The following is a 52,376-nucleotide window of genomic DNA, read 5'->3' as shown; positions in this document are numbered from 1 at the left end:
CTGGATTTTAAACGCCTTCGTATATTTGACCATAAAAAACACCCCATAAAAGTTGGATTTTCATGTCCAACTTTTATGGGGCAGTTCATAAAGACCGGGACGCTTTTGTGTTACTTCGGAATGACAAGGACTTGCCCGACGGAAATCAAATTGACGTTAGTGATTTTATTGGCACTGGCAAGAGCGGTGACCGTCACGCCATACTTCGTTGCAATGGAATATAACGTGTCACCGGCTTTGACAGTATAGGTGACGGTAGTGGTTGGAGGCGGGGTTGTCCCCGGGATGACAAGGACTTGTCCGACAGTGATCAGATTGTAGTTCGTGATGTTGTTGGCTTTAGCGAGAGCGGCAACTGTGACATTGTAGAGGTTTGCGATTTTATAAAGCGTATCGCCCGATTTAACCGTATACGTTTTACTGCCGCTTGGAGGCAGCTTCAGTAATTCGGAGATCGTGACGAATTTATATCCTTTGGCTTTGAGTTGCGAAATCATCGATGGAAGTGCAACCGGTGTGCCGGGTGCACCAGCCCCTGTATGCATCAGTACGATGGATCCCGGGACGATGTTTGGGACGACACGTGCCAAAATGGCTGTGGAACTGATACCTTTCCAGTCAGTTGTATCGATGTTCCACTGAATCGTTTTCGTGTATCCGGCATTACCGACGGCGGCAAGGACAGCATTATTGCTTGCGCCAAACGGTGCCCGGAAAATCGGTTTAGTCGTCCGGCCGGTCAATGACTTGATTAAATTTTCCGTTTTTGATAGTTCACTCGTCATTTGTGTGGCGGTCAATTTCGTAAAGTCAGGGTGCGTATAGGAGTGATTTCCAAGCTGGTGCGTCGGTGTGGCAGTTGCAATGTTTTTGATACGTTGCGGATGATTGTTTGCTCCTGTACCGGTCAAGAAAAAGGTCGCTTTGACATTGTTGCTTTTGAGAATGCTGAGGATTTTAGCAATATTGGTTCCGTCAGCTCCATCATCAAACGTCAGTGCGACGACTTTACTCGTCGTCGATCCTTTTGTGACAAACGTCGAACTGGCTGCATCTGCCGTCAAACCGTAACTAAAGAAAGGAAAAAGCGATATCAACACTATCATGATGATCCGAATCCATTTCCCGTGCATGTGTACGTCGCCTCCTTTTTCTAGGATGACTGCGTCTCACTTGTCTCTACTTATCTATTACCCTTTTTGAGCAAAAAAACTAAAAAAGAGGGAAATAATTCCCGAATTATTATCAATTTAAACGGAATTGGTGCAAATAATTGTTTAGCCTCGAAATGAATAGGGAACTTATAGTATATGGAAATAGTAAAAGGAGTGGAAACGGATGATTGAATTTAAAAACGTCGGTAAGCAATTTAAAGACAACGTTGTCTTAAAGGGCTTGACGCTCGAAATCAAAGAGGGCGAGCTGGTTGTATTCATCGGACCGAGTGGATGTGGAAAAACGACATCCTTAAAAATGATCAATCGTTTGATTGAACCCTCGTCGGGGACGATTTTAGTGAATGGAAAAGACATCATGAAGACGGATACGATCGAATTACGCCGGCATATGGGATACGTCATCCAACAGACCGGTCTTTTTCCGCACATGACTGTCCGGGAGAACATCCAATTGATTGCCGGACTTGAAGGGAAAGACCACGATCAGATGGATATTCGAACGGAAGAGTTGCTGCAAATGGTCGGTCTTGATCCAAAACAATTCATTGACCGTTACCCGAGTGAACTCAGTGGTGGACAACAGCAACGCGTCGGGTTTGCCCGAGCCTTAATGAATGACCCGGACGTCATCCTGATGGATGAACCGTTCAGTGCGCTTGACCCCGTCACACGAAATGACCTCCAAGAAGAATTATTCAACCTCCAGGAAGAAGTCAAGAAGACGATTGTTTTCGTCACACATGATATGGATGAGGCGATCAAGCTGGCTGATCGGATTTGTATCATGCGCGATGGGGAAATCGTTCAGTTTGATACACCGGAAGAAATCTTACGTCATCCGAAAGACGAATACGTCGAATCCTTTATTGGGAAAAATAAGATTTGGAGCAGTCCGGCGTTCATTAAAGCAGAGGACATCATGATTGAAGATCCTGTCTCGATCAGTGGGAAACGGACTCTGTTGCAGGGGATTGAAATCATGCGGGGACGTAAAGTCGACAGCCTGTTGATCACAGACCGCGATCGCATACTCCAGGGAATCGTCAAACTGAAGAACATTCAAACGGCTCCTGATAAAGGTGTCCGGATTGAAGACGTCATGGAAGGGGAGCTGGTTGCTGTTGATGAGCAGGACTCCTTGCTTGATGTACTTGAAGTCATGAACCATGAAGAGACAGGGTATCTGCCGGTAACAAATAAATCAGGACAATTACGTGGATTAATTACAAGAAGTAGCTTGCTTTCCGTCTTGAGTGAGCAGTTCATTCAGGAGGAGGAAGTTCAATGAATGGATTTTTAGATTATGTTCAAAATAATACCGGTCAAATTTTTGACTTATTGCTCGAACACTTACAGTTGACTGTGTTGGCAGTCGTCATTGCCGTTGTACTAGGAATTCCAATCGGTATTCTCATCACGCGGTATCAACGTTTTGCGAAGCCGATCCTTGCATTGACAAGTGTCGTCCAAGCTGTTCCAAGTCTTGCCTTGCTCGGATTCCTGATTCCGTTCATCGGAATCGGTTCAACACCTGCTATTATCATGGTCGTTCTCTACTCACTGCTTCCGATTGTCAAAAACACGTACACCGGGTTATCAAGTATTCCGGGAGACATGCTGGAAGCAGCGAAAGGAATCGGGTTAACGGATCGTCAGATTTTGGGTAAAGTTCAAATTCCACTGGCGTTACCGATCATGATGGCCGGAATTCGGATCTCTGCCGTGACGGCTGTCGGTCTGATGACGATCTCTGCCTTCATCGGTGCAGGTGGACTGGGGTATCTGGTCTTCTCCGGTATTCAAACTGTTGATAACAATCAGATTCTTGCCGGTGCCATTCCTGCAGGCATCTTAGCATTAGCGATTGATTTCATCGTTAGCCGGATTGAGTATTCGGTCGCGCCGAACGGAATTCCGCTTGCGGACGGTCGGGTGAAAAGCAGAGCCCGTAAACGCCGGAAAGCAATGTCGGCCGGAAAGAAAATTGCAATTGCAGCGATTGTTTTCCTATTGATTGGCGGAACCGTTGCCTATTCGTTCTTAAAAACGGATAAAATCGTCATCGGTTCAAAAAACTTTACGGAACAATTGATTTTAGGAAATATGTTAGCCGATTTAATTGAAGATAAAACCGATTTGGAAGTCGAACGCCAGCTCAATCTCGGAGGCACAAAAGTTGCCTATGGAGCGCTTGAAACGGGTGAAATCGATGCCTATGTCGAATATACCGGTACATTATTGATTGATGTCCTGAAACAAAAACTGGAAACCGATCCGGAAGCCGTCTATAAGAAGGTCGGAAAAATGATTCCGGAAAAGAGCCAGGTTGATGTTCTGGAGCCAATCGGCTTTAACAACACGTACGCTCTTGCGATGACAAAAGAAGATATCAAAAAATATGATTTAAAAACGGTCTCTGATATGGCGGGTGTCAGTAATCGCCTCATTTTAGGATCGACGATTGAGTTTGCGAACCGCGAAGATGGATACCTCGGATTGAAAGAGAAATATCCTGATATGAAATTCAAAGATGTTCAGCCTGTCGATGGTGGTCTTCGTTATACTGCATTGACAAATGGAAAAACAAATGTCATCGACAGCTTCTCGACAGACGGCTTATTGAAAAAGTTTGATCTGACAGTTCTTGAAGATGATAAAGAATTTTTCCCACCGTACTATGCAGTCCCGATTGTACGTCAAGAAACGCTCGAAGAACATCCGGAACTAAAAGAAGTCCTGAACCTGTTGAAAGATAAGATTACGGATAAAAAGATGCAGGAATTGAACTTTAAAGCCGATGTTGAAAAAGAACGCCCGGAAGATGTGGCACGTGAATTCTTGATTGAAGAAGGATTAATTAAAAAGTAAAACAAAAGAGAGCCGAGGCGGGAATCCGCTTCGGCTCTTTATCATGCGCGCTGACGCGCTATATCGTTTTGGAAAATAGGTAATCCTGGTGGTAGATCATTATTTTTTGATTCGACTAGCGAGCCAAGCGCGAACTGTATTTTGCTGAATCATACATGTTCTTCCTCTCTTGATTGAATTATTCCTAAACTCAAGGACTTTTGCTCGGCATCGTTAACAATACGTGCTTGTAACTCTTTCGTCAACCCATCTGTTTCATATACGGGTAAAGTCGGCAAACCGTAACTTGGATTATTTGTGGATGAAAACAAGTCAGCCATTAACCGTTCTTCGAACAATGGTGTCATTTTAAATCCTCCTCCGTCGTGATTCCTGCCTTACATCTACAGTGTAAGGGAAAGATGTAAACAGGATAGAAGAGAATTGTTAAAAACAGGTGAACTTTGTAAGCGTTTTCACATTGTCGTCAAATCTTCTTTTACCGGCTCACAGTCAGTAGCATACTGTTGACCACGTTTGACGTATTTCCGAATGGTCCGTTCCATGATGAACCGGTCATGGTCGTTGATCTCACGAACGATTTTTGCCGGAACACCCATGACCATCGAGTTCGGAGGAACGACCATTTTAGGTGGAACGAGACTTCCTGCTGCAACGAATGCACCTTGTCCAATTTCGGCTTCATCCAAAACCGTCGCCGACATTCCGATCAAGGCACCTTGACGAATGATTCCCCCGTGGATCATCGCCATATGTCCAATCGTGACATCATCTTCAATGATCGTCGGATAGCCTTCATACTGATGAATCATCGATCCGTCCTGGATATTGACACGTTCGCCGATTTTAATCGGTCCCTCATCTCCGCGGATGACAGTGTTGAACCAAACGGTCGAATCCTTACCGATTTCAACTTCCCCGATGACCTTAGCGCCGTCCGCGATATAGACACTTGGGTCGACGTTTGGAACCAATTGACCTACACGATATTTCATATCTGTTCCTCCATTTCATTTTGAACTGTACGTTTTCATCTTGACGGCTTGAAAAATAAATTGCAACTGCTTCCAAACTAATTGTAAGATGGTAAAAATACCGTTCACAACAGGAGGAAACAGGATGAATCAGACAGTTCGGGCACGACTTATTACAATCGCCGCCAAAAAAGAAAAAGCGGCGGTCGTCTACAAGGGGATTCAAGTCATCGATGTGATGACCCGCGAGACGTATCAAGCGGATGTCGCAGTGGATTCCGGTTACATTGCCGCAGTCGGCGACGGATATGAAGGAATCGAAACGATTGACGGAACAGGTAAATTCATTGCGCCGAGCTTCATCGACGGACACGTCCATATCGAGTCATCGATGGTGACACCAAGTGAATACGAGCAAGCGATTTTACCGCTCGGTGTAACGACCGTCATCGCCGACCCACATGAGATTGCAAACGTAAAGGGAGCGGAAGGGCTCCAGTTCATGTTGGACGATGCAGAAGGACTATCGCTTGACGTGCGAATGATGTTACCAAGCTGTGTTCCGGCGACGTCATTTGAACATGCCGGAGCGTCGCTCGATGCAGCGGCACTCGAACCTTTTGTTAATCATCCGGGAGTGCATGGCTTAGGGGAAGTCATGGACTATCCTGCTGTCGAACGGGCTGATCGTGATATGCTGAAAAAAATTGAACAAATCGAGAGTGCTGGTAAACTGGTCGATGGTCATGCCGCAGGACTTGGCGCACGTGAATTGAATATCTATGGTGTAGCAGGTATTCGGACGGATCACGAAGCAGTCAGTAAACAAGAGGCAATTGAGCGGGCACGTCGCGGATTATACGTCGAAGTCCGGGAAGGATCGGCTGCCCGGAATCTCAAGGAAGTGCTCGACGCAGTCACGGAAAGCAATGCCGGTCGATTCCTTTTCTGTACGGACGATAAGCACCTGGACGACACGTTACGTGAAGGAACGATCGACTATAATATCCGCTATGCCATACAGCACGGTATTAAGCGTGAAACGGCCTATGCAATGGCTTCTCTTCATGCAGCTAATGCGTATCAACTAAATGACCGTGGAGCAATCGTACCGGGACGTCGTGCGGACTTTGTCATCTTGCAGGATGCCGATCAAGTGATCATTGATGAAGTGTTTGTCAGTGGAGAGCCGGTCGCCCGAGCCGGTAAAACAATCATCTCATCCCAAAAGATAGCGGTACCGTCGACATTGCGCGGCGAACTGAAAACGAAGCCGATCACGGATCAAGTTTTTGAATTAGTATTAGAAAAACCGAAAGCGCATGTCATCGGAATCATCCCGAAAAGCATTGTCACGGAACATTTGATTTTGGATGTGCCTTTACAGGACGGGAAATTTGTCCCCGTCCCGGAACAGGACTTATTGAAAATCGCCGTCATCGAGCGTCATAATGCGACCAACTTCTCAGCAGTCGGCATCGTTAAAGGGTTTGGCATGAAGCGAGGTGCCATTGCGGCGACGGTCGCCCATGATTCGCATAACCTTGTCATCGTCGGAACATCGGATGCCGAGATGAAACTTGCGGCAGAGCGTCTGATTAAGGCGGGTGGAGGTGTCATTGCGGTCAATGGGACAGAAGTTCTGGCGGAGTTGCCGCTTGAAATCGCTGGATTGATGACGAGTCGTCCTTTCCAGGAAGTCGGAGATACACTCGAAGCGCTCAATGATGCACTTGATGTATTAGAAGCCGACCGTTCCTTTAATCCGTACTTGACGATGTCGTTCCTCTGTTTGCCTGTCATCCCGAATCTGAAGTTAACGGACAGCGGATTGTTTGACGTTAAAACGTTCCAACATATTGCAGTACAAGCTTAAATGAAAAGGTAAAGTCCACGAAAGGTGATGACGTGGACTTTACCTTTTCTTAATAGTTTTCCGGTTGAATCATTATTTGATCCTTGTTATAGTAGGTCTTATATCTTTGTGAAAAGTGTAGCTTAATGAAACTTTTCAGGAGGATACTCCGTAGAAAAGAAGAGAACAATCAGAAAGGACAGATTCAATGGATAAGTCATATTTTGAAGGTCATGAAAAGTTGATTGCTGATGTATACCGTTCGTTTATCGACCAGTTTCATGAGTTACCAAACAACCGGCGTACAAAACGTCAGTTACGAAATCTTGCGTTTTCAGTGATTCGACAGGCTGGTCCGACCTATCAGGAACGAACCATCTTATACGCATTTTTTGCTGAATTTTTCCGTGCTGTCGAAGAAGGACAGCGGGAAGAAATCGAATTTTATAAACAAATCGCACAGTAAAGACCCCGATCGGCTCCGGCAGAAGGGGTCTTTGTTGTATACAAAAACCGGTCACCAAGGGAAGCCTGGTAACCGGTAGGAGGATACTTATTTTACTTCCATCCATTTGAAGCTCATGTCTGCTCCGAATGGGTGACGATATAGTTTGTCGATGTTCGCACGTTGCAAGTATGCTTCACCTTTTTGGTAGATTGGAGCAATCGCATAGTCTTCTGCCAAGAGCATTTTTTCAGCTTCTTGAAGCGTCGACCAACGTTTTGCTTCATCCGGCTCTGCTTTTGCTTCTTTAATCATCTTATCGAACTCTTTGTTCGAGTATTCCATACGGTTAAAGCTTCCGCCTGTTAACCACATATCGAGGAACGTCATTGGATCCTGGTAGTCAGGGCCCCAACCGGCAGCAGAGATGTCGTAATCGCCTTTAGACTCGAGGTCCAGGAAGTTTTTGAACGGTTGTTGCTTGATGTTGACCGTAAGACCCGGTAAGTTTTTCTCGAGATCACCTTTTAAGAATTCAGAAACTTTCTTGAAGGCATCTTCATCACGTGACAACATATCGAGTTCTACTGTTTTGACACCGAGTTCTTTTAGGCCGGCATCCCATGCTTTTTTCGCTTCTGTTGCATCAAAGCTTTGGAGATCTGGATATTTGGCACGGAAATCTTCCCCATCCGGTGTGAATGTAAAGTCTTTTGCGACGATGAAGTTAGCCGGTTTTGAACCGTCATTTAAGATGACGTCTGTAATTCCTTGTTTTTCAAAACCAAGTGCAAGCGCTTTACGGATGTTTTCGTTTTTAAGTGCTTTATTTTTTTGGTTGAATCGAAGGAAGTTGATCCGTGCATCTGGACGTGTCTTGTAGTTGTCGGATTTTTCGTATTGTGAGACGAACTCCGATGTGATAGGTGCGAAGTCGACGTCTTTCGACTCGAACAAGTTGACACCAGTCGAAATTTCTTTAACGACTTTTACATCGATTTTTTCCATTTTGACGTTTGCTTTATCCCAGTAATCCGGGTTTTTCTTATATGTCCAACCGGAATTAGATTGCCACTTATCCAAAATGAATGGTCCGTTGAAGAGCATCGAGTCGACGTTTGTCGCAAACTTGTCGCCTTTTTCTTCGACAAACGATTGCTTGAGTGGTAAGTAAGTAGGGAAACTTGTCAATCCGAGGAAGTATGGAGCCGGAGCTTCCAATTGAACTTCAAGAGTTTGATCGTCTACTTTCTTGACACCGAGCGAATCGAGTTCTGCTTCACCGGCTAAGATTTTGTTAGCATTTTTTAAATCCTGAAGGATGTATGCGTACTCTGCTCCTGTTTTTGGATCGAGTGCACGTTTCCAAGAGTAGATGAAGTCGTCTGCCGTAACAGCTGAACCATCTGACCACTTGGCATCTTTACGGAGTTTAAATGTATATGTTTTCTTATCATCTGATACTTCGACACTTTCTGCGATTCCGGCAGTCGGTTTGTTGTCGCCGTCAAGACGGTAGAGACCTTCAAAGACGTTGTTCGTAACGATGATGGATGTTGAGTCCGTTGTTTTTGTTGGATCAAGTTGTGGCACATCCGTAGTCGAGATGAGTGTCACCTCTTGTTTTTTTTCTTTTGAGGAAGAAGAGTTTCCATCTGATTCATTGCTTTGGCCACAAGCTGCTACTGCGAGCAACGCCATGCTGGATAGTCCAGCAAAGGCAATTTTAGTTTGTTTCTTCATGTGAAAGATGACCCCCCGATTAGATTGAAATGATTTCAGAAAAGTGTGAACATAATGTAAATTTAAGTGAAAGCGAGTAAAAATGCAACATAAATTTTCTGACAATTCTTATTGATCAAGGTCTATATGCTCAATTCCGAGTGTTTTCAAGTAGTCATAAAGTATGAATATTGTTAGTTTATGAGGGGAATACATCCGTAAAGTTAATTGTCGACCGTTACTATGCAAGCGCATATTAGTGATACGAACTCCTTGTTGTTCCAAAGCTTCTTTTACATATTGAGCGTTTGTTTCACTGGATAGTATCAAATGAGCAACCATGACGTTGGCTTCGAAACGACTATTGTTAAAACGTTTCATTATTCTCGTGATTATTTCTAAAGAAAGAAACAGAAAAATTACTAGAAAAGCGGCTTCATAAATAAATCCCGCCCCGATTGCTATGCCTATCCCGCTTGAACTCCAAATGATGGCAGCTGTTGTCAAGCCGCTGACGATATCATGAGGTCGTCTTAAAATGACACCGGCTCCAATAAAACCGATACCTGCAATGACTTGAGCGACAAGTCGCATTGGGTCCATCTGAATATTTGGCGCAATCTCGCTGTAAAGAAGGACAGACTTAATGGAAACAATGGTTAACAGACAGCTAATCAGGGTAATTACGAGGCTAGTACGTATACCAACAGGTTTGTTTTTGATTTCACGCTCAAATCCTAAAATAATTCCAAAAATAGCAGAAATCATTAATTTTAAAAAATCTTCCAGTTGGAACGAATGGATCCAATTCATGTTTATCAAATCCTTTCTTTACAACGGCTTTGATTTTGTTATAATGAATTTTGTGTCTTTCGAATGAATATACGTTTGATATGAATAGATATACAAGAAATAAAGGACGTGTTAGAGAATGAATCAACAAAAGATCGGCTTTTTTGCTTTAGCCGCAATGGTCATTGGATCGATGGTCGGTGGAGGTGCCTTTAATCTGCCGGGAGCGATGGCTCAAAAAGCAAGTGCAGGTCCGATTTTGATCGGATGGGGAATTACTGGTCTTGGTATGATTATGCTGGCACTGGTATTTCAGCACTTAGCAAACAGTAAACCGGAACTTGAGGGCGGCATTTACGCGTATGCCCGTGAAGGATTCGGACGATTTATCGGTTTTAACAGTGCCTGGGGATATTGGGTCTCGGCCTGGATCGGGACAGTTGCCAACATAACGTTGGTCTTTAATGCACTCAGTTACTTTTTCCCGATTTTCTCATCAGAAAATCGTGTATTTTTGTTGATAATGAGTATTTTCGTCGTCTGGGGACTTTTTTTCATCGTCTCGAGCGGGATTAAAGAAGCGACACTTGTCAATCTGATTACGACGATCGCCAAGCTTGTTCCGATTTTGATCTTTATTTTACTGGTAGCAATTGCGTTTAATGTGAAGACGTTTAACCTCAATTTTTGGGGAGAAGGAACAGAATTAGGCAGTATCTTTACGCAAGTCAAAGGAACGATGCTTGTAACGCTTTGGGCCTTCGTCGGGATTGAAGGGGCTGTCGTCTTGTCGACACGCGCCAACAAACAGAGTGATGTCGGGAAGGCGACAGTCGTAGGACTTGTCGGAGTACTTGTCATCTACATCCTGATTTCCGTCTTATCGCTCGGTGTTTTGAACCAGGAGCAATTAGCAGGATTACAAGAACCGACAATGGCTTATGTGCTCGAAGCTGCCATTGGTCCGTTTGGAGCCACATTGATTATGATCGGATTGATCATTTCGTTATCAGGAGCATTGCTCGGATGGACGATTCTTGCATCTGAAATTTCCTACCTTGTCGCGAAAGACGGTGCGTTTCCAAAGTTCTTTGCAAAAACGAACCGTAAAGGGGCGCCGGTCGGTGCGTTGCTGATCACTCAAATTGCGACCCAGTTCGTTGCGGGTATCGCCTTATTTTCTGCACAGACGTATTTAGTCTTATCCAGTATTGCCGGAATTTGTGCTTTGTTGCCGTATCTGTTGTCTGCCGTATACAGTGTCCGTTTTTCACGAGCAGAACGTAATACGAAGATGTTAATCTTCTCGACGATTGCTGCTGCCTATTCACTGTGGCTCGTCTACGCTTCAGGGATTTGGTATATCGTCATCGCAGCCCTCGTCTATGCACCGGGTATCATTGCCTACCTGATGGCAGAACGGGAACAGAAACGGGGCGGCATGTCGCGTTACGAAATGATTGCAAGCGGAATTTTAATTATCTTAGCTGCCGTTGCGATTTACGGAATGGTCGGAGGTCAAATTCAATTGTAAGACAAAAAAGCAAGAGGGACGTTAATATCCGTCTTGATAGACAAAACAGGAACCGGATCAGCATCCGGCTCCTGTTTTTTTGTTGTCTGGTATCTATCTCAGTCTTCAGAATTTGCTGAGCCGAAGCGGTGTTCCACTGCATCAACAGACAGTGGTTCAGAGAAAATGAATCCTTGCATTTGTTGGCAAGGCGTCTCTTGTAAATAATGTAAGGCGGTTGCCGTTTCGACACCTTCTGCGACGAGGTTCAGCTTTAAGTTTTGACCAAGTTGAATGATTGAGTCGAGCAACCCGTTTTCTCCTAAATCGATGCCGTCAATGAAGACTTTATCGATCTTGAGTTCATCAATCGGAAAAGCACGCAAATATTGTAAGGAAGAATAACCTGTTCCAAAATCATCAATCGATAATCGGAAGCCAAGCGCTTTGATCAGTTGCATCCGTTCAATTGTCCGCTGTGTTTGTAAAATTGCGATGTTCTCCGTCAATTCAAGGGTGACGAATTGCGGATTAATTATTTTCTGGGTCACGACGTGTTGCAGCGTCCGGACGAACGAGTCACTTTGGAACTGGTGCGGTGAAATATTGATGGCCATCGTCAAATCAGCCGCAATCCGTTTCTGCCAAATGGCGAGCCGCTCACAGGCCTCGATGACGACCCAGTTGTTAATGGGTGTGATCAAAGCGGCTTCTTCCGCAAGTGGAATGAATTCATCAGGAGGAATGCTCCCGAGTGCCGTATGATTCCAACGCAACAGCGCTTCAAAACCATCGACATGCTTGGTTTTCAAGTTGATGATTGGTTGATAGACCAAATGAAGGGCTTGATCCTCTAAAGCCGTAAATAATGAGCGTTCGAGCTGTAATTTCCGGGTGAACTGCTCATCCATTTCATGGGTTAAATATTGAATCGTTCCTGTACCGATTGATTTTCCGGCATACAAGGCCATTTCCGAACGGCGGTACAAATCTTCAAGTGATTTGGCTTCCGAAGGATAGACGGTAATTCCGAACGTACAGGAGATGATTAAGGAATGCCCATTAATATAATAGGGACGTTGCAATACTTGTTGCAGTTTCCGGGCATACTGGAACAGGGCATTCCGGTCGGTGACTTTTAGCAATAAACCAAACAAGTCACTCGTCGGATGGAACGTTAACAGCTGTTTTGCATGTTGAGACAAACGTTTGGCTAACGCTTGTAACAGTTGGTCGCCTACATGTGTACCGAAAGAATCGTTGATGACTTTAAAACGATCAATATCAAATAAGATGAGTGAGATCGGGAAATCATCAGATGCTTTGGAGAATAAGACCTGACCTTCACGAAGGAAGCCTCGTTTATTCAGCAGATGGGTCAATTCATTATGATGGACTAAAAAATCAAGTTCCTGTTCGAGATGTTCGGTTTCCGTAATATCGGTACCAATGAAAATATGTTGGAAACGGACACCATTTACGTCATACACTGGAATCAGGGTGGCACGAAGGACTTTTTTAGAATCATCCTGGGTCGAAATCGATAGTTTTCCGGACCAGGCCTTTTTTCTTTTGATTTGGGAGCGGATCGTCGGAAGAACCTCTTCCGACGAATCGAGGAGGATCGTCCAAGCTTGACCAAGCAACGCATTTGGACAAAATCCTGTAACGTCTGTCAAGTTGGCATTGGCATATTGAATCGTTCCCCGTGCGTCGAAGATGGCGACACAAGCGATTTGATCAAACGCATATCGTAAATCCATCAATCCCTGGAATAACGGTTTGCTTGCATTTTGTTGAGTAGAAGAAGGCAACTGACAGAAAAAAGCACCAAACGGCTCATTTTTGTCATCAAAGAGCGGTGAGACGAGTAACGTCGCTGCTGAATGTTCACCTGACTTATGCAGAAATGTTGTATTGGGTAATTGGATCGATTGTCGTTTTTTTAAAAATGAATGCCAGATTTGCCGACTGAACGCAGCATCTTCCGGATCAAGGAGCGGAATCAATTGTCCAATAACTTCTTGTGCCGACCAGCCCCAGCAGGATTCGGCAGCCTCATTCCAGGAATGAACAGTTAAATCGACGTGCAGAATAAATGCAGGTAAGGGAAATCCTTGCATGACAGTTTCATAGGAATTAATGGTCGAACGATCCATTACGGACGCACACTCCTTTTAAATGATCAGAGATGACGGTTCACTTGTCTTGTCTATTCCCAGTATATTCAATTTTCATGCGGATAAATCCTGTATTTCGATTGAAGATTATCTGTTTGAATCTGTTATAATCAGAATGAAAGCGTTTTCTAAGCGAAAAAAGGGGGATTTATCATGAATCAAACAGAGAAAATTATTTTACAGACAGAGAAATTCGGGGCACACAATTATCATCCACTCCCAATCGTCATCTCGGAGGCAGAAGGGGTTTTCGTTAAAGATCCGGAAGGCCGCGAGTATATGGATATGCTTAGTGCCTATTCAGCTGTAAACCAAGGACACCGTCATCCGAAAATCATCGAAGCCTTAAAACGGCAAGCGGATAAAATTACGCTGACATCCCGCGCCTTTCACAATGACCAGCTCGGATTCTTTTATGAAAAGGTCGCGCAATTGACAGGAAAAGATATGGTCCTGCCGATGAATACGGGAGCGGAAGCGGTCGAGACGGCAGTCAAGGCAGCACGTCGCTGGGCGTACGAAGTCAAACAAATTCCGGGAGATGCCGAAATCATCGTCTGCGAAGGAAACTTCCATGGTCGGACGATGACGGCTGTTTCGATGTCAACAGAAGCCGAATATCAACGCGGATTCGGACCACTCTTACCGGGCATCAAAACGATTCCGTACGGGGATTTGGAAGCACTGAAAGGTGCCATCACGGAAAATACAGCTGCCTTCATCGTTGAGCCGATCCAAGGTGAAGCGGGTATCCTGATTCCGTACGAAGGATTCTTGAAAGATGCTCAAGACGTCTGTAAGGAACAAAACGTACTACTCGTCTCGGATGAAATCCAATCAGGACTGGGCCGTTCGGGTAAATGGTTTGCTTCGGACTGGGACAATGTAACACCAGATATGTACATCTTAGGAAAAGCACTGGGTGGCGGCGTGTTCCCGATTTCTTGTGTGGCTGCCAACCACGATATCCTGAGTGTCTTTAATCCTGGATCGCATGGTTCGACATTCGGTGGGAATCCATTGGCCTGTGCGGTATCTGTCGCTTCACTCGAAGTTTTGGAAGAAGAGAAGTTGCCAGAACGTTCACTTGAGCTCGGAACATACTTTATGAACCGTCTAAAAGAAATCGACAATCCGATGATTAAAGAAGTTCGTGGACGTGGACTGTTCATCGGTGTCGAATTGACAGAAGCTGCTCGTCCGTATTGCGAAGCATTAAAAGAAAAAGGATTGCTCTGCAAGGAAACACATGAGACAGTCATTCGTTTTGCACCACCACTCGTCATCACAAAAGAAGAATTAGACTGGGCATTCGAACGGATTGAACAAGTCCTCGGCGTCTCGGTTGCACAGTAATAAACTACTCCCTATCGGAAAGCGATAGGGAGTTTTTTAATCGACTGATTTTTGGATTTAGGACAAATGAGAGCAGAACGATGTTTGAATCTGTTTCAGGTGGGAACATATTATTATGCGTTAAAAAAATAGGGGGTAATGAACATGTCAAACGATAGCGGATTAAGCAAAAAAACGGATGGTTTAGTTGATAAAGTTGCCGGAAAAGCGAAAGAAGCGCTTGGAAAAGCAACAGGAGATAAATCAACAGAACGTGAAGGCAAAAAAGATCAGCTTAAAGGCGATGCTAAAAAAACGGTTGGAAATGTTCAACAGAATCTCGAAGATACAAATCGTCGTTAATCTGTACCCATTAAGGTCCCTTGTGTAGAGGGATCTTTTTTTATGAAAAAATATGTATAAAGGTCTAGTCATTTATATGTGTATGTGGAATAATAATAAATGTTAAAGCGTTTTCATCGTCATGTCATTATTTGTTTTTATTTAAGAAAGGGTGAAGTATATGTTGCAGTTTCTTCAACGAATCGGTAAGGCCTTAATGCTACCGATCGCCGTTTTACCAGCCGCAGGAATTGTCCTTCGACTCGGTTCAGCCGACATGTTGGATGTTCCATTGATGGTGGCAGCAGGTGGTGCGATTTTTGATAATCTTCCACTGATTTTTGCGATTGGTGTCGCGATCGGATTATCGATTGATGCAAGTGGCGCTGCCGGCTTGGCAGGGGCAGTCGGGTATCTGGTCTTAAAAACGGGTGTCGACTCCATGAACAAGGATTATTCGAACGCTCAAATTCAGGCTAAGTACGATGCAATCGCCGCCATTGTCAATGACTCCTCGACGAAAGTGGATGGGGCGACCTTAAGTTCCATTGCCAATCAGGCAACTTTAGGTTCGATGGTCAATATGGCTGTGTTCGGCGGGATCATTGCCGGTATTGTCGCCGGTTTGTTATACAATCGATTTTACAATATTAAATTACCGGATTGGTTAGCGTTCTTCGGTGGACGCCGTTTTGTTCCAATCATCACTTCGGCTGCCATGCTGATCCTGGCATTCATCTTTGGTTACTTATGGCCGTTCATTGAAGATGGCATCAATAATGCGGGAGAATGGATGGTCAGCCTTGGGGCGGGAGGAGCCGCACTGTTTGGATTCTTCAACCGTCTGTTGATTCCTGTCGGTCTTCACCATGTCTTGAACAATATTTTCTGGTTCGTCTTCGGTTCATACGAAAAAGCGGATGGAACGATTGCGAATGGCGATATCGCACGGTTCTTCGCAGGAGATCCAACAGCCGGTATTTATCAAGCAGGATTTTTCCCAATCATGATGTTCGCTTTACCGGCAGCGGCCGCAGCGATGGTCATGGCAGCACGCAAAGAAAATCGGAAAGCAGTCGCGGGAGCGATGATCGGTTTGGGATTAACGTCGTTCCTGACGGGAATTACGGAACCGATTGAGTTTTCGTTCATGTTCTTATCTCCGGTATTATATGTTATTCATGCCGTATTGACAGGTGTTTCCATGGCAGTCGTCAACCTGCTCGGTATACTGCACGGATTCTCCTTCTCGGCCGGATTCATCGATTATGTCCTGAACTTCGGAATCGCGACAAAACCGTTACTTTTACTGGTCGTCGGTCTGGTGTTCGCGGTCATCTATTACTTCCTGTTCTACTTCATGATCACGAAATTTGATTTGAAGACGCCAGGGCGTGAAGATGAAACACTTGTGACGGATGCAGGACCGGTCACAGGGGTATCGGACGATAAGTATGAGCAACAAGCAGCCCGGATTTTTGCGGGATTACAAGGAACGGAAAACGTCACATCGATTGATAACTGTGCGACACGTCTCCGTCTCCAAGTGAAAGATTCGACTATCATTGATGAAGCAGCGATTAAAGCGGCAGGCGCAAAAGGTGTCATGAAGATGGGGGCAAAAAATGTCCAAATCATCATTGGGACGGATGTTGAATTTGTCGCTGATGCGATGAAACGTCAAAAATAATGTCAAAAAAACGACCTTTCCTGATTAATCAGGAGAGGTCGTTTTGACGTGGGGCAGAGCTGGTCGACTGTTTCAAACTGCTGACATAAATCGGATAGAAAATCCCAATCAGTATGATGATGATCCCAATCCACTGTGAACCGGAAAGATGCTCACCGAGTATGAGGACCGAACAGATGACCGCAGTCGGCAGTTCTGCTGCACCAAGCAGTGAGACGCTGGCAGGACTTAGGTGTGGAGCTCCTGCTGCGAACAACAGCGGTGGTAAAATTAAGGCAAACAGACCAAGCGGAAGGGCATACCAGATCAGTCCTTGTTCGAAATTCGCTGCAGTCAAGAATGTCGTAGGTGGATACATGATCATGACGAACAGAAGTCCACCCGTCATCATATAAAAACTTTTTTTAATGACAGGTACATGATTTGCGACCCGACCACTGGCAAGCAGGAAGATCGAGAAACTGACGGCTGCTCCAAGTCCAAACAACGTACCGCGCACGTCAAGAGCGCTGGTGTAAGCCGCGCTGGCTAAAATAGCACCACCAATTAACAGGATGGCAGATAAAAAATGGGGGCGTGAAGGCAATCTTCTTGCAAGAATCGAATCAATCACGACACCAATCCATGTGAATTGGAAGAGGAGAATGATGGCGACAGAAGCAGAAACAGTTTGCAGGCTTTGGTAATACAGGTAGCCGGTCGTTCCGCTTGAAATCCCGATTGCCATCAAAGTAAAAGCAGTTTTAGGATGAAGACGAAGATTTTTCGACAGCAGAGCTAAGATGAAAATCATCAGCCACCCGAAGAAGAATTGGCTTCCGGAAACAGCGGCCGAATTAAATCCTGCCTCGTAAGCCAGTTTGACGATTGTCGACAGGACGCCGTAACTAATGGCGCCGATTAAGACGAAAAGTGTTGCTTTTGAACGATTCATACAGATTCCTCCATGTTTTAGAACGCACAAAAAAGGTTGCAACGGGGCCTTGTCCAGGTTTTTTGGACAGGGTTTGGTTGCAACCTGTGTGAGTTATTTAATGTTGAGTCCAGCCTTTTTGTAAAAGGTTGGCTTTAATTCATTGTAGCGGACGGTCAATTGATTAAAGGTTTTGAGTGCCTCTGTTGCTTGACGGGAAGTCCGGTTTAAATCAGCTGTTGCTTCATCAATCTTAACGAAGTTCGGTTTTTCGGTCAAGTAGGAAAGCACTTTCTTTTCTGAAGCAATCGTCGCCGCATAACGTTTCAAAAACGTATCAAAAGCCTTCTCACGCTCTTTAAAGACATCGATAAGGGCTGTGCCGTCTTTTTTAGCGGCAGACAACGAAGATAAGGTACTCGTTAATTCCGCAAGGTCTAACTCATCAAAAGCACGGGTACGGATTGTTTGTTCTTGTTTTAACAATTTGACACGATTTTGATTCAGAGCGGTCAATTCATCCCGTTCATTTTGCGCCCGTTTAATATCATCGGCCCCAGCTTCGAGGACGGCTTGATAGGTATTGACGGAAATTTCATCTTGACGCGTCCGTTGCTCGGCGACGACTGCTGCTTTTTGTTCGGACTTCGCTTGTTCTTCCAACTGCTCGTATATCGAAGCGGCCGGGTCACTCGAGCAGGCACTGAGAACCAAGAGGCCGAGACAGGTCAAACAACTGGTGAGGATCATCCGTTTATTAATCATGAAAGGAACTCCTTATAAATTAGAGAATTTTGCGAAATTATACGGGACATGAAAATCTTCATCATAGATGGAAAACTGATAGCCTTTTTTCTTTAATCCAGCAACAATTGCCGGTAATGCCCGCAATGTTTGTGGTTGTTCATGCAACAGGATTATTTCGACCGGGTCTTCTGCACGGCTGATGACAGTTTTGGCAACTTCCTTGGCACTATCTTTGTAGTACCAGTCCATCGAATCGATCGACCAATCCCACACCCGAAGTTTCGCCTGTTCGATTTCTTTTGCAATCGACTTGTTAATACCAGGTGTTGATCCATAAGGAGGACGTGTCAGCAACGGACTGTGATTCGTCAGTTGTTTGATTTGTTTTTGGACTTGAAGCATCTCGGGAACATACTGTTTTTTCTTATACAGGGTGTCATAATCATGAGTTTCACTGTGTGGTCCGATATAATGTCCAGCCTTTGCTATCGAGCGGACGACATCCGGTTGTTCATCGATGTTACTTCCGATCAAAAAGAAAGTCGCTTTAACTTCTTGGTCTTGTAACGATTTCAAGATGTCCGGAGTCAATGCAGTCGGTCCGTCTTCAAATGTCAGATACGCCACTTTTTTAGTAATCCCGTTCCATTTCTCGACGCGTGCCTTATCCAGGTTCGGAGTCGGAACTTCCCGCAAAGATTGGACGGGTTTTACGCTCGCTTGTTGTTGTGTCGAAGCAAGGTACTGATAAACGATATAACCGCCAATCGGAAGAAGAATCATCGCCAGTACGATCAAAAGCTTAGCGAAATACTTTCGTTTTGGTTTTCGGTGTCTTGGTCCAAGGCCGATTGGATTGCCTGAGTTGTATGAATCCATTGATGTCTGAGCTCCTTTACGGAAAATCTTATGAGTTAAATGTAACATTTTGTCTGTTTCATTTGTAACAAAAATATTACAAAAAGATGACTACAGAACCTATAATTCAAAAAAAGTTGATTAAGATAGAAATAGTGTTATATTTTCAAACAAAAAAGAAGTCCATCCGCTACCGGAGACTTCTTTCTTCAAGCAACTTTACGATTAGTGTTCTGTAACAGCACACTCATCACATTCTGTTTTATACGATTCGCATTGTTCATCCATTTCTTTTCCGCAATGAGAGCAGGTTTTGACCGGAAGTTGACGGTAAAACTCGGGAGAGGTCTCTTGGTAAAGGGGTTGTTCCATGATTGTATTCCTCCTCTTAGTATATGGATGTACCAGCAAATAACACTGAATTTATTTTATTGTACTAGTACAGATTTGATATGTCAATCTTTGTTTTATAACAGAAGAGTCTTTAGCGAGTCTTGTCATATGACAGGTAGCGTAGAGGATGATACGATAACAAAGTAAACAGATGTACTTAGAGGGGGATCATTATGAATCAAACACTATCTGACACACTATCAATTTTGACAGAACGCCGGTCAGTTCGTCATTACGATGAGACATTCACGCTTTCACAAGAAGAAGTCCAAGAATTGGTTGAATTGACGACAGCTGCACCAAGTGCCTGGAACTTGCAACATTGGCATTTCGTTGCCTTCCATTCGGAAGAAGCGAAACAACGATTAGCTCCAATCGCTTACAATCAGCCGGCCATCAGTTCTTCTTCCGTCGTCATTGCCGTACTAGGGGATTTACAGGCAAACCGAAACTATAATCCGGTTTATGGACCAGCCGTAGAAGCAGGAGGCATGACGGAAGACTTGTTTGACTCGATCAAAGGACAAGTAGAAGGGGCATATCAAAGCGAGGCTTACGCGAGAGATGCAGCCATGTCAAACGCAAGTTTAGCTGCGATGCAACTGATGCTAGTTGCTGAAGCAAAAGGACTCTCGACACTCGCGATGGGCGGATTCAATCATCAACTCTTTACAGAAACGTTCATTACAGACGAACGTTATGTCCCGGTCATGTTGATTGCTGTCGGGAAAGCAGTCGAAGACGCGAAAAAACGTCCGGCGCTCCGTTTACCGGTCGATCAAGTGACGACCATTCTATAAGTAAAAGGGAGGGGCTGACTTAAAATAAAGTTCAGCCCCTTCATTTTTATTTTTCATATTTTTTTAGAAAAGTACTTGTCAGATGGTTAGTTTCTTGCTATATTAATACATGTCCTAGCAAGTACATAACGTACTGCATCATGATTCTGTAGCTCAGCTGGGAGAGCGCTACCTTGACAGGGTAGAGGTCGCTGGTTCGAGCCCAGTCAGAATCATACCAAAAACCCGTTCATCTTTGGATGAGCGGGTTTTTTTGTTTTGATCATTGGCTTGAAGTTCATCTTCTGTCACCCATTTATGATTTTTAATCGTTTTTCCACCGGTTGTCGGCTTAAAATCGACCATATACACGGTTGTCTGATCTGCTTGATCAATGGTCGCTTTTGCACCATCCATACCTTTCATGTGATCAGCAGCTAAAGTCACCTCATCACCTGCTTGTAACGGTGAAGCCGGAACCGGGTTAAGTTCTTCCTGAATCACCCATTTATGATTGCTGACTTTTTTACCACCGTTCGTTGGTGTATAGCTGACTTCATATACTGTTGTATCAAATGAATCGACGATTGTTGCTTTTGCACCATCCATCCCTTTCATATGATCAGAGGACAGAAGGACGTCTGATCCGTCTTTAAACTTCGGATTTTCAGCTTGTTTCAGTCCAGCGGGAATTTTCCCGTCACTTGAATGCATCATCCCTGCATGGGAATCGTTCTTATTATCATGCATATCGTGTGAAGTAGAGGAATTGGAATCAGATCCGCAGGCACCTAAACTTAGGACAGCAGAAAGAGCGAGTGATGTAACGAGTAGTTGTTTTTTCATAAAAAAATACCTCCTGTAGTAATTTGGTTATGTGACTACTATACCCGTGTTTCGTGCAGAAACCGTGCAGAAAGAGTGACAATTCAATTACCTGACTGAACGAGTCATTGGAAAAGTGTATCGTAATAGTGAAGAAAAAGGAGGAGCAGGGCATGCGGCATATTTCGTACTACATTGGTCTACTTTTTTTGACTGCCATTCTTTTCATCGGCGGCATTCTGTTCAGTACCCTCTATTTAAACCTTGTGAATCAAAGGACGAATGAAGTGGTCCTCGGTTTGCTGAACCGAGGGAACACGCACCGCGATGTCCTCGAGGAATCATTTCATGCGGAAACATTGGAACATGTCAGTTTGATGGAATCAGCATCCGAATTTACAGTCGTTATCACGGATCAAAAAGGAAAAATTTTAAAGGCTTCGCATCCACTTACTCCTAAAATGAAAGTAGAGCTTATCCATACGGAATTTCAAACACAACGAAAAGATCGGATTTTAAGAGCTCAAGCGGAAACGAAGGATTTTTTAATGACAGATAGTCCAATCACGATTTCAGGTGTTCATCGTGGGCATGTCTTCATGTTTGCTCCGGAAACGTTAATTCAACAAGTCGTTAACCCGTTAAGACAACAATTCATTCAAGTTGGTATCATTGCCGTTCTTCTGTCGCTTGCGACTGTCGTGCTGTGTACACGATTGATTTCAAGACCGCTCATTGAGATGGAGCGTGCGACGGCCAAGTTGAAAGAAGGAAACCTTGACGTGGATTTACCGGTAAACCGCTCGGATGAGCTTGGGGCACTGGCACGCTCCATCACACAGTTGGCAAAAGATCTCGATTTTTTGAATCGTGAACGGACAGAATTTTTAGCAAATATCTCGCACGAACTTCGAACTCCGCTGACCTACATGAAGGGTTATGCGGATATATTACATCGTCCAAACTTGCCGGAATCTGAAAAAACAGCTTATCTGTCGATTATCAAAGAAGAAAGCGATCATTTGAGCACATTGATTGAACAGCTGATGTTACTGGCACGTTCCGATACGAATGCATTCTCAGTCGAACGAGTGCCGCTTGCGCTCGATCAATTGATTGTCTCGACGACAGAGAAAATGCGACCTGCAATTGAAGAAAAAGGGCTGCATTTGCATGTATCAGGGGAACCGGTAGAGATAGCAGGAGATGAAATTCGGCTCAAGCAAGTGCTGATAAATGTATTGGATAACGCAAAAAAATATACAGCAACCGGTGAAATCGTCGTCCGATACGGCAGGAATGAAACAGGACCGTATTTTCAAGTACGTGATACAGGAAGCGGCATCAGCCAAGAAAGTTTACCCCATGTGACAAAACGTCTGTACCGCAGTGAACCGTCACGATCACGAAGCCGGGGCGGATCAGGGCTTGGTTTGACGATTGCCTTGGCAATCGTTCAAGCACACGATGCGACATTAGATATCAAGAGTGAAAAGAATGCCGGGACGAGTGTGATGATTCAATGGAAGGTGTGAAGAAATGGCTCGAATTTTAATCGTTGATGATGAACAACGGATGCTTCAATTAATGAAGTTATATCTGGTACCCTATGGTCATACATGTCATTTAGCCGACACGGCCGAAAAAGCGCTCGACATCGTCAAGACCGTTCCCATCGATTTGGCTTTACTCGATGTCATGATGCCCGATATGGATGGATGGACGTTGTGTGAAAATATAAGACGAATGGCTGATTTTCCAATCATTATGGTGACAGCGCGGAATCAAATGGAAGATGTGCTACGGGGGCGCAAAGTCGGTGCAGATGATTATGTGGCAAAGCCGATTCATGAAGGAGAATTATTAGGACGAATCGAACTGTTGATTGGTCGAGAAAAGCGGGAGCAGTATGCATTTCATGGACTACAGTATGACGTCGCAGGATATCATTGTACATTCGACGGACAAAAAATCTTACTGACGAAAACAGAGTTTCAACTTTTAGGAAAACTCCTGACGTCCGTGAATGGCGTCTTATCAAGAGAACAATTGGTTTTGTCGCTGTGGGGCGATGATCAATCGATTGAACCACGAACGATTGATTCTCATATGCGTCATCTTCGTGAGAAATTGCGCCGTTCCGGTTTTCCAATCGATGAGTATTTGGAGACTGTCCGAGGTGTGGGTTATCGTTTGCTGGAGCAGACAAAAGACAGCTAAAAGGAGAATTGAAATGACAACGACAATTTATTTGGTCCGTCATGCGCATTCGACCTATTCTACAGACGAACAAGCGCGTCCTTTATCAGAACAAGGGAGATACGATGCGGAACAACTGACGACTCTTTTTGAAGGGATTAAACCGGACCAGATTTACGCGAGTCCGTATCGGCGAGCGATTGAGACGGTCCAGCCTTTAGCAGAACAATACGGATTAGTCATTCAAGAAGCAGCGGCTTTTCAAGAACGGTTATTGGTGCCCGGAGAACTGCCGGATTTTCAACAGGCTGTCGGTTATGTATGGGAACATCCGGATGAAAATCCGTATGGAGGTGAATCAAACGTTACGGCACAACGGCGTATCGTGCCTGAGATCAAACGATTACTAGAAAAACATAAAGATCAAACCGTCGTCATCGGAACACACGGGAATATCATGGTGTTATTAATGCAACATTTTGATCCGGCATATGGATATGCGTTCTGGAAAACGCTAAAGATGCCGGCTGTGTATCAAATGACATTTAAAGACGAAACCTTCCTTCAGATTGAAGAAGTTTGTCAGCATAACTAAAAAAACAGGAGATTGTCCCTTCGATAAGGGACCTTCTCCTGTTTTGATTATGCTTTTACCTTTTCATGTTTTTGGATTAAATCAGCTGTCAGCTGACCTGATAAGGTGACCATCGGGACACCACCACCTGGATGTGTGGAACCACCGACGAAATAGAGACCTTCGTAGAGATCACTCTTCGATGGAATCTTAAATCCACCGTTCTTTTTCCGATCGGCTGCCACACCATAAATCGAGCCACCGTTCGGACCATATAGGGATTTCAAGTCTTCTGGTGTAAAGCGGTATTCAAATTCAATCGATTCGCGTAAATCAGTCAGTCCCATCCGTTCCAATTTATCGAGGACGACTTCACGGTACGCATCCCAATCGGTTTTTCCATCTTGTTTCGTCAGTGGTGGCACGTGTGTCAAGACGAACAAATTATCTTTTCCTTCAGGAGCCTGTGACGCATCGGATTTAGAAGAAACACCGACATAAATCGTTGGATCTTCTGGCGGAACCCCATCCTTGAACATTTGGGCAAATTCCCGTTCCGGATCATCAGAGAAGAAGAAGTTATGGTGTTTCAAGTCTTTGTATTCACGGTTAACCCCAAGTAACAGAACAAGACCGGAAACGGAAGGCACGAATGACTGATTTAATTTTTTAGCATGTTTTGGTCCTTTTTTCTCTGAAATGAGATGTTGATAGGTCGGAATGACCTCAAGGTTCGAGACGACGACATCAGCCGGATAAAATGTACCGTCTGTCGTTTCCACGCCGATTGCACGCTTGCCTTCTGTGACGACACGTTCGACAGGTGTGTTGACGTGAATGGTCACCCGGAGTTCGTCAAGCACCGTCTTCATGGCACGGGCGATATTGTACATACCACCTTTGACATAATAGATGCCGAGACCCATCTGAACATAAATCATTTGATTGAAGACAGCAGGAGCTTCATATGGGTTGGATCCGACATACATGACCATATAGTTAAACAGTTGCTCCAGGTATTTGTTGTTCAAATGTTTTTTTGTACCGCTTGCTACTGTATTGAGTGGATCCATTTTAAGTAATTCAGACATCGTATGGTATTTTTTTAAGTCCTTCAAATCTTCGAGACTGTATTTATAGAAACTGTCCAAACACAGGTCATACATTTTTTTGGAATAGCTGAACAATTCGACGAAGTCAGCTTGGTCGGAGACTTTTTTAAATTCTTCCAACATACCTGGAAGATCGCCTTTGACGTCAAGTTGTGTACCGTCTTCAAAGAAAGTCCGCCATTGCGGTTCGATCCGCTCGATTTCTAGATAGTCGTCGAGTCGACGGTGAACGCTCGTAAATAATTGCTCGAGTACCCAAGGCATCGTCAAGATCGAGGGGCCGGTATCAAACGTAAATCCTTGACCACTGCGTTGATTTAATTTACCGCCAACGTTTCCGTTTTGTTCAAGCATCGTGACTTCATAACCGTCCCCAGCGAGACGAATTGCGGCTGACATACCTGCTAAACCTGCTCCAATGACGACTGCTTGTTTCTTCAAAAAAATCACATCTCCTTATGTCTTAGTAGATAAACGGAATCAAACGTTTTCTTCTGCGGGCCCAGGCAGTATAAGCAGGACCAAATCCTTCTGTCAACATCCGCTCCTCGATTCGAATGCGGTGAAGCAAGGTGAGAAACATCAGGACGCCGGCGCATAACGTGACAAGTAAGTTCCCGAAGTATAACGGGAAACCTAACGTGATGAAAAACAGACCGGTATAGAGAGGGTGGCGTAAGGACCGATAAGGACCCGTGCTGACAAGCTGATCACCTGGATTGACAGCGACATGGCGGGTGAACTGATGCTTAAGATGATAGATTCCCCAGTACCGTAGCGCGACACCTGCACTTAACAGAAGCAATCCGATTTCGCGATAGAAGGAAAAAGAGTTTGAACCACTGAAGAGAATGGAAAAAAGAATGGTGGCGACTAACGTAGCTAAAATCCAATAAAAACTTCGCCGTTCTTCCAGCGGAGAAGGTTCCTTCTTACGGTTTCGGAACAGAAACAATTCGAGCAACCAAAGAAGAGAGACGGCGATGAACACTTTGTCTAAAATGGTCATAAGATTCGCCCCTGACTAATGCCAATCATTATTTAAAGAAAACGCATACAAGAAATGTTTACCCGAAAGAACAAATGTTCAATCCTCATATCTGACCATATGACCTCTTTCGGAAACCGGGCAATTAATTCATTTTGATTACACCTGTACAAAAAATGGTGGCGTTTTGAAATGAATGTTATTCTAAAATTAAAGACTAATTACCCTGTTTTGGAAAAAAGGAGTTTTAAGAGATATGAAAAAAATAAAGCAAACGGTGATCGGGTTACTGGCGATTCTCCTCTCACTCGTCAGTTTTTCACTGGCCGCAGAAGCATCCAGTTACCGCCAGGCGAAAACACCGCTCAATCTGCGAAGCGGAGCTTCGACAACGAAAGCGGTCGTCGCAGTGATCCCGACTACTGTCTATGTCAATGAAATCAGCCGACTTGGGACATGGTCGAAAGTTCGTTATGGAACACAGACAGGGTATGCCAGTACAAAATATTTACTGACGGATCAACAAATCGGCGGATTACGCATCGGCAAGACATTAATCGTTAATCCAAATCTTCCGTTACGTTCGACGTATGCGCCGGGAGAAAGTACGGTTGCGCGAGCCGCATTTGAAAAAATGAAACGGGCTGCCAAAGCGGAAAAGATTACGCTGGTCGCATTCAGTACATACCGTTCGTACGCGTATCAAAAAGCCTTATTTGAAAAATATGTGGCACGGGATGGGTTTGAGAAAGCCAGCACGTACAGTGCCCAACCGGGAAAAAGTGAACATCAAACAGGACTGGGTTTTGATATCGGAGGCGCCGATTCATCAAAATATGCAAAGTTCAGCTTTTCAAGTACAAAAGAAGCAAAATGGCTGGCTGCCAATGCACACCGTTACGGATTCCATCTCCGTTACCCGCTCGGAAAAGAATCATGGACAGGCTACACATATGAAAGCTGGCATTACCGTTATGTCGGAGCAACGCTTGCGGCGCAGCTGAAAATGACCGGATTGACAATGGAAGAATATTATCAATTAGCACCGGGTAAACCAAGTACGCCATAACAGGTTTCGCTTCAAGCTTTAAATGGTAAATAAATGGTGTATTCTTCATCGTCAGCAGCAGCAGTCTGTCTTTTTCGAAAGAGGTGGAAAGTTGTGGCGAAAAAAGAAGATAAGCACCATATCATGACCTTTACATTTGAAGAAGAAGCGACCTCGTATCAGGTATTCAGTGAATTAAAGAAATACCATGCGAATGGTCAAGTCGATTTTGAACAGATCGCTGTCATTAAACGAAATGCAAGCGGAGCCTTTTCCTTTGAAGATGCCGTCGACTTGAGCGGTTCCAACAAAGCCTTTAAAGGTTCTTTAATCGGTATGGCAGTCGGGATTCTCGGGGGACCGTTCGGTATTTTATTAGGTTCGATGACCGGGATGCTGATTGGCGGATCGAAAGACTTAAAAGAGAATCAAGCTGTTCAAGAAACATTCAAACGGACACTTGGTGTGATTCCACCCGGCAAGACGGGAATCATTGCAATCGGGGAAGAATTCGAACCATCCGTACTGGATGGACTGGTCGCGAAACATAATGGAACGATTGATCGGACAGATGAACTGCTCGAAAAATAATCAAAAAATCCTTCCCTCATCAAGAGGGGAGGATTTTTTAGGTTAAGATTGACGTTCTTTTTTTACTTTTTTGAAGAAGAAGAGTTCGTAGACGACCGGGACGATGATGAGCGTCAAGAGTGTTGACGTCGTCAATCCACCGATGACAGTCAAGGCGAGACCTTTTGAAATCAGGGTACCGGATGACGTTGTCAGCGCGAGCGGGACAAGCGCCATGATAGTAGCGAATGCCGTCATCAGGATTGGACGAAGTCGTGTCTTACCGGCTTCAATCAAAGATTCCCGAATCGGAAGTCCACGTGTGATATTCTGACCAATCCGGTCAACAAGCACAATCGCGTTGGTCGTGACGATTCCGATCAACATGAGGAATCCGATCATGACACTGACAGACAATGGTTCGTTAGCTAGGAACAGCGTAACGAGCGAACCGATCGGAACGAAGATGAGCGATGATAAGATGATGAACGGAATCCGTGCTTTTCCGAACGTGATTAACATCGTCAAGTAGACGAGACCGATGGCAACGACGATGGCGATTCCAAGAGATTGGAAGATTTCAACCGTGTCATCATTTCCGCCGCCACTTGTTAAGGAAACGCCGTCCGGCAAATCGATTTTTTCGACAGCAGCTTTGACGTCACTTGAGACCGTTTGGACGTTATCGCCTTTGACTTGACCCGAAACGCGAGCGTAGACTTTACCGTCCAGCTTTTGAATCGATGTGAACGTATCGACTTCATTGACGGTTGCGACATCTTTTAAGGCGACAGGACCGGCAGCCGAGAAGAGTTGGACATTTTCAAGATCTGCTTTCGACGTTAAGTCTTCCTTGTAAGACAATTGAACGTCCTGATCTTTGTCATCGAGATTCAGTGTACCGACCGTGACCGGTTTAGTTTGGTCGTTGACCGTACCAAGAATCTGGAAGCCGGATAAACCACGATCACTGGCTTTTTCAGAATCAATTTCAACGAGGAATTGTTTTTGTTTCTCGCTAAAGTTATTCGTAACATATTTCAAATCGTTGTTTTTGTTCATATTGTCTTCCACCAGTTTAGCTGCTTTTTGGAGCGCTTCTAAATCAGTCGAGAACAAATCAACATCCACATTATTATTGGATGGTGGACCCCCTGTCGACAACTCGGCAACGCTGATTTTGACGTCGACACCATCTTCTTTTGCGATATCATCCATTTTGGTTTCAAGGGATTTGATCGTTTTTTCGACATCTGCTCCATCTTTTAAGTTCAAGAAGTAGCTGGCTTTGTTATCGAGTCGTAACCCGGTCGTGAAGTCACGTGCTCCGACGGATGTCGTGACATCAGCAATGGCGTTTTCCTGATCGAACATTTTTTCCATGTTGAGCGAAACATCACTCGTTTTCTCAAGCGATGTTGCAGCAGGAAGTTCGAGTGAAGCGGTTAATGTTTTTGAAGCTTCATTCGGAATGAACGTAAAGCCGAGTTGCGGTACGATCGCAAGCGAACCACCGAGTAACAAGAAGGAAACGACTAAGATGATCGCTTTATGTGACAATGATTTTTCAATCAGTTTGCCGTACCAACGTTGTAAGACACCTTCTTTTTCTTCCGCTGGTACCTTTTTAAAGGCGAATTTCGCTAAGATCGGTACAATCGTAATCGCGACAAGCAGGGAAGCGAGTAATGAGAAGATGATGGTCAACGCGAACGGTAAGAAGAATTTACCTGTGATACCGCCGACAAAGCCGATCGGCAAGAAGACGACGACGGTCGTAAGCGTCGAAGACGTGATAGCTTTTAAAATCTCTTTCGTTGATTGTTCGATGATTTCATCTGTCATACCGCCATCTGATTTACGGACCCGCCGGAAAATGTTTTCAATGACGACGATACTGTCATCGACAACCCGACCGACAGCCACTGCCATACCACCGAGTGTCATGATATTTAATGAAATATCCTGCCAGTTCAAGAAGATGGCCGCAATCAAGAGTGACAGCGGAATCGAGACGATTGCGATGATCGTCGCCCGGATATTCCTTAGGAACAGAAGGACAGCCAGTGAAGCGAACAGGGCACCGAGTAATCCTTCTTTGACAAGCGTAGCGACGGATTCTTCGATATCTTTCGCAGAATCAATGCCAATCGTATAATCAATTTGGTCATCATATTTGTTTAAGATTTTTGTGACGCCGTCAGCGATTTCAACCGTATTGGCGTCTTGTTTTTTTGTGATGGCCATCGAGAGAGAATCTTTTAAATCATAACGTGTTTTTTCACTTTGCTTCGAGACGGCTTCAATGGTAGCAATGTCTGAAAGACGAACCGGTTCAGCTGGTTGCGTTTCTTCTGCCGGAACACCGGTAGCACCTGTTGCACCAGCGGGAGGTCCTGATTGAGCAGGTTGACCCTGGTTGCCGGAAGCAGCGCCGGAAGCAACGTTTGACGTGAGTTGGAGGTTTTTTAGTTTATCCAAATTTTCCAGTTTTTCTTCGACACGGATTGGAATCTTCGAATCACCTTCTGCGAGTTGACCAGACGGGAAGGAAACATATTTGGCATTGATTTGTTCTTTAATGCTTGATAAAGATAAACCGGCAGCTGTCGCTTTTTTATTGTCGACAGTAATTTGGACCAAGTCATCTTTGTAGCCACCAACCGATACACTGTTGATGCCCGGAATTTTATTCAGTTCCGGTTCGATTTCATTTTTTAGAAGGGACTCAATCTCTTTTCCGTCTTTACTAAAGAAGGAAATGTTGTAGATCGGGAACGATCCAAATGAGAAGCGGTTCAACTTCGTTGTTGCTTCTTCCGGAAGGTTAGCATCCTGGATCGCAGCATCGATTTGTTGTTCGACCTTGTCCATATCGGTATCAAATGGGAATTCGATATTGATGATCCCGATACTTTCATAAGCAGAGCTCGTGATTTTTGTCGAGCCCTCGATTCCTTTCAATGCTGTCTCGAGTTTTGAGACGACCTGTTTATCGACATCATCCGGAGATGCGCCCGGATACACAGCTTCTACTGAAATTTGAGGAAATTCAATTTCAGGAAACTGATCCACTTTAAGCTGAGAAAACGAATATACGCCGCCCAAAACTAATAAAATGGCAATAATAAATACAGCGACAGAGTTCTTTAAACTAAACCTTGTTAAAAAATTCAACAGTTACCCCTCCTTTATTTTATATGTGCTTATTTACATAGTAGAGGACGAAACGAAACCCTGCAACTTTGAACTGTAGAGCAGAAAGAAAAAAATATAATGAAAAAATCAGAGAAAAGTCTTTACAGTTTTCAATATGTTGCTATAATAAACATATACCCAGGACACACGATCATGATTCTGTAGCTCAGCTGGGAGAGCGCTACCTTGACAGGGTAGAGGTCGCTGGTTCGAGCCCAGTCAGAATCATACCGAACTCCCGTTCATCACACGATGAACGGGAGTTTTTTCGTATAAAAAAGCTGTTCCTTCATTATATGAGGGAACAGCAACGTGAGCACTTATTGAATTTCTAATCGAAGGTCGCCCATCTTTGTCCAACCGGCCATCGTCGTCATGCGGTAAAAGAAGAGCGTCAAGACACCGGGAAGGACGACGCCGGTTGCAAAAAAGATCAGGAACGCATTAAAACCCTGATTAACGAAGATGTTGAGTGGGGCAATCATTGAATTTAATCCGAGACCCGCAAGTTCATAAGGAACTTCAAGTGAAAGAACAAGTGTGGCGATGGGTGCGGAAATCATCGCGGCCAGGAAGGGTGCGACGACAAGGCGCGGATTTTTAACGATATTCGGAAACTGAACCTTTGGTGTGACGAAGAACGAAGCGATCAAACCGCCGGGATCCGTTTGACGATATGCCATCAATGTAAAGCCGACAAACTGAGCCGAACAACCGATTAAAGCAGCGGCACTGGCGACCGGGTCGAGTTGAAGGGCGATTGCGAGTGCAGCCGATGAAGCGGGTGACATCAATAAGACACTAAAGATAAGAGCAATAACAAGTGATGTCGCAATCGGTGAAGACTCGACGGACGCAGTAACCATTGCGCTGAATCGTGTGAGGAGAGGTGTTGTGACGGCAGCGGCACCAAGACCTGTAAAACCGCCGGCGAGAACAGCACTGACCGGGATGACCATCATGTCGAATTTTGTTTTCCCTGTCATTCGTTTTCCGACGAAGACGGCCACAGCAGCTGCGAGTAACGCACTGATTGGTTGCCCCGGTACGAGGACAAGACCGGCATCCGTCGGCTGAAGTGCGGCACCGCCAATCGTAGCAGCAATCATTGCACTGAATAAGACTAATGTGTTTCCGCCAAGCTGATAAGCAATTCCGGCTCCGAGTGCGGGGGCGAGTAAGACTTTGGCGACTCCGCCGATTGTCAGTAACATTTCAATATGTAAGAGGTTTCCGAACGTCTCAATCAATAATCCTACTCCTAACGTCACTAACACTGCATTTGCCATCCCGGCAGATACTTTCACCATTCGATCCATCGCATATTCTTTCAACTCACTCATCCTCTCTCTATTTCGTTTTGCCATTAAAAAAACCTATCCTGTATCGGATAGGCGCCATTATTCCTGCGGGCGCCTCATTCGATGCATCGAAAGGAGGGCCCAAAATCAATTCCGAAAATCAGCGGAAAAGGTTTCAGTCCCTCGAGCATAGAATAATCAGTCGGCCAGCAAGTTGGTGTACATACATAAAGTGATTCCCCTCTCAACGAATTTTTCTAAGCCTAACATGAGTAAGATGAATAATCAATATTTTCTGACAATTTATTTTTCATGATTTTTGAACTTAAAATCAGGGGAAAGGTAAGAATGGCATAAGATGAACATTGGAGGCGGTTTCATGAAATTTGCAGTCATTACGGATATTCACGGCAATGCAACGGCACTTAAAGCAGTTTTAAAAAGAATAACGGAAGAAACAGATGTCTCAGAAATTTTCTGTCTCGGAGATTTGATTGGTATCGGACCACAAACGAATGAAGTCATCGAAATTGTACGATCGACACCACAAATGACGACCATCAGCGGAAATCATGACGAAAATGTCCTGGCGTTGATACACGGTCAAAAATATCCTGATAGTTACCGTCATGCGAAAAACCATCATCAATGGATTGCCGACCAGTTAACACCGGATAATCAACGTTTTTTGGAGCAGCTCCCAAGAACCGTCCGAAAAACATTTTCGGAACAGGAAGCATTGTTTACACATTATGCATATCTAGATGAACAGAAACCAATCGGAGAGGAACCATTGGCGGAAGCGGTTGACGGAACAGAACAATCCTTGCCGAATCTGTTTAAAGGACACCAGGCGAGCCTGATTTGTTTTGGACACCATCATCCGAAACAAGTAATCCGGGCAGAGGGCGTGACGTACTTAAACCCGGGGGCGCTCGGCTGTCAGCCGGAAGCTGTGGCACCATTCGCCTTAGTCGAACAGAACAGCGGAGAATGGAAAGTGAATGTCATTGAAGTGAAGTATGATGACCGCCCGTACTTAGAAGCATTTAATGCGGCACCGATGCCGGAAAAAGAACTGTTGCGTAAACTTTTTTTGGGAGGAAGAACATAAAAAAACGATCCGGCTATAAAAGTACGGATCATTTAGTGAAAAACGATGTTTTTATAAAAAGCGGCTTAAAAGAGAAAGACCTAAAGGGACGGCAATGAGTAAAATCCCGATGATCCGCTTCGCCCGGCTTCGTTTCCACTGAAAAGCGAGCGACAGGAACGGGGATAAAAGAAATCCGACGAACATCGTGATTAACGTCAGGATAAAAAACAGAAAGTCTGTTTTGGAACTGGTGCGGGTGTACGATTTCCACATATCAACGAGCGATACAATGACGTAGACCAGCAAAGCTAACGTGAAAAGAAAATTGGACAGTAAAAGCTGGGACAAATAAAACACTCCATTCAGGTACGAGTAAGAATCGATAACGCAAAAACAGCCTCTCAATTTATGGAGAGGCTGTTTTCATTATAACAATTTTAACATCGCTTGACTGATTGTTTTTAAATCAAGCGGTTTCCCAATCAGCGGCCATTCAGAAATCAAGGCAATATACGTCTTGAACAGTAAGAACGCAGTTACTTCGACCGGAACTGCCGGAGAACGTTTTTCAAGTTCCAACCGTGTCTCAAGCAGATTCTTTATATATTCGACGATATGCTGCTCGATTCGAATCCGTAGCTCCGACATCTCCTGAAGTTTCAATGTCTGGGTTTCCTGTGTGATTTGTAAGATAAACAGATGCTGCTGTTGATGATTGACAATGGCATCAATCATCGCCTGTTTATTTTCTTCGACCGAAGCCGTTGTCGTATAGGCGTTTTCCGCTTCTGCCTTCATCTCCTGCAACACCCGTGTGACGAGGGATTCAAACAAATCAAGTTTACTTTCAAACAATTGATAGACGGTTGGTTTTCCGACATGAGCCCGTTTGGCAACCCGTTCGATAGTCGTTCCTTTATATCCGAGTTCCGAAAAGCAGGCCATCGCTGCATCTAAAATGAGATGTTCTTTATCAGACAGTGTCATGGCGTTTTCTCGCTTTCGTTGAGAGTAAGATGCGTTTTCCACCTAATGCACCAGCGAAGCTGATAGCGAGAGCAGAAAACAGAATCAAACCAAGAATCTGACCGTTTGTGATGAGTGTATCGGTAACTCCGATTCCAAGTGCCTCACGGAAACCTGTGACCGAATACGTCATCGGCAGGAAGCGGTGAATCGTTTGGAAGAAGCTTGGAGTCATTTCGACCGGGAACGTACCGCCGCTGCCGCCGATTTGAAGCAGCAGAAGTAAGAAGGCACTGAACTGTCCGACACGACCGAAGAGCATTGTTAACGTAAAGAGCAACGTGATGAACGTCATCCCTGTTAAGGCAGCGAAACCATACAGCGCAGGGGTGCTTGCAACATCAGCATCTAGAACATAGACGATGGCGACGGAAGCCGCAATCCCTTGTAAGGCACCAATCGGTAAGATGATGGACAGTTTTCCGACGAGGAAACGCCATGTTAATGTCTCACCATGTTCAGGACGGATCTGGTAAACGGAAGAGAACATCAAGGCACCGGCAAATAAAGCGATGCTGAGGATGTAAGCCGCAAGACCTGATCCGTAGTTGTTAACGGTTGAATAATCATGTTCTTTTAGGACGACCGGCTCAGCGAGCATGTTGTCCCGGGCATTCGATGGTTTGATAGTAGCATCTTTCGCTCCTTTACCCAGTTCCGTTTTCAGCGTGTTGGCGCCGTCAGCGAGTTTCGAGTTCCCGTCTGCCAGACGGGAAGCACCGTCCGTCAGTTGACCGGCACCTGATGAAAGGGCGACAGCACCATCGGATAGTTGACCCAGTCCTGAAGTTAAATCACCCGATGCAGTGCTCAGGTCGTTGGCACCAGTTGCGATTTTTTGGGCACCAGCGGTCAACTGTGTACTACCAGCAGCTGCTTTGTGGACACCATCTGTATAGGTTGTCAAGCCTTGATTGAGCGTATTTTGACCTTGTTCTAAGGTTTTTGCTCCGGCGAGCAGTTGTGTTTGACCTTGCTCCAAACGTTTTGAACCTGCGAGTAACTGGCCTAATCCACCATTAAGTTTCGAAACGGCAGATGCAATATCTTGTCCGGCGACAGCTAACTGATTGATTTTTGCTGTCGCATCATTGGCTTTCGCAAGACTAGCATCAAGTGCTGTCTCTTGTTGCGCTAAATTTTGAACATTTTGTTCCATCGTCGCAATCGACGCCAATAATGCTGCTTTTTCTTCTTCTGTTAATGTCTCAGACGAAGCGATGACCGCTTTGATGTTTGCCACGTTTGCTTCAAGTGCTTCACGACGCGTACTCAAGTCTTGTTTTAACGTGTCAGCAGCATCATTGACGGCTACTAGAGAAGCATTTGCTTCTTGAGCACGGGCATTCAGTTGATCAAGACCAGCCGTAAATTGTGGAAGGTTATTGTCGAGCTTCGATGCTCCGGCAGAGGCCGTCTCAAGACCTTGACGAAGTTCGGTCGTTCCAGCAGAAGCTGTCTCAAGACCTTGACGGAGTTTAGTGGAACCGGCCTGTAAGTCCGTTGATCCTTTAATCAGTTTTCCACTGTTAGCATCCAGTTCATTCAATCCACCTGATAACTGGCCGGACTTTTCTGCCAGTGTCTGCGCCCCTTCGCTCAGCGTATTAAGACCGGTTGAAATTTGTGCAGAACCGTCAGTCGCTTTCGTTAAATTCGTGGACAAATCGTTTGTACCACTCGTCAATTTTCCGAGGTTAGTCGTCAGTGTTTTAGCGCCGTCGGTTGTTTTCTTCGCGCCATCTTCGAGTTTAGCGGAACCTTCGGATGCATCTTCTAGTCCTTTGGCAATTTTTTTAAGGGATCCGAAAATCGCACTGCTGTATTGTTTCGTGACGGATTTCCGGATTTTTTCGTTCAATTGCTTAGCGGCAGCGCTGGAAATCTGCGTACCGGAATAGTTTTTGGCTGGATTCAGATAATACTCCAACTCAATTTTTTTCGGGTGATCGTCGAGTAAAGTAGTCGCATTATGAGAAAACTTCTTCGGGATGACGACTGTCATGTAAATATCACCGGCGCGAAGCTTTTTAGCCGCATCTTTGCGTGAGAGATACTGCCAGTCAAAGTCATCATTTTTTTTCAGTTTTTTGACGAACTGATCTCCGATGTCAATTTTTTCTCCTTCGAACTTCGTCGCCTTGTCTTCATTGACGACTGCGACCTTGATGTTTTCTGTCTTACCATACGGATCCCAAAAAGCAGATAAAAAAATCGAGTTGTAAAGAAACGGGACGAGGATAAGTGCAAGAATCACGATGATCATCATCGGGCTTTTTAGTTTTTTCCATTCTGAGCGAAACATAAATCAAATCTCCTTCTTGAAACTAAAAACTAATTTAAGTTTCTGGTTTTTATGAAATTTACTTTACGCCTTTTTATGAAGGAAAGCAACTACTTAAGTCGATGAATTGCTGATAAAAAGAATTGTTTCTCTTTTGTAATCATTCCAGACGAAAAAACACCCAACCAATGAAGGAAGGGTGCATTTCAGATTAAGGGATTAATAAAATTTTTCCGGTGCTCTGACGGCTTTCCAAATAATCATGAGCCCGTTGTCCGTCCGAGAGGGAGAAGGTAGTCGGAGAGGCGATTTGCAGTTGACCGGATTCCAACCAGCTGAACAGTTCACCGGCACGACGAAGACGTTCCTCTCGCGTCGTCAGAACGTTCCATAAGTCACCACCGGTCAGTGTTTTCGAAGTATCCATCAGGAACCGTGGATCGACAGAAACCGGATCACCACCGGCCATGCCGTAAAAGACGACTGTCCCGTGTGTTTTCGTCACTTGAAAACTGTTCATCAACGTCGAGCCGACCGATTCATAGACAACGTCGACACCGTGCTGATCGGTCAATGTTAAAATCTGTTCGACCCAGTCGTCCGAATATAAGAAAACATGTTCAGATCCCACTTGTTTGGCGATGTCTGCTTTTTTCGCCGATGACGTCAAGCCGATGGGAATGGCTCCGTGTAATCGGACGATCTGTGTCAACAATTGACCAACGCCACCGGCTGCTGCATGGATCAACACTAAATCTTTTGGTCGGATCGCATAGCTGTCCCGTGTCAAATAGTGGGCAGTCAAACCTTGTAGCAGGACAGCGGCTGCCGTTTCATACGAAACAAAATCCGGTAAGGGAATCACCTGATCGACAGGTGCAGCGACGAACTCGGCGTTAGCATTTGGGACGTCAGCAAAGGCGACCCGTTGACCGACCTGTAAATCCGATACAGCGTCTCCGAGCCTGGTAATGATACCTGCCCCTTCATACCCTAACAGATAGGGTGGCGTTCCCTCTAAATGATAATTTCCTTTGCGACGGTAGATGTCGGCAAAATTCAAACCGATGGCTTTCATCTCAATCAATACTTCATTCGGTCGAAGTTCAGGCGTTGGATGTTTTTGATAAGTCAGGACACTGGAATCTCCGAAGGAGCAAAACGTAAGAGCCTGCATAGATACACTTCCTTTTTAGTAGTTGTTAGATAGAAGTAGTATAATTCACTCAAACAGAAAATCCTTTTGATATGCGTTACAGTTAGGAAAAGAAGGTGGGGAAAAATGAAAAAAATCATGCTTGGCGGTATTCACTTTTATCAGAAAGTGATTTCACCGATGAAACCGGCGACGTGCCGATTTTATCCGACGTGTTCTCATTACGGCAAAGAAGCAATCGAAAAACATGGCGCCATTAAAGGCGGCTATTTAACGACCCGACGATTGATGAGATGTCAGCCGTTTCATCCGGGTGGTCTTGATTTTGTACCGGAGACCTTTGACTGGAAGGCACCGCTACAACGTGAAAATCCGGCAGAACAGCAAAAATAATTGGAAAAGGAGTCTGAACTCGGCATACACTTGAGTTCAGACTCCTTTTTATAAAAGCGAAAATCGTTTTAAAGATCACCTGTTAAAAATTGCGCTTTTCCTAGTCCGAAACTCCAGTCTGCTGCATCATTCTCGACAATCGAGATCATCAAATCGTCTGGCGAGAGTCCGCATGCCGCTTCCAAGCGTTCAGCCAGCAAACGGTAGAGAGCTTGTTTTTTCTCTTCTGTCCGTGTTTTGCTGGTCACGCTGATGACCACGACCTGATTGGAGCGTGTCAATCCGAGACCTGTATCCTCGATGATCATTTCATTCGCTTTATGCGTGTGAACGATTTGATAGCGATCTCGTTCCGGCACGTCAAAGGCTTCAAGCATCGCCTCATGTGCGGTATCGAGTAATAGTTTCAGTTCTTCATCCGAACGTCCTTCGATTACATCAAAGCGTAGTAATGGCATAGTTATCTTCCTTTCTAATTGTCATCCATATGTAGAAGTACAGGAGAGCCCTGTACTTCATTTGATCGACTTATCTTATTCGAAAAACGGTTTGTATTGACGGCGTTCGTGCATGACAGACAACCATTGGACTGTCGAGAATTCTTCAAGCACCCATTCTCCGTTGAAACGACCGAGACCTGAGTCTTTTTCGCCTCCAAACGGCATATGCGGCTCATCGTTGACGGATTGGTCATTGATGTGGATCATGCCTGTTTCAACCTGAAGTGCAAATTCTGTTGCCCGTTCAATTGAAGAACCGTGAACAGCACCACTTAATCCGTAAGGAAGTGAGTTCGCGAGTTCAAGCGCTTCTGCGTCATCTTTAAACGGAATGATGACAGCGACTGGTCCGAAGATTTCATTTTTAGCAAGCGGCATATCGTTCGTGACGCCTGTGACGACTGTAGGAGCAATAACGTTTCCATCTGCTTCACCACCGACGCGGACTGTTGCACCTGCTGCTTTTGTTTTTTCAATCTCTTCCATGATGCGATCGACTTGTGATTGGTTAATCAATGGACCGACTTGCGTACGTCCATTCGATGGATCACCAAATTGAAGTTCCTTGACACGTGCGACGTATTTTTCAACGAATTCATCGTGAATCGATTGAGCAACTAGGATACGGTTGGTTGACATACAAATTTGACCTTGGTGGTAGAATTTGCTGTAAACCGCTGATTCAACGGCACGATCAAGATCAGCGTCGTCAAGTACGACGAAGACGTTGTTTCCGCCGAGTTCGAGTGCTGTCTTTTTCAAATGTTTCCCTGCGAGTTCGCCGATATGGCGACCTACTTCAGTGGAACCCGTAAACGAAATCAAGCGTGGGACCGGGTGCTCGACGATTGAGTCGCCAATTTCTGATCCGCGACCGACGATGACGTTTAGGACACCTTTCGGTAAGCCGGCTTTTTCAAATAAACTGGCGAAAATCAAGCCACCTGAAACCGGTGTATCGGTTGCCGGTTTAACGACGACAGCGTTTCCGATTGCGATTGCTGTTGCGATGGAACGAACGGCAAGGTGGAACGGGAAGTTCCATGGGCTGATGACACCGATGACACCGAGTGCCTTCCGGTAAATCCGGTTTTCTTTGCCCGGTACGACAGACGGACGAATTTCGCCATGCATCCGTAGTGGGAAAGTAGCAGCTTCTTTAACGATTAGGACAGATGCAAGAAACTCACCTTCTGCTTTGATGCGCGTACTGCCTGATTCTTTGATTAACCACTCGACAATCGTTTCTTTCTCTTCGTACATGACTTTCAAGAATTCTTCGATTAAAGCCTGGCGTTTAAGTGCCGGCACTTTCGCCCATTCTTTTTGAGCGATTTTAGCAGATTGATAGGCATCATCTAAATCGTCGTTATCAGCTGCCGAAATTTCAAACAGTGTTTCGCCTGTAAAAGGATTCGTGTTTGTCATGTTGCTGTCACTTGCGCCTTTGCGCCACTGACCGTTAATAAAAATCTTAGTAAAGTCTGTATTGAGTGTTGATTCAGTATGCTGTTGCATAACTTTTCATCTCCAATTCGTTTTGATAACACTTAAGTTATTCACGTTATGTGAAGAAGTAAAACACAAACCGACACTTTCACAAAGTGAATTGACTCGGCGGATTTTAAAAAGATATGGAGAAGACGTTTTACTAGATGAAGAAACAGGAATTAAAAAAATATATCGATATATTAGAGTGGAGTGGATGAAATGTGCAGAAGTTGAAGTTGGTTTACCGGGAAACAAACTGGTGGTGGCCGCTCCTTTATGGAGTAGGTGGCGCACTATTGACGGCGATCGTCCTGCTAATTGATCTGTATGCAAAAGAACTGTTTCCAAGCAGTTGGAAAACAACGCTTGGTTTAGCTCAAACGATCCATAGCGCAGTCTTTACCGGATTACTGACGATGATGACATTTACGTTCTCGACCATTTTAGTCGTTCTGACAACCTATTCCTCACAATTCTCACCCCGCACCTTACCGAACTTTATTGAAAATCGGCAAGTCCAGCACATTTTCGGGATTTTTATCGGAACCGTCACTTATTCGATTACTATGTTGTTCTTCATGCGACCATCGCTGAAAGACAGTGTCGTCGCCTCTGCCGTCGCAGTCATTGTTGTCTTGATTGCGATCGTTGCGTTTGTCGCATTCGTCCATATCGTCAGTCAATCGATTCGGGTCACGACCTTACTCGATCGTTTACATGAAGAAGGACGTACGCTGATTGACAAGCACGTTGAAGCGATAGAAGAAGGGCACTACCAATTGTTTCCGGACAAGCAGGCAAGTTATCCGTTTAATCTCACCGCTGTGCAAACCGGTTATTTACAAGCAATTGATTACGAATTATTGATGAAGTCAGGCGGACATGTCACGATTGATGTGACAATTGGAAGCTACATCACACAAGGGCAACGGATCGGCAGTGCCGAACAAGAGAACGCAGAGCAGGGAATCCTCATCGGACCGACACGTTCCGCAGAACAGGATTTTCCGTTTGTGATTCAAAAGCTGTCAGAAGTAGCACTTCGGGCGATTTCACCCGGTATCAATGATCCGAATACGGCACGTCACGCGATGCAGCAAATCGGTGACTTGTTCAGACGGTATACGATGCTTCCGGACGGCAATCTCCTGGTGAAGGGAGAAGGATTTGTTACCGTCAAACGGCTTATGTTTTCCGAACTATTGTATTTGACGTTTTATCAACTTCGGCATTACGGCGAAGAAGATATTTCAGTCCTTTCGACGATGCTTGAGTCACTTCAAATCATGAAACGGAATGCTTTACCGGAACACAGAGCGAGCATTGACCGGTTCATTCCGTTTGTCTGCTCGGAGGTCGACTGGTCGGCATTAAACGACTGGGACCGTCAACATTTGGAACAGGCTCAAAAAAGGGCACTTTCATGAAACCAGTCGAAGCTTTTTAACGTAATCAAAAGAAGAAAGAACAGCAGAAAGTAGGAGATTGGCATGACCATCATATTATGGAGTTTGATTGCAGTTTGTTTTTTAGCTGCTTTCGCAGGACTGGTTTATCCCGTCATTCCAAGCGCACCTTTACTCGTCATTGGATTTTTAATTTATGGATTTGGATTTGGCTTCACTGAGTTAACCGTCAGTTTCTGGATCATTCAGGCCATTTTCATCATTTTGTTGTTTACACTGGATTACCTGGTCAGTTCGTATACCGTCGACCGGCGTGGAGGCTCGCAGGCTGCGAAAATTGCAACGACCGTCGGCTTGATTGCCGGTCCCTTCATCCTGCCGGGTATCGGATTGTTGATTTTTCCGTTCGTCTTTGCGATTTTAACAGAAAAAATCATCAGTAAAAAAACGTGGTCAGACTCTGTTTCGATCGGAATCGGGACCGTACTGGGAATCCTGTCGAGTGCCTTGTTAAAAGGAATCGCGATGTTATTAATGATTGTCGTATTCATCATGTACGTCGTGTGAAGAAAAAGAAAGATTATCTGCAAGTACACATTTTCCGAGAGTTCCGTTATAGTATGAATATGAAAAAGTAGAGAAGCTTGTTCATTAAAAACAAGCTTCTTTTTGATGGAGAAGACCGATAAGAGGATTGTCGGCTTAATTTAAATGGAGGTGAATCCCCTTAGTTTGGGGAAACGATTGGACAGTACACACGCAGTGGAGACATTCGATACAACAACGATTATCATTCGGCTTTTGATTATTGCACTATTAATTGTGTTGACCGCTTTTTTTGTCGCAGCAGAATTTTCAGTTGTCAAAATGAGAATGTCCCGAATCGATCAATTGATCACAGAAGGCAGTAAAACCGCGAAGACGGCTAAGAAATTATTAGACAACCTGGATTATTATTTATCCGCCTGTCAGCTTGGAATTACCGTGACGGCCCTTGGATTGGGATGGTTAGGGGAGTCGACGGTCGGTGCGATTCTTGCAATGGTATTCAAGGAGATTGCGCTTCCGGAATCGGTCTCGACGGTTGTTTCCTTTACGTTAGCTTTTTCCGTCGTGACATTTTTACACGTCGTCCTTGGAGAACTTGCCCCTAAATCGCTGGCTATTCAAAAAACAGAAGCCATTACGATGTTGCTTGCCCCGCCGCTTTACTGGTTCGGGAAAGTCATGAAACCTGTCATTTGGTTGCTGAACGGATCTGCCCGTGTCTTCTTGCGTTTGTTTGGAGTCGAACCGGTTGGTCATGAAGATGCCCACTCGGAAGAAGAAATCAAAATCATCATGACGCAAAGCTACAAGAGCGGTGAAATCAATCAAACAGAACTTTCGTATATGCAGAATATTTTTTCGTTTGATGAGCGGATTGCGAAAGATATCATGCTTCCGCGAACAGACTTGATTACGATTTCGAACGATGCGTCGATGGAAGATATCATCGCCCTTGTCGAAGAGTATCAATTCACGCGATATCCGGTTGCAGAAGAAGGCGACAAAGATAAAATCTTAGGTTTTATCAACGCGAAGCAGTTGTTTACGGATCATATGGCGAACAAAGGGAAAGCCTTGAGCTATTATGTACACAACCTTCCAATTGTCTCGGAATACTCGCCCTTGCAGGATGCGATGTTGAAGATGCAGGTCGAACGTACACCGATGGCGCTTGTCATCGATGAATACGGCGGAACGGCCGGTGTCATCACGATGGAAGACATCCTCGAAGAAATCGTCGGTGAAATCCGGGACGAGTTTGACAAAGACGAAAAAGCAGATATTGAACAGATTCATGAGCGCTTGTACCGGATTTCAGGTCGAGTTCTGATTGATGATTTAAACGAACGCTTTAACCTTGGAATTGAAGAAGAAGATATTGACACGATTGGTGGCTGGGTCATGGCGCAGGATACGGAAGTATCGAGTGGTCAGGAATTCCGTTACAAAAACCATACGGTCAAAGTCATGGAAGTCGACAACCATCAAGTTAAATCAATTTACTTGCAGTTACCGGAAAAAGAACCCGTTACAGAAGAAATCGTTTGAATGTAAGGAACAGGACTACACTTCGGTGTGGTCTTTTTTTGTCAGAAAGAATACCTTTGATTGTTTATTCTTCTCCAGACAGTGGTAATACAGTTTATGTGGCCAAAACAAGCTACCAAAATTAGCGGATAAAGGGGTTCTTATTCATGACGAAAACAATTCTTACTTCACGTGCAACTGCAGTAGGCGGACGCGATGGAAAGGTCGCCTCTGACGATAACGTAATCAATTTAGATCTTGTGATGCCGGGTACGAAAGGCAAAGAAAATATTCCTACTTCAAATCCAGAACAATTATTCGCAGCAGGATACGCTGCATGCTTTGACGGGGCATTCAACTTGATGGCCCGCCAAGATAAAAAACGTGTCGAGACACGTACGAATTCCGAAGTCAGCTTACTCGAAGACGAAGAAGCAGGCGGCGTCAAAATTGCTGCTAAGCTTGTTGTTGAAGTAGTTGGCGTAACAGAAGAAGAAGCAAAAGACTTACTCGAAAAAACACACCAATTCTGCCCGTATTCAAAAGCAACACGCGGCAACATTGATGTTGATTTATCGGTCAAAGTAGTAGAATCCTTAGAGAACTGATTTGTTCTGAAGAGGGAGGGAAGTAAGATGTCTCCAAAAGAAACGGATCGACCAAACGAAAAGTTTGAAGATGAACGAAAACGTTTGACAGACAAGGAACTTGAGCTTTCACCCGAACAGCAAAAAGAAGTTTTAAAAGGTAAAGATCAGATGCCGGATGATCCGGTGTCACCAAGAGATCGAGGACTTGATAAGTAATATAAATTTTTATTTGGGGGGATGAATGAAATGGGGAAAAAAGTAGCAGTTGTGCTTGCAGATCATTTCGAAGATGTAGAATTTACCGGACCTGTCGATGCGTTAAAAGAAGCGGGTCATGAAGTGACAGTCATCGGAACAGAAAAAGGTGCGGAATTAGTCGGGAAACAAGAAGAAGCAAAAGTGAAAGTCGATGTAACAATTGATGAAACTTCTTCTTCAGACTTTGATGCATTGTTGATTCCGGGCGGTTTTTCACCGGACTTACTTCGTGAAGACGATCGTTTCGTTACATTTACGGAAGAGTTTGATTCATCTAAAAAACCAATCTTTTCCATCTGTCACGGTCCACAATTGATGATCAATGCAAAGATTGTCAAGGGACGTAAAATGACAGGATATAAATCCATTCGAATTGATTTAGAGAATGCGGGTGTGACATATGAAGACAATGAAGTGGTCGTCGATGACAACTTCGTGTCAAGCCGTCAACCGGATGATATCCCGGCATTTAATCGCGAAATGTTAGCAAAATTAGGATAACTGTTTAAAGTAAAAATGAGCGTTCGTTGACTTAGGTCAGCGAACGCTCATTTTTAGTTCTCTGGATAATCACAGAGTTCGGTAATGACACCATGCGAATGCCGGGGATCCATATAGATCAATCGTCGGCCGAGCGGAGTTTGGCGGTACGTATCTTCTAAAAATGTAATTCCCCGTTCTTTTGCCTCTTTAATGGCTTGATCCAAATCATCCACACGATAAGCAATATGGTGGACACCTTTTCCCCGTTGTTTTAAAAAACGGGCAATCGGACTTTCCGGACTTGTCGGAGTCAACAACTCAATGTGCGCATCTTCAAATTCAATGACAGCAATATTAGAAGCAACCCCGGGCGTCGGATTACTGTACTCACGGATCAATGTCCCTCCCAAGATAGTCGTATAGAACGTAATCGCTTCCTGCATATCCCGGACAGCGATGCCAGTATGGTCCAAATGCATAAACAGTTCCTCCTTTACTTCGATAGTCATAGTGTGTCAAACTCTTTCCCAACACGCAATGTAGAAGGTTCGATTGAAGGATCTATATAAAGGCGAAAAGAGAACTTATCAAAAATGACATCTCACTGAAATATAATAGAGGGAAAATGAATGCTATAATCAAAAACGTTCTTATAATTTTTAAAAAGTATTATTAAATTTAAATAACATCATTCGATTACTTATATAAACCACACAGAAAAAGAGGGAATACTACATGAAAAAAACGTTCGCGTCGCTCATCGTTTCCGCACTTATTCTTTCATCGACTCCTCACTTCGTAGCAGCAGATGACTTAAGTGAACAAAAAGCTAAAAATGAACAAAAACAACAAGAAAATGCTAATACTCAAAAAAACTTAGAATCGTCTGTGAATCAAGAAGGACAAAAAATTTCGAAGACTCAGCAAGAAGTGAATCGTCTAGACGAAGCATTAAACGAAAAAATATTTGCAGTTGAAACAAAAGATCGTCAAATTAAAGCAACTGAAGCTGAAATCGTTGAACTTGGGAAACAGATTAAAAAGTATAAAGCGAAATTAAAGCGTCAGGAAAAGCTGCTTGGTGACCGCCTTCGTGTCATGCAAGAAAATGATGGGAACTCCATTAAATGGGAAGAAGTCATCTTTGGTTCAAAGGATGTCGGAGATCTTGTCAGCCGTGTGTTAGCAGGGAAATCAATCTCGCAACAAGACGATAAAATGATTACCGACTATCAAAACACACAAAAGAAATTAGCAGCTGCTCAACAAGAACTAAAAGATAAAAAAGCTAAACTTGTGACGGAGAAACAAGAACTAAAACGTCAACAAGCTGAACTTGAGCAACAGCTTAAAGAACGAAACAAACGCTTAAAAGAACTCCGGAAACAAAAAAAGAAATTTGAAACGCAATTGATGGATGCAAAAGAAGTACAACAAATTTTGATTGCACAAGAACAAGCGATTGCAGCTGAAAAAGCAGCACGCGAACGTGAAGCAAGAATCGAAAAAGAGCGTCAAGCACAAGCGGCACGTGAAGCAAAAGCACGTGCAGAAGCACAAGCGGCACAAGCAGCAGCGGCTCAAAAAGCAGCAGCTGAACAACAGGCGGCAGAAGCGGCCGCTGCTAAAGCAGCAGCACAAGCGGAACAAAAATCGTCAGCACCTGCAACTTCAACAAAACAATCTACACCATATGTGACTGTGCCAAAAGCAGCACCAACACCAGAACCAGAACCAGCGGCACCAACGCCTGCACCATCATCTTCTTCTATGTTTATTCATCCAACAAGTGGATCAATCACACAAGGATATGGTTCAGCAAGCGGTTCGAATGGTTACTCTTTCCACAATGGTATTGATTTCGGCGCTCCAGTCGGTACCCCGATTGTTGCAGCGGCAACAGGGACAGTCATCACTGCATCAAGTGGTGGTCCGTACGGTAATCATGTCATGATTGCACACCAATTAAATGGAAAAACGTATACAACAGTTTACGCGCATATGAGTTCGTTAAATGCACATGCCGGACAACGTGTCAGTCAAGGACAACAAATCGGAGCCCTTGGTAGCACTGGGAACTCAACAGGCCCACACTTACACTTTGAAATTCATGTAGGTGGTTACAGCTACAGTGCTTCAGGACCAGCAAATTCTGTAAATCCAATGTCGATGTTATAATAACGAGAAAAGACGATTGCTGCGGCAGTCGTTTTTTTATGTTTTTATAAAAACATAAAATGTTATATTAAAATAAAACGCTTTCAGTTGAAACACAAATGAAATTTTCCTGAAACTATTACGGTGCTATAATCAATCTCAGACAGAAATACTTTGAATTAAATACTTTTTAAATAAGAAATCATACATAAGCGAGGAAACCAAACATGTTTAAAAAATTGTTTGCAACGGTATTGTTAGGGGCGTTACTTGTATCCACTGTGCCGACTTCTGGTCAAGCTGCAACGATTAAAGAAAAGAAATCTCAAAATGCAACAGAGCAACGTCGCTTGGAAAAAGCCATCAAAAAACAGGAAGCTAAAATATCGGTAGAGCAACGCGAAATCAATAAAATTGATGCGGCCATCAACGAAAATATTTTCAGGATTTCGGAAAAAAACAAGCAGATTAAACAATTGAATCTCCAAATTGAAGATCTTGAGGCGGAAATCGCCCGCTACGAAATCATGCTCACTTGGCAAGAAGAATTGCTTGGGGACCGCTTACGTGTCCTTCAAGAAAATGATGGTAATTCTATAAAATGGGAAGAAGTCATTTTTGGTTCGAAAAACTTGGGTGATTTGTTTAGTCGTGTTATGGCAGGTAAAAAAATTGCCGAACAAGACGATAAAATGATTTCTGCTTATTTGGAAACACAAGAAAAGCTAGCAGAAATGAAAAAAAATCTTATTGCTAAAAAGGCGGAGCGTGTTCAAGAGAAAGAGTCGTTACTCGTCCAAAAGAAACAGTTAAAACAACAGATGAAAGAACGGAGTGCGACCCTGAATAAATTACGTAAAGGGAAAACAAAGTTCACGACTAAACTGTTAAATGCAAAAGAATTACAAGCGACTTTAGAGGCTCAAGAAAGAGCGATTGCGGCAGCAAAAGCAGCAGCGAAAGCAGCAGCAGAAAAAGCGGCCGCTGAAAAAGAAGCAGCTGAACGTGCTGCAAAAGAGGCGGCAAAATCAACGCGTGAGTCAAGCGAAGCAACGGTTCTTCCGACTCCTGTCAGCAGTGTGCCGACAGGATCGGCGAAGTTTATTCGTCCGGCTTCAGGCGGTGTTTCACAAGGTTTTGGACCGGCTAGTGGAGCGAACGGCTATACGTTCCATAATGGTGTCGACTTCAGTGGACCCGTCGGATCACCGATTCGAGCAGCAGCTTCCGGAACAGTCATTACGGCTGGTAGCGGCGGACCTTATGGGAATCATGTCATGATTTCGCATTTCCTTGACGGTCAGGTGTATACAACAGTGTACGGTCATATGAATTCGTTATCGGTTTCGGCAGGTCAGACGGTAACTCAAGGTCAAACGCTTGGTACTCTTGGCAGTACCGGGAATTCGACAGGACCGCATCTACACTTTGAATTGCATATCGGTGGATACCAATACAGTGCGACAGGACCAGCTAACACGGTCAATCCACTTGGATACCTTTAAAAACGAGCTTCGGCTCGTTTTTTTAATGGTGCTGTGATACAGTGAAAAAGAATTTAAATTACGAGCAACTAGGGGAGCTGGAGGAGTCCGGCTGAGAGGAAAACTATTCTGTTTTCGACCCTGTCACCTGAACTGGATAATACCAGCGTAGGAAAGTTGAGATCGAAGACATGAAGACTTCAATCAGTAGAACTGGTTGTTCATGGCGTCGTCTGCTTTTTTACAGCGGACGGCGCTTTTTGTTGTCCGTTTTCTCCTTATTTGCTCCCAGGAAAGTGAGGAATTGGAATGAAACACGTATTGACGATTGCTGGATCCGACTCCGGAGGTGGAGCTGGAATTCAAGCAGATTTAAAAACGTTTTCGGCACTCGGTGTATACGGAATGAGCGTCATCACGGCGATTACGGCACAAAATACGTTAGGTGTTCAAGCGGTCGAGGACGTATCCCCGGAGCTCGTGGAAGCACAGCTGACATCCATCTTTTCCGATATCCGTGTCGATGCGGTCAAGATTGGAATGGTTTCCAATCAAGACACCATCCGAGTGATTGCACAACAACTGGAAAAACATCAACTTCCGGTTGTTCTCGACCCGGTCATGGTCGCGAAAGGGGGTTATAGCTTGTTGCAACCGGATGCAGAACATGCCTTGCTCGAACAGCTGTTACCATTGGCTACACTTGTGACTCCGAATATTCCTGAAATCGAGCGGATGATTGGCGGAACGATTCACTCGCTTGCCGATATGAAACAGGCGACGGAAAAACTGGCTGAAAAACGGACGGGTGCTATTTTGCTCAAGGGCGGACATTTGGAGGGACGGGACGCTACTGACCTTTTATATACAGACGGGCGATATGTCGTCTTTGAACAAGAACGGATCGAGTCCCGTCATACCCATGGTACAGGCTGTACATTATCTGCTGCCATCGCTTCCTATCTTGCACTTGGTCTTTCAGTGGAAGACAGCATCCGTTATGCAAAACGTTATGTGACGGAAGCCATTCGCCACGGCTTTGCGCTCGGACGCGGTGTTGGTCCGACGCATCATTTTCATGAACTCTGGAGGGATACACATGTTACGACGCATCCATGATAAAAAACCGTTGATTCATCATTTAACGAATACTGTAACCATTAATGACTGCGCCAATATGACACTGGCACTTGGTGGCTCTCCTGTGATGGCAGATGACCTGCTGGAAGTGGAAGAAATGGTCAGGCACGCAGATGCCGTCGTAATCAATACAGGGACGATCAATCCGGACATGCGCCAAGCCCAACTTTTAGCAGGAAAAACGGCTAACCGATTGGGGAAACCGGTCATTTTGGATCCGGTAGGCGCAGGAGCGACGACATTAAGAACAGATTTTATGAAGCAGTTAATGGATGAAATCACCTTTACGGTCATCAAAGGAAATGCATCGGAAATCAAGACATTGCTCGGACAGGCCGCTCGAACGAAAGGAGTGGATGTTGCCGAAGGAGAATCCCTGGATTTTCAAAGTGTCCATACCTTTGCAGGTGAAACGAAACAACTCATCGTCGTAACGGGTCCGATTGATTTTGTGACAGATGGAAATCGCCAGTATCATCTGGATGTCGGGACGAAACGTCTTGGCCAAGTCACGGGAACGGGATGTATGACCGCTTCTTTGATTGCGACGTTTTTAGGAGCAGGATACGATCGTTTTGAGGCAGCCGTATTTGGGACGTATGCTATGGGAAAAGCAGGGGAGTCGGCTGAGGATTCTCCCGGTATCGGAGGTTTTCGAACCGGGCTGTTCGATGCAGTGAGTTTGATGACAGAAAAAAGTTTGCCGGAGGTATAAATGAATGGACAGTGAATATTTGATTTATGCCGTGACCGATCGACGCTTGCATCCACATCTTTCCCTGGCAGACGCCGTCGAAGCATCGATTAAAGGAGGCGCAACGGTTGTTCAATTACGGGAAAAAGACAGTTCCGGTAAAACTTTTCTGGAATCAGCCATTGCATTAAAAGATCTCACCGCACGTTACGATATTCCGTTCATTATCAATGATCGGATTGATATCGCTTTGCTGGTCGATGCCGGTTTGCATATCGGTCAAGATGATATTCCCTTAATTGAAGCGCGCCGTTTGTTACCGGAAGCGACGATTGGTGTTTCTGTTTCAACAGTGGAACAAGCTGTTGCAGCAGAACGGGAAGGCGCAGATTATTTAGGGGTCGGTTCACTCTTTCCGACAGCAACGAAACAAGATGCGACATTCATGGCGCGAGCGACGTTGGAACAGATTCGTAAAGCCGTTCATATCCCGTTGGTGGGAATCGGTGGAATTACTGAAACAAACGTTCCGGAACTTGGTTCTCTAGTGGACGGATATGCCGTTGTTTCAGCTTTATTTGCAAGTGAAGACATTGAACGAACGACGAAAAATTTTAAGACGACCGTGAAACAAGTGCGTCAGAGCGCCTCAGGCAGGGTATAGTTCACGTAGAGGTGATGGTCGTGAAATGGCAGTCTGTTCGATTTCGAGGACGCTGGATTCGGTATAAAATCGAACCACAAGTCATTCGAATCGATAATCGCGGGAAATATCATTTAGGTGCAGCTCTATTTCCTTTCCCGAATCGTTATTCGTATCAATTAGCTGTGTTATTAAAGAATAAATACCGACAACAGTATAAACGTTCCTTGCTCATCCAAACGAGTTCAATCGCAACTGAAATCTGGGGGCACACACATCTGGATATTTTTTACCGGATGATGTTACCTCTTCCGTTACCGTGCTTTTTACGGAACCGCTATAAAGAACGTTTGAAAAGTACAGGCGTGATCGATATCGGTGTGCGTGCTGTCGATTCAAACCGGATTGTCTGGGATATCGGAAATTTTTTAGGTGGCTGGTTCTTTTACGCGATCTCAAGACGAAACCGTGAGAAATGAAAAAATGATTCAAACAGGAATGTCCAATGAAAAAGTCTGCTTTCCGCTCTAAACGACGGGAAACAGACTTTTTTGAGTTTCCGATTTTTGGAATAGCAGGCACTAGTTGAGTCCTGAAGTGATTTTCTTGCAATTCACTTGAAACGATGGTGGAATGAAAGGGAAAGAGGTGATGACGGTGGATGCACCACGTTGTGAAACGATTGCCATTGATCAAGTACGTGCAGAAGAGATTGGACAAGTCGTTGATACGATTCCAACGACAGACATTGGAAAGTTGTTCAAAGTCTTGTCAGATGCCACACGGTTACGGATTGCTTACGCCTTGACGGTGGAAGAGGAACTTTGTGTCTGTGATGTTTCGGCTTCGGTGGATTGTTCGATTGCAACAGCTTCTCACCATCTCCGTACCTTGTTGAAACAAGGACTGGTGAAATATAGAAAAGAAGGTAAGGTCGTCTACTATTCGCTGGACGATCATCATGTATCGTCGCTCGTTCACTTAGCAATGGAGCATGTAAATGAAGGCAAGGCGTCCTCTTGAGTGTACTGAACAACACAACAAAGACGTATCGTTCTCATGGACGATACGTGTTTGTTGTGTTTTTAGATCGGTGAAAT

General features: G+C 44.6%; 51 protein-coding genes, 2 tRNA genes, 1 pseudogene and 1 riboswitch (1 of these 55 cut by a window edge). Of the genes and pseudogenes, 31 read left to right on the top strand and 23 right to left on the bottom strand.

Annotated features, from left to right (window positions below):
• Positions 1–110 precede the first annotated feature (110 nt).
• Positions 111–1,133, bottom strand: a complete 1,023-nt coding sequence (locus tag KNP93_RS12320; RefSeq protein ID WP_214855487.1) for a LysM peptidoglycan-binding domain-containing protein — start codon at positions 1,131–1,133, stop codon at positions 111–113.
• Positions 1,134–1,338: 205 nt separating this feature from the next.
• Between KNP93_RS12320 and KNP93_RS12315 the strand changes: the two genes are divergently transcribed.
• Complete coding sequence (locus tag KNP93_RS12315; protein WP_114596923.1) at positions 1,339–2,466, top strand: ABC transporter ATP-binding protein; 1,128 nt, start codon at positions 1,339–1,341, stop codon at positions 2,464–2,466.
• The gene (locus KNP93_RS12310; protein WP_131504300.1) at positions 2,463–4,046 is read left to right on the top strand and encodes an ABC transporter permease/substrate-binding protein; all 1,584 of its coding nucleotides are present in this window, start codon (positions 2,463–2,465) and stop codon (positions 4,044–4,046) included. The genes KNP93_RS12315 and KNP93_RS12310 overlap by 4 nt, the downstream gene beginning before the upstream one ends.
• A 149-nt stretch (positions 4,047–4,195) precedes the next feature.
• On the opposite strand, the gene KNP93_RS12305 is transcribed toward KNP93_RS12310, so the two are convergent.
• On the bottom strand, positions 4,196–4,393 hold the full coding sequence (locus KNP93_RS12305) for a hypothetical protein (RefSeq protein WP_012369402.1): 198 nt from the start codon (positions 4,391–4,393) through the stop codon (positions 4,196–4,198).
• Between the two features lie 108 nt (positions 4,394–4,501).
• Entirely contained in the window at positions 4,502–5,041 is a 540-nt protein-coding gene (locus KNP93_RS12300; protein WP_131504299.1) for a gamma carbonic anhydrase family protein, read from the bottom strand.
• A 124-nt stretch (positions 5,042–5,165) separates the two neighbouring features.
• On the opposite strand from KNP93_RS12300, the gene ade reads away from it, so the two are divergent.
• Both ade and KNP93_RS12290 read left to right on the top strand, forming a co-directional pair.
• A complete protein-coding gene (ade, locus tag KNP93_RS12295) occupies positions 5,166–6,896 on the top strand; it encodes an adenine deaminase (protein ID WP_131973662.1) in 1,731 nt (576 codons plus the stop codon).
• A 187-nt stretch (positions 6,897–7,083) separates the two neighbouring features.
• Entirely contained in the window at positions 7,084–7,341 is a 258-nt protein-coding gene (locus KNP93_RS12290) for a hypothetical protein (RefSeq protein ID WP_131504297.1), read from the top strand.
• Positions 7,342–7,428: 87 nt separating this feature from the next.
• Here KNP93_RS12290 and KNP93_RS12285 read toward each other — a convergent pair whose 3' ends face one another.
• Together KNP93_RS12285 and KNP93_RS12280 are read right to left on the bottom strand one after the other, a co-directional pair.
• Positions 7,429–9,063, bottom strand: coding sequence for a peptide ABC transporter substrate-binding protein (locus KNP93_RS12285; protein WP_131504296.1), 1,635 nt, complete (start codon positions 9,061–9,063; stop codon positions 7,429–7,431).
• 108 nt (positions 9,064–9,171) lie between these two features.
• Entirely contained in the window at positions 9,172–9,855 is a 684-nt protein-coding gene (locus tag KNP93_RS12280; RefSeq protein ID WP_131504295.1) for an MgtC/SapB family protein, read from the bottom strand.
• Between the two features lie 118 nt (positions 9,856–9,973).
• On the opposite strand from KNP93_RS12280, the gene KNP93_RS12275 reads away from it, so the two are divergent.
• Entirely contained in the window at positions 9,974–11,368 is a 1,395-nt protein-coding gene (locus KNP93_RS12275; protein ID WP_214855485.1) for a basic amino acid/polyamine antiporter, read from the top strand.
• A 98-nt stretch (positions 11,369–11,466) separates the two neighbouring features.
• Here the strand turns inward: KNP93_RS12275 and KNP93_RS12270 are convergent, their stop codons facing one another.
• Positions 11,467–13,506, bottom strand: coding sequence for a sensor domain-containing protein (locus KNP93_RS12270; RefSeq protein WP_214855483.1), 2,040 nt, complete (start codon positions 13,504–13,506; stop codon positions 11,467–11,469).
• Positions 13,507–13,680: 174 nt separating this feature from the next.
• Here KNP93_RS12270 and KNP93_RS12265 point away from each other — a divergent pair, with 174 nt between their 5' ends.
• The 3 genes from KNP93_RS12265 to nagE all read left to right on the top strand — a co-directional run bounded on the left by KNP93_RS12265 (position 13,681) and on the right by nagE (position 16,894).
• A complete protein-coding gene (locus KNP93_RS12265) occupies positions 13,681–14,883 on the top strand; it encodes an ornithine--oxo-acid transaminase (RefSeq protein ID WP_214855480.1) in 1,203 nt (400 codons plus the stop codon).
• Positions 14,884–15,027: 144 nt separating this feature from the next.
• Positions 15,028–15,225 (top strand): CsbD family protein, encoded by a 198-nt coding sequence (locus KNP93_RS12260; RefSeq protein ID WP_114596916.1) that lies wholly within the window; start codon positions 15,028–15,030, stop codon positions 15,223–15,225.
• Positions 15,226–15,385: 160 nt separating this feature from the next.
• The gene (nagE, locus tag KNP93_RS12255) at positions 15,386–16,894 is read left to right on the top strand and encodes an N-acetylglucosamine-specific PTS transporter subunit IIBC (protein WP_131973660.1); all 1,509 of its coding nucleotides are present in this window, start codon (positions 15,386–15,388) and stop codon (positions 16,892–16,894) included.
• 28 nt (positions 16,895–16,922) lie between these two features.
• Here the strand turns inward: nagE and KNP93_RS12250 are convergent, their stop codons facing one another.
• The 4 genes from KNP93_RS12250 to yhfH all read right to left on the bottom strand — a co-directional run bounded on the left by KNP93_RS12250 (position 16,923) and on the right by yhfH (position 19,784).
• Positions 16,923–17,828 (bottom strand): EamA family transporter, encoded by a 906-nt coding sequence (locus KNP93_RS12250; RefSeq protein WP_131504290.1) that lies wholly within the window; start codon positions 17,826–17,828, stop codon positions 16,923–16,925.
• Between the two features lie 93 nt (positions 17,829–17,921).
• Positions 17,922–18,572: a YkyA family protein gene (locus KNP93_RS12245; RefSeq protein WP_214855477.1), complete on the bottom strand. Its 651-nt coding sequence runs from the start codon at positions 18,570–18,572 to the stop codon at positions 17,922–17,924.
• A gap of 12 nt (positions 18,573–18,584) precedes the next feature.
• A complete protein-coding gene (locus tag KNP93_RS12240) occupies positions 18,585–19,433 on the bottom strand; it encodes a polysaccharide deacetylase family protein (RefSeq protein WP_131973657.1) in 849 nt (282 codons plus the stop codon).
• 204 nt (positions 19,434–19,637) lie between these two features.
• A complete protein-coding gene (gene yhfH, locus KNP93_RS12235) occupies positions 19,638–19,784 on the bottom strand; it encodes a protein YhfH (protein WP_251135546.1) in 147 nt (48 codons plus the stop codon).
• A gap of 194 nt (positions 19,785–19,978) precedes the next feature.
• On the opposite strand from yhfH, the gene KNP93_RS12230 reads away from it, so the two are divergent.
• Entirely contained in the window at positions 19,979–20,605 is a 627-nt protein-coding gene (locus KNP93_RS12230) for a nitroreductase family protein (protein ID WP_131504287.1), read from the top strand.
• Between the two features lie 142 nt (positions 20,606–20,747).
• Positions 20,748–20,820 (top strand) — tRNA-Val (locus tag KNP93_RS12225).
• A gap of 52 nt (positions 20,821–20,872) precedes the next feature.
• Here KNP93_RS12225 and KNP93_RS12220 read toward each other — a convergent pair.
• Positions 20,873–21,430: pseudogene (locus KNP93_RS12220) on the bottom strand (YdhK family protein); the annotation flags it as partial.
• Between the two features lie 152 nt (positions 21,431–21,582).
• Here KNP93_RS12220 and KNP93_RS12215 point away from each other — a divergent pair.
• Genes KNP93_RS12215 through KNP93_RS12205 form a run of 3 tightly spaced genes read left to right on the top strand, consistent with a single transcriptional unit; the run spans position 21,583 to position 24,203 of the window.
• Positions 21,583–22,944: a sensor histidine kinase gene (locus KNP93_RS12215; RefSeq protein ID WP_131504285.1), complete on the top strand. Its 1,362-nt coding sequence runs from the start codon at positions 21,583–21,585 to the stop codon at positions 22,942–22,944.
• A gap of 4 nt (positions 22,945–22,948) precedes the next feature.
• Positions 22,949–23,629 (top strand): response regulator transcription factor, encoded by a 681-nt coding sequence (locus KNP93_RS12210; RefSeq protein ID WP_131973655.1) that lies wholly within the window; start codon positions 22,949–22,951, stop codon positions 23,627–23,629.
• Between the two features lie 13 nt (positions 23,630–23,642).
• Positions 23,643–24,203, top strand: a complete 561-nt coding sequence (locus KNP93_RS12205) for a histidine phosphatase family protein (protein ID WP_214855474.1) — start codon at positions 23,643–23,645, stop codon at positions 24,201–24,203.
• Positions 24,204–24,250: 47 nt separating this feature from the next.
• On the opposite strand, the gene KNP93_RS12200 is transcribed toward KNP93_RS12205, so the two are convergent.
• The gene (locus tag KNP93_RS12200; protein WP_131504283.1) at positions 24,251–25,735 is read right to left on the bottom strand and encodes a phytoene desaturase family protein; all 1,485 of its coding nucleotides are present in this window, start codon (positions 25,733–25,735) and stop codon (positions 24,251–24,253) included.
• A gap of 22 nt (positions 25,736–25,757) precedes the next feature.
• Entirely contained in the window at positions 25,758–26,303 is a 546-nt protein-coding gene (locus KNP93_RS12195; protein WP_131973653.1) for a methyltransferase family protein, read from the bottom strand.
• A gap of 235 nt (positions 26,304–26,538) precedes the next feature.
• Between KNP93_RS12195 and KNP93_RS12190 the strand changes: the two genes are divergently transcribed.
• Both KNP93_RS12190 and KNP93_RS12185 read left to right on the top strand, forming a co-directional pair.
• Complete coding sequence (locus KNP93_RS12190; protein ID WP_131504281.1) at positions 26,539–27,351, top strand: D-alanyl-D-alanine carboxypeptidase family protein; 813 nt, start codon at positions 26,539–26,541, stop codon at positions 27,349–27,351.
• 93 nt (positions 27,352–27,444) lie between these two features.
• Positions 27,445–27,921, top strand: coding sequence for a DUF456 domain-containing protein (locus KNP93_RS12185; RefSeq protein ID WP_131973652.1), 477 nt, complete (start codon positions 27,445–27,447; stop codon positions 27,919–27,921).
• Positions 27,922–27,963: 42 nt separating this feature from the next.
• Here KNP93_RS12185 and KNP93_RS12180 read toward each other — a convergent pair whose 3' ends face one another.
• Complete coding sequence (locus tag KNP93_RS12180; protein ID WP_214855471.1) at positions 27,964–31,077, bottom strand: efflux RND transporter permease subunit; 3,114 nt, start codon at positions 31,075–31,077, stop codon at positions 27,964–27,966.
• Between the two features lie 176 nt (positions 31,078–31,253).
• On the opposite strand from KNP93_RS12180, the gene KNP93_RS12175 reads away from it, so the two are divergent.
• Positions 31,254–31,326: transfer RNA gene (locus tag KNP93_RS12175), tRNA-Val, on the top strand.
• A 92-nt stretch (positions 31,327–31,418) separates the two neighbouring features.
• Here KNP93_RS12175 and KNP93_RS12170 read toward each other — a convergent pair.
• Positions 31,419–32,441: a PTS sugar transporter subunit IIC gene (locus tag KNP93_RS12170; protein WP_214855469.1), complete on the bottom strand. Its 1,023-nt coding sequence runs from the start codon at positions 32,439–32,441 to the stop codon at positions 31,419–31,421.
• 337 nt (positions 32,442–32,778) lie between these two features.
• Here KNP93_RS12170 and KNP93_RS12165 point away from each other — a divergent pair, with 337 nt between their 5' ends.
• Positions 32,779–33,513 (top strand): metallophosphoesterase family protein, encoded by a 735-nt coding sequence (locus KNP93_RS12165; RefSeq protein ID WP_131973650.1) that lies wholly within the window; start codon positions 32,779–32,781, stop codon positions 33,511–33,513.
• 51 nt (positions 33,514–33,564) lie between these two features.
• Here the strand turns inward: KNP93_RS12165 and KNP93_RS12160 are convergent, their stop codons facing one another.
• The 4 genes from KNP93_RS12160 to KNP93_RS12145 form a co-directional block, all read right to left on the bottom strand.
• Complete coding sequence (locus tag KNP93_RS12160; protein WP_131973649.1) at positions 33,565–33,843, bottom strand: hypothetical protein; 279 nt, start codon at positions 33,841–33,843, stop codon at positions 33,565–33,567.
• 78 nt (positions 33,844–33,921) lie between these two features.
• Positions 33,922–34,482 carry a TetR/AcrR family transcriptional regulator gene (locus tag KNP93_RS12155; protein ID WP_012369430.1) on the bottom strand — a complete coding sequence of 187 codons (561 nt, stop codon included), beginning with the start codon at positions 34,480–34,482 and terminating at the stop codon, positions 33,922–33,924.
• Positions 34,469–36,826, bottom strand: a complete 2,358-nt coding sequence (locus tag KNP93_RS12150) for a YhgE/Pip domain-containing protein (protein WP_131973648.1) — start codon at positions 36,824–36,826, stop codon at positions 34,469–34,471. The genes KNP93_RS12155 and KNP93_RS12150 overlap by 14 nt, the downstream gene beginning before the upstream one ends.
• A gap of 190 nt (positions 36,827–37,016) precedes the next feature.
• Complete coding sequence (locus tag KNP93_RS12145) at positions 37,017–37,982, bottom strand: quinone oxidoreductase family protein (protein WP_214855466.1); 966 nt, start codon at positions 37,980–37,982, stop codon at positions 37,017–37,019.
• Between the two features lie 105 nt (positions 37,983–38,087).
• Between KNP93_RS12145 and yidD the strand changes: the two genes are divergently transcribed.
• Positions 38,088–38,354: a membrane protein insertion efficiency factor YidD gene (gene yidD / locus KNP93_RS12140; RefSeq protein WP_026833896.1), complete on the top strand. Its 267-nt coding sequence runs from the start codon at positions 38,088–38,090 to the stop codon at positions 38,352–38,354.
• A 68-nt stretch (positions 38,355–38,422) separates the two neighbouring features.
• Here the strand turns inward: yidD and KNP93_RS12135 are convergent, their stop codons facing one another.
• Both KNP93_RS12135 and KNP93_RS12130 read right to left on the bottom strand, forming a co-directional pair.
• Positions 38,423–38,812, bottom strand: coding sequence for a tautomerase family protein (locus KNP93_RS12135; RefSeq protein ID WP_131504272.1), 390 nt, complete (start codon positions 38,810–38,812; stop codon positions 38,423–38,425).
• Positions 38,813–38,887: 75 nt separating this feature from the next.
• Positions 38,888–40,372, bottom strand: a complete 1,485-nt coding sequence (locus KNP93_RS12130) for an aldehyde dehydrogenase family protein (RefSeq protein ID WP_131504271.1) — start codon at positions 40,370–40,372, stop codon at positions 38,888–38,890.
• A gap of 194 nt (positions 40,373–40,566) precedes the next feature.
• Between KNP93_RS12130 and KNP93_RS12125 the strand changes: the two genes are divergently transcribed.
• The 6 genes from KNP93_RS12125 to KNP93_RS12100 all read left to right on the top strand — a co-directional run bounded on the left by KNP93_RS12125 (position 40,567) and on the right by KNP93_RS12100 (position 45,176).
• Complete coding sequence (locus tag KNP93_RS12125; RefSeq protein WP_188005157.1) at positions 40,567–41,772, top strand: DUF2254 domain-containing protein; 1,206 nt, start codon at positions 40,567–40,569, stop codon at positions 41,770–41,772.
• 63 nt (positions 41,773–41,835) lie between these two features.
• Positions 41,836–42,318 (top strand): DUF456 domain-containing protein, encoded by a 483-nt coding sequence (locus tag KNP93_RS12120; RefSeq protein ID WP_131973644.1) that lies wholly within the window; start codon positions 41,836–41,838, stop codon positions 42,316–42,318.
• Between the two features lie 165 nt (positions 42,319–42,483).
• On the top strand, positions 42,484–43,848 hold the full coding sequence (locus KNP93_RS12115) for a hemolysin family protein (RefSeq protein ID WP_114596894.1): 1,365 nt from the start codon (positions 42,484–42,486) through the stop codon (positions 43,846–43,848).
• 146 nt (positions 43,849–43,994) lie between these two features.
• Positions 43,995–44,435 carry an Ohr family peroxiredoxin gene (locus tag KNP93_RS12110; RefSeq protein WP_114596893.1) on the top strand — a complete coding sequence of 147 codons (441 nt, stop codon included), beginning with the start codon at positions 43,995–43,997 and terminating at the stop codon, positions 44,433–44,435.
• 27 nt (positions 44,436–44,462) lie between these two features.
• On the top strand, positions 44,463–44,633 hold the full coding sequence (locus KNP93_RS12105; RefSeq protein ID WP_165871683.1) for a hypothetical protein: 171 nt from the start codon (positions 44,463–44,465) through the stop codon (positions 44,631–44,633).
• A gap of 30 nt (positions 44,634–44,663) precedes the next feature.
• On the top strand, positions 44,664–45,176 hold the full coding sequence (locus tag KNP93_RS12100) for a type 1 glutamine amidotransferase domain-containing protein (RefSeq protein ID WP_131973643.1): 513 nt from the start codon (positions 44,664–44,666) through the stop codon (positions 45,174–45,176).
• A 53-nt stretch (positions 45,177–45,229) separates the two neighbouring features.
• Here KNP93_RS12100 and KNP93_RS12095 read toward each other — a convergent pair whose 3' ends face one another.
• The gene (locus KNP93_RS12095; protein WP_131504267.1) at positions 45,230–45,637 is read right to left on the bottom strand and encodes a VOC family protein; all 408 of its coding nucleotides are present in this window, start codon (positions 45,635–45,637) and stop codon (positions 45,230–45,232) included.
• A 256-nt stretch (positions 45,638–45,893) separates the two neighbouring features.
• Between KNP93_RS12095 and KNP93_RS12090 the strand changes: the two genes are divergently transcribed.
• The 7 genes from KNP93_RS12090 (at position 45,894) to KNP93_RS12060 (ending at position 52,299) form a co-directional block, all read left to right on the top strand.
• Entirely contained in the window at positions 45,894–47,336 is a 1,443-nt protein-coding gene (locus KNP93_RS12090; protein ID WP_214855464.1) for a murein hydrolase activator EnvC family protein, read from the top strand.
• Between the two features lie 206 nt (positions 47,337–47,542).
• Positions 47,543–48,820 carry a murein hydrolase activator EnvC family protein gene (locus KNP93_RS12085; RefSeq protein WP_214855462.1) on the top strand — a complete coding sequence of 426 codons (1,278 nt, stop codon included), beginning with the start codon at positions 47,543–47,545 and terminating at the stop codon, positions 48,818–48,820.
• 60 nt (positions 48,821–48,880) lie between these two features.
• A riboswitch (TPP riboswitch) is annotated at positions 48,881–48,991 on the top strand.
• Between the two features lie 117 nt (positions 48,992–49,108).
• Positions 49,109–49,918, top strand: coding sequence for a bifunctional hydroxymethylpyrimidine kinase/phosphomethylpyrimidine kinase (gene thiD, locus KNP93_RS12080; protein ID WP_131973640.1), 810 nt, complete (start codon positions 49,109–49,111; stop codon positions 49,916–49,918).
• A complete protein-coding gene (gene thiM, locus KNP93_RS12075) occupies positions 49,899–50,654 on the top strand; it encodes a hydroxyethylthiazole kinase (protein ID WP_188005160.1) in 756 nt (251 codons plus the stop codon). Before thiD ends, thiM begins: the two co-directional genes overlap by 20 nt.
• A gap of 4 nt (positions 50,655–50,658) precedes the next feature.
• Positions 50,659–51,297, top strand: a complete 639-nt coding sequence (gene thiE / locus KNP93_RS12070) for a thiamine phosphate synthase (RefSeq protein ID WP_131973638.1) — start codon at positions 50,659–50,661, stop codon at positions 51,295–51,297.
• Between the two features lie 14 nt (positions 51,298–51,311).
• The gene (locus tag KNP93_RS12065; RefSeq protein WP_255508420.1) at positions 51,312–51,755 is read left to right on the top strand and encodes a hypothetical protein; all 444 of its coding nucleotides are present in this window, start codon (positions 51,312–51,314) and stop codon (positions 51,753–51,755) included.
• Positions 51,756–51,933: 178 nt separating this feature from the next.
• A complete protein-coding gene (locus tag KNP93_RS12060) occupies positions 51,934–52,299 on the top strand; it encodes an ArsR/SmtB family transcription factor (RefSeq protein ID WP_114596966.1) in 366 nt (121 codons plus the stop codon).
• A 34-nt stretch (positions 52,300–52,333) separates the two neighbouring features.
• Here KNP93_RS12060 and KNP93_RS12055 read toward each other — a convergent pair whose 3' ends face one another.
• Positions 52,334–52,376, bottom strand: the end of a protein-coding gene (locus KNP93_RS12055; protein ID WP_131973637.1) for a CHASE3 domain-containing protein. It continues 590 nt past the right edge of the window; only the last 43 of its 633 coding nucleotides appear in the window; its start codon lies off the right edge, out of view — the gene reads right to left on this strand; it ends in the stop codon at positions 52,334–52,336.

Source organism: Exiguobacterium sp. s166, from assembly GCF_018618855.1.
Lineage (GTDB): Bacteria > Bacillota > Bacilli > Exiguobacteriales > Exiguobacteriaceae > Exiguobacterium_A.
Note: the sequence above shows the minus strand (reverse complement) of the source record. Positions and strands in the feature narration are given on the sequence as shown.

Excerpts from the sequence above, each read along its gene's own strand:
- KNP93_RS12245 (WP_214855477.1), bottom strand. The coding sequence starts at position 18,572 with ATGATTAATAAACGGATGATCCTCACCAGTTGTTTGACCTGTCTCGGC.
- KNP93_RS12305 (WP_012369402.1), bottom strand. The coding sequence starts at position 4,393 with ATGACACCATTGTTCGAAGAACGGTTAATGGCTGACTTGTTTTCATCC.
- KNP93_RS12095 (WP_131504267.1), bottom strand. The coding sequence starts at position 45,637 with ATGCATTTGGACCATACTGGCATCGCTGTCCGGGATATGCAGGAAGCG.
- KNP93_RS12315 (WP_114596923.1), top strand. The coding sequence starts at position 1,339 with ATGATTGAATTTAAAAACGTCGGTAAGCAATTTAAAGACAACGTTGTC.
- yidD (WP_026833896.1), top strand. The coding sequence starts at position 38,088 with ATGAAAAAAATCATGCTTGGCGGTATTCACTTTTATCAGAAAGTGATT.
- KNP93_RS12165 (WP_131973650.1), top strand. The coding sequence starts at position 32,779 with ATGAAATTTGCAGTCATTACGGATATTCACGGCAATGCAACGGCACTT.
- KNP93_RS12090 (WP_214855464.1), top strand. The coding sequence starts at position 45,894 with ATGAAAAAAACGTTCGCGTCGCTCATCGTTTCCGCACTTATTCTTTCA.
- KNP93_RS12230 (WP_131504287.1), top strand. The coding sequence starts at position 19,979 with ATGAATCAAACACTATCTGACACACTATCAATTTTGACAGAACGCCGG.
- ade (WP_131973662.1), top strand. The coding sequence starts at position 5,166 with ATGAATCAGACAGTTCGGGCACGACTTATTACAATCGCCGCCAAAAAA.
- thiM (WP_188005160.1), top strand. The coding sequence starts at position 49,899 with ATGTTACGACGCATCCATGATAAAAAACCGTTGATTCATCATTTAACG.
- KNP93_RS12290 (WP_131504297.1), top strand. The coding sequence starts at position 7,084 with ATGGATAAGTCATATTTTGAAGGTCATGAAAAGTTGATTGCTGATGTA.
- KNP93_RS12320 (WP_214855487.1), bottom strand. The coding sequence starts at position 1,133 with ATGCACGGGAAATGGATTCGGATCATCATGATAGTGTTGATATCGCTT.
- KNP93_RS12120 (WP_131973644.1), top strand. The coding sequence starts at position 41,836 with ATGACCATCATATTATGGAGTTTGATTGCAGTTTGTTTTTTAGCTGCT.
- KNP93_RS12110 (WP_114596893.1), top strand. The coding sequence starts at position 43,995 with ATGACGAAAACAATTCTTACTTCACGTGCAACTGCAGTAGGCGGACGC.
- KNP93_RS12210 (WP_131973655.1), top strand. The coding sequence starts at position 22,949 with ATGGCTCGAATTTTAATCGTTGATGATGAACAACGGATGCTTCAATTA.
- KNP93_RS12105 (WP_165871683.1), top strand. The coding sequence starts at position 44,463 with ATGTCTCCAAAAGAAACGGATCGACCAAACGAAAAGTTTGAAGATGAA.
- KNP93_RS12270 (WP_214855483.1), bottom strand. The coding sequence starts at position 13,506 with ATGGATCGTTCGACCATTAATTCCTATGAAACTGTCATGCAAGGATTT.
- KNP93_RS12310 (WP_131504300.1), top strand. The coding sequence starts at position 2,463 with ATGAATGGATTTTTAGATTATGTTCAAAATAATACCGGTCAAATTTTT.
- KNP93_RS12170 (WP_214855469.1), bottom strand. The coding sequence starts at position 32,441 with ATGAGTGAGTTGAAAGAATATGCGATGGATCGAATGGTGAAAGTATCT.
- KNP93_RS12300 (WP_131504299.1), bottom strand. The coding sequence starts at position 5,041 with ATGAAATATCGTGTAGGTCAATTGGTTCCAAACGTCGACCCAAGTGTC.
- KNP93_RS12130 (WP_131504271.1), bottom strand. The coding sequence starts at position 40,372 with ATGCAACAGCATACTGAATCAACACTCAATACAGACTTTACTAAGATT.
- KNP93_RS12155 (WP_012369430.1), bottom strand. The coding sequence starts at position 34,482 with ATGACACTGTCTGATAAAGAACATCTCATTTTAGATGCAGCGATGGCC.
- KNP93_RS12285 (WP_131504296.1), bottom strand. The coding sequence starts at position 9,063 with ATGAAGAAACAAACTAAAATTGCCTTTGCTGGACTATCCAGCATGGCG.
- KNP93_RS12065 (WP_255508420.1), top strand. The coding sequence starts at position 51,312 with ATGGTCGTGAAATGGCAGTCTGTTCGATTTCGAGGACGCTGGATTCGG.
- thiE (WP_131973638.1), top strand. The coding sequence starts at position 50,659 with ATGGACAGTGAATATTTGATTTATGCCGTGACCGATCGACGCTTGCAT.
- KNP93_RS12100 (WP_131973643.1), top strand. The coding sequence starts at position 44,664 with ATGGGGAAAAAAGTAGCAGTTGTGCTTGCAGATCATTTCGAAGATGTA.
- KNP93_RS12260 (WP_114596916.1), top strand. The coding sequence starts at position 15,028 with ATGTCAAACGATAGCGGATTAAGCAAAAAAACGGATGGTTTAGTTGAT.
- nagE (WP_131973660.1), top strand. The coding sequence starts at position 15,386 with ATGTTGCAGTTTCTTCAACGAATCGGTAAGGCCTTAATGCTACCGATC.
- KNP93_RS12145 (WP_214855466.1), bottom strand. The coding sequence starts at position 37,982 with ATGCAGGCTCTTACGTTTTGCTCCTTCGGAGATTCCAGTGTCCTGACT.
- KNP93_RS12190 (WP_131504281.1), top strand. The coding sequence starts at position 26,539 with ATGAAAAAAATAAAGCAAACGGTGATCGGGTTACTGGCGATTCTCCTC.
- KNP93_RS12250 (WP_131504290.1), bottom strand. The coding sequence starts at position 17,828 with ATGAATCGTTCAAAAGCAACACTTTTCGTCTTAATCGGCGCCATTAGT.
- KNP93_RS12240 (WP_131973657.1), bottom strand. The coding sequence starts at position 19,433 with ATGGATTCATACAACTCAGGCAATCCAATCGGCCTTGGACCAAGACAC.
- KNP93_RS12215 (WP_131504285.1), top strand. The coding sequence starts at position 21,583 with ATGCGGCATATTTCGTACTACATTGGTCTACTTTTTTTGACTGCCATT.
- KNP93_RS12150 (WP_131973648.1), bottom strand. The coding sequence starts at position 36,826 with ATGTTTCGCTCAGAATGGAAAAAACTAAAAAGCCCGATGATGATCATC.
- KNP93_RS12135 (WP_131504272.1), bottom strand. The coding sequence starts at position 38,812 with ATGCCATTACTACGCTTTGATGTAATCGAAGGACGTTCGGATGAAGAA.
- KNP93_RS12195 (WP_131973653.1), bottom strand. The coding sequence starts at position 26,303 with ATGACCATTTTAGACAAAGTGTTCATCGCCGTCTCTCTTCTTTGGTTG.
- KNP93_RS12265 (WP_214855480.1), top strand. The coding sequence starts at position 13,681 with ATGAATCAAACAGAGAAAATTATTTTACAGACAGAGAAATTCGGGGCA.
- KNP93_RS12280 (WP_131504295.1), bottom strand. The coding sequence starts at position 9,855 with ATGAATTGGATCCATTCGTTCCAACTGGAAGATTTTTTAAAATTAATG.
- KNP93_RS12275 (WP_214855485.1), top strand. The coding sequence starts at position 9,974 with ATGAATCAACAAAAGATCGGCTTTTTTGCTTTAGCCGCAATGGTCATT.
- thiD (WP_131973640.1), top strand. The coding sequence starts at position 49,109 with ATGAAACACGTATTGACGATTGCTGGATCCGACTCCGGAGGTGGAGCT.
- KNP93_RS12085 (WP_214855462.1), top strand. The coding sequence starts at position 47,543 with ATGTTTAAAAAATTGTTTGCAACGGTATTGTTAGGGGCGTTACTTGTA.
- yhfH (WP_251135546.1), bottom strand. The coding sequence starts at position 19,784 with ATGGAACAACCCCTTTACCAAGAGACCTCTCCCGAGTTTTACCGTCAA.
- KNP93_RS12205 (WP_214855474.1), top strand. The coding sequence starts at position 23,643 with ATGACAACGACAATTTATTTGGTCCGTCATGCGCATTCGACCTATTCT.